Below are 57,671 nucleotides of genomic sequence, written 5' to 3' on the forward strand. Positions count from 1 at the left end.
GGTCAGTGCCACGTGCGCCCACTGCCCTTCCGGAATCGGCTGTGCCGGCGTGCTGCGCTGGCCATTGAGCTGAACGAACGGCACGCGGTTCTCGATACCGACCACCAGCTCGGAGGCGCCATCGCGACGGGCGTAGATCGCCTGCGCCGCATTGTTGCTGCCCGGCTTGATCCAGGCCGAGAGGGTCAACGGCGCCCCCGCTTCCTGTGCCAGCGAGGCGCTGGCCGGCAACGGCAGCGGGCCTGCGCCCAACTGCACGCCACGGCCGATCACCGAACCTTCGGACGGCGGCACCACAGCACCGGCATTGTTGCCGTAGGCGGTGGTGTCGCGTGCAGGCGCATTGGCTTCGGCGAAGTGGTAGACCAGCGTGTAGTCCGGGTCGAACACCTGCTGGCCGTTGCCGCTGGCCGGGGCCTTCTCGTTGCCGTAGTACATCCAGATCGTCTGCGGCGCCGCGGCGCTGACCGCCGGCACGTCCACCCAGACCAGGGCCAGGCCCAGCTTGGGATCGAACTGCTCGATCTGGTGGGCCAGCACGGTGCGGCCATCACCCGAGACGAAGCGCAGGTCATTGCCCGCATCCTGGGTGCCGTCAAAACCGAAGTTGCCGGTATGCAGGCGCAGCAGCAGCGGCGTACGGCCCGGGTCACCGGCCAGGCCCGCACCCTGCGGGCCGGCATCGACGGTAATCGGCTTGCGGTACTTCCATTCGGCCTGCCACCAATTGGCATCGGCCGCAGCAGCAGGCAGCGCAACCAGCGCGGCCAGCAGCAACAACACTCGGGAAAGCAAACGGTCCATGCGAAGGGTCTCCGGAGAACGCATGTTCAAGGGAAGGGTCAGTAACTGGTGCTGATGTTGAAATGCAGGCGCGGGTCGTCCTTGCGCGTGACCGGGCCATCGGCATAAGGCCAGGCGTAGTCCAGGCGCAGCTGCAGGTGCTCACCCAGGCGCAGCTGCGCGCCCAGGCCGACCGAGGCCAGGTTGTACTTGTCACGCTGCTCGGGCAGCGGCTGGCGCAGGCGCAGGTAGGCGGCGTCGGCAAAGCTGTAGACGCGCAGATCCGTGCCGCTCCACAGCGACCACGCCGGGGTACGCCATTCCAGGCTGGCCAGGCCGCCGTAGTCGCCGATCGCCTCGGCCGACAGATAGCCGCGCACGGTGTACATGCCACCGGCGGCGAACTGCTCGGCCGACACCAGCGGTGCGTCGGTCACCTGCAGCGAGCCGCGCGCGTACCACTGCCAATCGCTGCCGAAGGTGTGGGTGTTGGCCACATCGGCCTTGAACGCGATGAAACTGGGGTCCGCCCAGTAGCGCTTCTGCCCGAATCCGATGGCATCGCTGCCATAGCCGAACAGGCGGCGGGTACCGGCCACCAGCTGGGTATTGATGCTCAACTGATCCTGCTCGCCCTGGCGCACACCGACAAACGCCAGGGTGATCGGCGCGTACTTCAGCGGCGTCTTCAGGCTCTCCTTGCCCATCTGCGTGTCTTCCTCGGTGTCCTTGAAGTCCACGCCGAGGCTGAGCTGGCGCCACCACTGGCTGCTGCCGGCCAGTCGATAGTTGAGCTTGAGACCGATCGAATGGCCGTTGCCGATTACATTGGTTCCGGTGCCGGTACCCACCTGCCCACCCGCGTTCAGCACGCGGCTGTCGGACTTGTAGCCGGACGCTTCCAGGCTCCACGGCGTGCCCTCGAACGGCATCATGTACGAGGCCGAGAACACCTTGGCCTGCTTGGTATCTTCCGGCGCCAGGTACACGCCGATGTTGGCGCTGTGCCCGCGCTTCCACAGGTTGTCGTAGGCCAGCGATGCACTCAGGCGCAGCTTCTCGGTGTCGGCGCTGTGGTCGTTGTTGAGTGACGCGCTGGCACGCCACGGCGACTTCTCTTCGACCTGCAGGTCCACATCCATCGTGCCCGGCACCTGGCCCTCGCGCACCAGCGGCATCACCTGCCGACGTCCACCTTCATTCAGCGCGGTCAGTTCCTTCTGCGCCTGGTCGAAGTCCGGCACCTTGCCCTCGGCAAGTGCCGGCACGCGTTCGCGGATGCGTTCGGGCGATTCGTGCTTCGTGCCTACGACCCGCAGCTGCCCGATCGGCGTCTGCTGCACCTTCAGCAGCACGACGCCGCCACTGACCTGCTGCTCGGGCAGCTCGACGTAGACCGACTGGTAGCCTGCCTGCTGGTACAGCGCATTGACGGCATCGCGCGCCTTCTCGACATCGGCCAGGGTCTTGCCCGGGCCGAGGAACGGCTCCACCGCACGTTCGATCTGGCGCGGATCGAGCACGGTGTTGCCGCGCACGATGTATTCATTGATGTTCACGCTGGGCGCAGGCGCCGCGTCCTGCGCGAACAATGGCAGCGGCATCGCGGCCAGAGCCAGCACCAGCGGATGCAGGCGCAGCGGAAGGCGGACGGCTCGGCACGGAACAGGAGTCATCGAAGGCATCGCGTCGTATCGAAGGGAGTGGCCAGGGAGCGGCGCGTGGGTCTACCAACAGGACGTGTACGTCGCGTCAAAGCCGCCAATAGTTTTGTGACAGCACTGTCATCTTTTGACAGCGCCGGAACAGTTGCAGGCGGACACTGTCTTCGCCATACGTCTTCATTGCTGAGCGTCGGTTTTCGCAGGAGATTCAAGATGAGTGAGTCGTTGGAGGCGGGCCTTCGCCCTGCCCTCGCCCTTGCCTTGTTGCTGGCGTTGCCATCGGCCTGGGCCGGAGAGGCGAAGAAGCAGGACGATGCCGCGCCGTGCATCGAAGTACAGGTCAACGGCGAGCGCATCCCCGCCTGGGAGTGCCTGCAACGCAAACTGGCCCCGGCGCCGAAATCGGCGAAGTCACCGGCACTGCCTGAAGCCGAACGCCTGATGCGGCAGCCGGGCAACCAGCTGATGCAGTACAACCTGGAAGGCACACGACAGCGCATGGGCGATGCCTTTGGTCGTTCGGTGGAACCGCAGCGTCCGGCGCGTTGAGCCTGCGCAGCCGTGGAGCCGGGCCCGCGCTCGGCAGGATTTTGTAGAGTCGAGCCATGCTCCACTGGATTTTGTAGAGTCGAGCCTTGCTCGACTGTTCTTCCAGACGCAGCCGAGCGTGGGCTCGGCTCTACAGGGAGCTGGCGGGCACGATGCCATCGGTCGGCACCGCTGGCAGCGCGGGCACCGGCAGGCTGCGCGATTGCCCGGCCTGGTTCAGTTCCACTGCGCTGGCACTGATGCTGGCCAGTACCGTGCAGGGTCCGAGTCTTTGGCCGGGCGCATACGCTTCCGCTGGGCGTCCATCTACCGAGAGCAGGGCCAATGGCGCATGGTCACCCGCCATCACGCCCAGCACGACCACCTCGGTCTGCACCGCACCGGGCGACAGCAGCCGCACCAGTGGCAGGCTGGCCACTGCATCGAACATCGGCCGTACCGGCGCCTCGGCATGCGCTTCGCTCGCGGCCGCCGCTGGCGCCACCGCAGACAGGGTGACGCTCCAATAGGCCACCACGGCCAGCAGCAGCGTCGCCGCCAGCAGGGTCAACATCCGATTCCGATCCCAGCGCCTGCCGTCCATGTTCCACATCATCGCCACGTTCGTGTCCGCCTACGCTAGCAGGTGCGGCTGACGCTTTTGTTTCATCATGCGGGCCTACGCTGGCACGCATCGGCAAGGGACAGGAGGCAATGTCGATGCGACGCATCCCGCGTGGTTTCACCCTGCTGGAACTGATGGTGGTGCTGGTGATCATCGGCATCTGCACGGCAGGCATCGGCCTGGGCCTGGGCAGCCTGCTCGACCCCGCGCGCCAGCTGCGGCAGGAAGGCGAACGACTGGCGCAGCGCCTGCAGGTGGCGCGCGACGAGGCCCGCATCGATGGCCGCCCCCTGCGCTGGCAGGCCGACGCCGCCGGCTATCGTTTCAGCCGCCTCGAAGGCAGCCGCTGGGTCACCGTTGAACGCGATGATCTGCTGCGTCCACAGAAGTGGCAGGCTGCAGGCATCGCGGTGCAGCCCACCAACGCCATCGAGCTGAGCCCGGAGTGGATCGGTACCGCCTGGGAGCTTGGACTGTCGCTGGACGGCCGCGCACTGCGTCTTCGTGATGATGGCAGCGGACAATTGCAGGTCGTGCAGTGAAGCAGACGGCGTGCGGATTCTCCCTGATCGAGGTGCTGATCGCGCTGGCGATCGTATCGATTGCACTGGCTGCGGTGATGCGCTCGGTGGCAGTGGCGACCGACGATCAGTCACGGCTGCGCGACCGTCGCCTGGCGCTGTTGTGCGCGCAGGACCGCTGGCAGGAGCTGCGCCTCGTCGGGCAGCCGCCGCGGGATGCGCGGCAGCGCTGTGTGCAGGGACGCGGCAGCTTCCTGGTCCTGCAGCATCTGGGCACTGGCAGCGACGGGCAGCCGCAACTGGAATTGACCGTGGTGGCCGAAGATGCACCGCGACAGTCGCTGGCCCGGATGCAGCTGCCGTGGACGGCGGCGCAATGAGGCGCGCCGTGCGTGGCTTCACCCTGATCGAGGTGATGATCGCGATCACCATCATGGGCGTGCTGGCGCTGATCTGCTGGCGTGCGCTGGACAGCGTGGCCAGCAGCGACCAGCGCCTGCGCCAGGCCGATGCCGAGACCACGACGGCGCTGCGCGTGCTGCAGCAGTTCCAGCGCGATATTGAAATGCGTGCCGACGATGCGCTGATGAATGGCGCGGTGCGCCCGGCAGATCGTCCGCAGCGATTGCTGCCCCCGTCGCTGGTGAGCGAGCGGCACCCGGATGGCAGCTTCGCGCTGGAGATCACCCGCAGTGTCGGCAGTGATGGGCTGCACTGGCAGCGGGTGCGCTGGTGGCGGCAGGGCAGCACGCTGTGGCGGGCCAGTGGTGCGGCTACGGACCGGTATCCCCTGCCCGCACCAGATCCGTCGAAGGGCATTGCGGTGGCGCGCGATGTGCAGCGGTTCGAGGTGCGGGCGTGGCAGCCTGGAACGGGATGGGCCGTGTTGCCGAGCGAGGGCGAGGTATTGCCGGCCACCGGACTTGAACTGCGGTTGGGCCTGCGCGATGGGCGTGGGCCGTTGAGTTACCGGCGGGTACTGGAGCTTTAAGATTGGTTCGTGGCACCGCATCCACGCATGGCGTGGATCTACTGCCGAGCTGCTTCTACTGCAGAGCCTGCTCTGGTGGGTGCCGACCGTTGGTCGGCACTGACGCTGTCCGGGCATCCACGCATGGCGAGGATCTACCGCCGACCAAGGTCGGCATCTACCGTGACACATGCGCGTCCCTCCTGCCGCCGGGCGCTCTCCTGCACCCGGCGGCGCTGTGTCGGTGGTCCTCACCGCTGATGGCCTCTCCCTGCCCTCCGTGCCGTCCTGGCTGGGGCCGCCACCGTTCCCTGGCGGCTGGCCCGATGCTGCAGCCCGATGCGGTGCACCGGGCAATGCGTGCCGACCAAGGTCGGCACCTACCGTGGCGTGCAATGCCTATCGGCGCTGCGTGCCTTCGTCGCGGCTTGCCTGCGGGAACTGGAAGGCGCTGTTGGCTTCGTAGCCGCTGTTGGCAGTGGTACCGCGTGCCGGCGGCGCAATGCTGCTGGTGCCACTGCCGAAGCCGAGGATCTGCACGCTGATCACCGATGGCTGGTTGCGCCGCGCGTCGTCCTGGCTCTTGCGCATCACGTCCTGTGCGGCCTGGCTGGCACTGTTCGCTGCAGCACTGGCCGACGCCAGCGCATTGACGTTCACCGTGGCCAACACCGGCAGGCCCTTGCTCTCACCCTGCACCTGGATGTTGGCCGCGTTGAGCACCTGCAGCGCGGCAAGGTTGATGTTGCCCGAAACACGGATGCCCGCTTCGCCCGCATCGATGGTGCCCAGCGGCGCGATCAGGTCGACGTCGCCCGGCGGCACTTCGGCGATGGGGTTCAAGGTGGCGATGCCTGCGCCACTGGCGGGAGCCTGCGGCGACAGGATCACATTGCCCCAGCCGTCATAGACGCGACGCGGCGGCGTGTACAACAAGGTGGTCCGCGAACCGCGACCGGCATTGATGTCACCCTGCTCCGACCAGGCCAGGATGTCACCGCCGAACGTCGTCATCACCCGCGACAGGCCCAGCAGCACGCTGTCCTGGCTGAACAGCCGGATGTCACCCTGCCCTTGGGTCACCAGCCCGGCACTGGCCGGTGGCACCACGCCCTGTACACCCACCACGATCTGTCCGCCCGGTGCCATCAGCTCGATGTTGCCACCGGCTTCGGTACGTACGCCGGCGCCGCCATACATCAGGATATCGCCGGTGCGTTGGATCGTCGCACCTGCTGCATCCTTGTCCGGCATCAGCGTGGCGATGGCCTCACGGCCCCGCAGGTAAGAACCAACACGTGGCCCATTCCGATCGTTGTACTCGCGGCCGCCTTCGCGCAGTTCGGCGTAGTAGACCTGGCGCAGGAACATCCGTTGCTGTTCGCTCGGCAACCGGTCGAACGCAGCCAGCGCCTCGGCGCCGTCGACGGCCAGGCCGAAGCGCTGCTGCAGCCACTGCTTCAACTCCTTGTCATAGATCTTCACCGCCTTGCCGGGCTGCGATGCCAGCGACTGCGCCGGGTCGGCCAGGTTGACCGGGTCCAGGTAGCGCGTGCGCAGTGCATCGAAGTCAATGCCCTGATTGCCGGCAGTCACTGCGATGCTGGCACCGGGACGGGCATCGCCCTGGACGACGCCACCCAGGCTCACGATGCTTCCGGCCTCTTCCTGGCGCAGCTGCCGGCCCGCACTCACTTCAACGTTGCCAGGGCCGGCCACCGTCAGGTTGCTGCGGATGATGTCCCGGCCCGCCTCGATCCCGCTGATATCGGTACCGCTGGTGTTGAGCGCGGTGACGTTCGCATTGATCACGTCGCGACCGGCGCGCAGCTGTACGGCCGAGCCCGCTTCGTACCAGTCGAACAGTGTCCGGCTCTCCTCGCCGATGTTCCGCCTCAATTGCCTGCGCCCGCCGCTGCCCAACCCGATGATGTCACCGGCAACGGCATAGAAGCGGCTGGGCGACGTGGGCCGGGACGTCAGCGCACCCGTGGTCGGAGTACTGGGGCCGAACGCGAACAAGGGCAGGTTCGCCGACGGATCCGCTCCCTGCACCCCATCGTCGGAGAGATTGTGGCCGACCCGGGTCAGGCTGGCGCCCCGCTGGGCCACGAATGCAGGATCAAACGGGCCAGGCAGGCGGGCGTCGCTACCGGAACGTGCAATGCCGGTGGCGTTGATCGCGGCATGGATCGAGCCTCCGGCCAGAACATCGAGCTGGCCGCTGGCCGAAGGCGCGAGCAGGATCACATCGCCCGTAGTCGCCCCTGGTCCGAGACCTCGAAGCGGGGCGCTGATGATGTCACCACTCGCTGCCACCGCGCTGAACCTGGACGGATACAGCCAGTAATTGATGCTGGCGGGAACGGATTGCTCGCGCAGCGCGATGCCTTCAGCGAACATGTTGCTACCGGTTGCATGCAGAGTTCCGGCCAGGCTGGGTGCGAGATTTCCGCCTGCCGAGAACAGGTCCAGTGCCGTGCCTCGGGTCCAGAGCGAGAACCACGTCGTGCCAGCTGCATGCTGGCCATCGCCCAGAACCACGTCGTTGTAGTTGGCCGTCGGTACACGCCCTGCATCTGCGGCGCCACCGAGAACAATGTCACCGCGGGCCTGCAGGCGGGCAGTGGAATCACCCAGAATGAGCAGGGGCCCCGCCATCGCCACCGGGGCGTCCGCCACGAACGGATCCATCAGGCCCAGCGTTCCGTAGCTGCTCTGTATCGCGCTGAGGCCACCGATGCGTGCCGCCTGCAGCAGGGTGCTGCCGCGCAGGTTGGTCATCGCGCCATTGAGATCCAGATCCTGCAGGAAACTCTCCGGCTGCTGCGCGCTGGCGCGCAGGCCAGGATTCAACGCACCGCCACTGCGCAGGGTCAGGTCGCCGCCACCGGTCAGATGCAGCTCACCATTGCTGACGCGCCCGGTCGACCCTACCGCAGCGACAATCGCGCTGGAATGAGGCGCGGTCAACAGACCCAGGGCATTGCCCATCGGGTCGAGCACGCCCGCGTGGCGGCCCGCTTCCAGTGACAGATTGCCGCCTCCCAGCGTGCCGAAGCCGGTGAACCCGACCATGCGGGGAGCTGCGTCCGCTTCGGCGCCCACGGTGCTGTACGTGCCGAAGTTGATCCACCAGCTCGTCGGTGTTGCCTGGACGCCTTCGGTGGTGCCCGTACCCTGCCGCCACAACCAGCCGCCCACGGCTGCGCTTGAATGCCCGGCCTGGTCGCGCTGCGCCGTACCGGATTCGGACCGGGCGGTCCAGGCGTCGCCGATGATGTCGCGCCCGGCTTCAACCCTGAGATCGCCGCCATGGTCGGGATACCACGCACGGTAACTGGCCAGTGCCGCATCATAGTTGCCCGAGACCTGGTTCTTTCCCAGCAGCGAGGTGTGCCAGGGCGCAGCCGTTCGCACCGGATTGAACTGGGGGTCGCTGCCATCGCCCAGCAGCGTCGGCGCACCTGCGGTGTACACGCCGAAGCCGGACTTCATGCGCACGTCCTGCGCGGCCAGCAGTGCCAGATCACCCTTGCCGGTACGCAGCACGCTCCAGGCCGGTGCGCCCAGGCGCTTGCCGTAGGTGGTGACTTCGGTAAGCGTGCCGCCGCCGTAGCAGTAGCCCATTGCCGCGCAGATCTCTTCCTCCGACATGCCCATCTCGGCGCCCAGTTCCGTAGCCGGGCGACCGACCCAGGATTCATCGCCCCACCATGCCAGCGAGCCTTCCTTGTCCACCAGGCGCGGGGCGGGGCCGCAGAAGGCGCCTGCGCCACAGATCTCCGCCTCGGTGGTCCCGATGATCTCGGCCACCTCGGCAGGTGACTTTCCGGCCAGACTCTCATCGCCCCACCAGTACAGAGAACCTTCCAAATTGACGATTCGATCACCCTTCCATTCCGTCGTCTTGGTCACCGTCCCGATGGTGCTGTAGTGGCTGTCGGCCAGCACGATGCTGCCGTCACTTCCCCAGCTGCGGGTACGCGGATCGGCAGCGGTCGTATCGGCACCGGCCACTGCAGTCAGATCCCACGAGGTGGTGCCTTCGGGCAGCATCGCCGCCAGCGCCCAGTTTCGCCCCTGGCGCCCGCTGGCGTCGGCCGCCCGCAGCTTCACCGGTGCATCGCCTGGCAGCTCCACCTTGGTCATCGACGGGATGATCGCACCGGCATGCAGGTTCAGCGCGCCTGAAAGCTTCATCGCCATGGGCAGGGTGACGCCGGCCGGCCACACCTGTGCGGCCAACGGCGCCGGCGTGCGCAGGCGGAAACCGGCACCCAGTCGGGCACCGGACTGCAAGGCCAGCGCCTCTGCCAGCACGGTGCCGGCCGCCATCACCTGCCCGCTGTCTGTGGTCACTACCGCGCCCAGCACGGTACCGGCCGGCAGCAGGAGCGGTCCGGACAACACCATCTCTGCCGGCAGCACGGTTCCCGCCGGCAGGGTCACGGCCTCGAAGGGCAGTGCATAGTTCAGCGTCGCGCCAGCACGGAATTCGGTGCCGCGCTGCAGCTGTACACCTTCGCCGGGCACGATCAGGTCGCCACCGAACGCCGTGTTGGGCGTACCGGCACTGCGCCCCTCCAGCAGCACCCAGCCGTCCTCATCGGGATTGGCAGGCGGCGGCGCGAATCCATCGTTGATGCTGCCGTAGACGTTGATATCGCCTTCGGCGCGCAGCACCAGCGCTGCCGATTCACCGAAGCCTCGGCGCGCTGGATCGGTCCGGTTCGACTGCGGTCCGTAGCGGTAGCCGGACAGATCGATATCGCCGGCCACGACCAGATCGCCACGCGGGTTGTCACTGCTGGTCCGCGCCACGATCTGCACGCCGGGACGCAGGCGATAGCTGCCCAGTGCGGCAGTGCGCTGCTGCAATCCCGCATTGGCCAGTGCGGCATTCATCCACTGGCTGTTGTCCGGGTCCACAACCGTGTCCAGCCAATGCTGGTTGATCACCTGCGGACGATGGCCATGCACGTCCGGAGCGCTTGTCAACGGCGCCGAATCATAGCTGCGGAAGGCGTTGACCTGGAGATCGGCGGCACCGGCGATGCGGAGTCCGCTGGCCACGTCAATCGCAGCGTCGTTGCTGCCCACGCGTGGCACGTTGAGCTTGACGCTGCCGCGTGCGCGGCCATCGTTCTGACCCGGGCTGCTACCCGTGGCCACCGAGGTGCCGGCGCGCAGGTCCATCGATGAGGTCGCGCCCAGCTGCAGGCTGCCACTGGCCGAGGTCAGTTCGATCATCGCCCGGTTCGGGCTGTCGATGATCTTGCCGTAACTATCGACGCGCAAGGCGCTGCCATGCGCGTCCAATGTGCCGTCGATACGCAACACATCGCGGGCGGACAGGCGGATGCTGCCGACCTGTTCGCCACTGGCATCAATGCGGCCATTGACGAGCAGGCTGCCGCCATCGACGCTGATATCCACGTTGCGTGCCTTCACTTCATCGCCAATCACCAGGCCGCCTTCGCTCAACTGGAACGTCCGGCCACCGGTAATGCCACCGGCGGTAAGCCGGGTGTTCAGCCCGGAGAAGTCCTGCAACTGGCGTGCACGTACCACCAGTTCGCCGCCGTCGTAGGGCACTTCAGTGCCACCGGCGTCGTAGCGGCCGCTGGCTCCGCCAAGCAACGTACCTGCCAGATCTATACGGCCGCCCTGCGCGCCCAGCGCAGCGACCGTCAAGCGGCCGCCGCGGTTGTTGCGGGCAGAAAGATCGATGCGCGACGCCGCGTCGGCAACGATGTCACCGTCACGGCTCGACAGCGCTACGTCGCCGCCCCAACTGTACTTGTCCACGTCGAACAGGCTGACCTTCCGCCCCGCCATGTCCAGCACTGCATTGCTGCCAAGCGCCACGCCCTGGCGGGCATTGGCTTCGAACCGGCCGGACGCCAGCGCCACCCGGCTGTCGATCACAACGCGTTCGGCCGTGATGGACAACTCCGCACCCAACGCATCGCTGCCCGCGGTTGCCGCAGCACCGCGCACCTGCACCGTACCGCCATTGCGGATTGCCAGCTGAGCGCCCGCACTGCCGGTCAGCAGCGGGGTAACGATATCCAGCGCGCCGCCGCTGAACTGCCAGCCGCTGCCTGCCACGTAATCGCCCTGCCGCTGGAAGACATCCAGACTGCCCTTGCCGGAGAACAACATGCGATCCGATGCTGCCAGGGTAACGCCGGCGAAGCCGAGCACCTGGCGATCCGCGGCCACCGACGAACTGGGCCGGGTAAAGGGCGCACGCCCCAGCTCCAGCACCCGTGCATTGATTTCCAGCTGCCCTTGGCCAAGCCGGCCCACCATCGCCTCGCCGGCCGGCTGGGTCTGCTCACCGCCGGGCAACGTGGTGCCGGCCAGCGTACCGTCCCAGACCAGCGTATCGGCGAAGATGCGCGCGTGGTCGGCCGCAGAGCCGTAGCCATGAATGGCAGGGGCGCCCAGCACCAGGCTGCGCAGGCTGCTGCGTCCGGTTGCGCCCTCACGGGTGTCCAGGTCCACGCTGCCGAAGACATTGATGGCATCGCGCGCGGTCAGGCTGAGGGCCTCCAGCGCCGGCGCGCCGGTGGCGGTGTTTCCCCGCAGCAATCGCTGCAACACCTCCTGGTTCATGGTCATGCCCGCCGGCAGGGCGCCGGCCGCCGCTGCCGCCGCAATGGCCTCGGCGCTGCCGAGATTGAGCGCCGACATGCCCAGGCCGAGCTGGCGCGTGCCGTAGCTCACCGCGTCGCCAATGCTCAGCGCGCCGTCGGTGACCACGTTGATGCTGCCTGCCGACAGCAACCGGGTCTGGCCATTGCAGTCCACCACGCATCCGCCGATGTCGATCGCCACCGGACCGCCGGCACTGCCGCCCTGCGCACTGAGCGCCGTCAAGCGCTGGTTGGACACGGCAAGCAGGCCGCCCGACACCAGGTAGGGCGCCGTGGGCTGTGCCACGCGCGAGGTATTTGCCCCGGTCAAGGTATCGATCGAAGCGCCCTGCTCCACCAGGATTCCCTTGCCTCCGAACGCGGCCGACAGAAGCACTTCCTGCGCCGTCAGGTTGACGCCGTTGCGCACCACGATGTGCTGCGCCCTGCCCTCCAGCGAATGGGTCGTCGCGTCACGCCGCAGCACGCCGCCGATCAGCATCGTCTCCGGGCGGAACGCATTGAGCGCCGAATCGAAGAGGGTGGCGCCGCTGCCGCTGCCGGCACTACCGCCTTCGGTGGCAATCTCCAACGTCGCCTCATTGGAGGCGAGCAGATTGACCGAAAGCGTGCCGCCCCGCCCGTCATTGCTGCCGGCGTTGAAGCGCGACACGCCTTGGAAGATCGCGGCTGGCACGCTCGAACGTCCGGCGCCCTCACCCAGTGCCAGGCTGAGGTTGCCGGCGTCCGTAGGCCGCCAGCGCAGCGCTTCACCACGCCGCTCAGCCACGCCCTGTACGAACGCGCTGTAGGGGGTCTCGTTGTAGCTGGCATGGCGGCGCACCACATCCGCCGGCGTCAGCACCAGATCGGTGAGCAGCGATGAAACTCCACCGCCCAGGCTCTGCGCCTGGTGTCCACTGACGCGCCAGGAACCCGTGCCGGTCGCCACTGCCTGGCGGCTGCCGACTGCGCTTTCGGCGCCAATTTCGACGCGGAATGCGCCCTTCTGCAGTGCGTAGCTGGCCGGCAGCAGCATGTAGGTTCCCGCCGGGAGGCCGGGAACCCCGGCAGGTATGACGATCTGCTGGCCGATGCGCGGATCGGTGCTGCCATCAGCAATCGCCTGCGGCGCCTGCGTGTCCGAGCGTCCCGGCATGATCGCGTAGACCGCATTGTCGCTGCCGCTGAAGCGGTAGCGCGGGTTCGCATCCACCAACGCATGCCGCAGGATGTCCACCGAGCCACCGCGCCCGGCCACGAATGCAGCACCGGACAGCTCGCCCCCGCCGGACACATCCAGCACGCTGCCCGCCACGCCATCGAAGGCGTTGGCGACGATGTCGATACCGATCGGGATGTTGGTCGAGCCGGGGCCCAGCACATCGAAGTCGGCACCGTTGCGGCGCCAGCCCACACCATCCACGGTACCGCCAAACGGCAGCTGCAGGCCGGCACCGCTCACCGACGTCACGCTGCCTGCAAGCAGGTCGACGCGGCTGGCCACATCGGCGCCGAATTCTCTGCCACCCAGCTGCACACGGCCCCACGGCGCCTGCACATTGCCGCCCTGCACCACCGTCGCCGCCACCAGCTCCAGGCTTCCGAACGCAGAGTCCGGTGCCGGTTGCGCGCCGCCTGCAATGCCATGGATGCGCAGTACGGCGTCGGGGTTCTGCCAGGACGGCAGGCCTGAAGGCCCGATGTCGGGTACGCCCGCCACGATGCGTCCCTTGGCCCGGGCCGCCGGATACATGCGTGCGGCGCTGATATCGATCGAACCCGGGCTTGCAAGCGTGGATTCCCGTGAACTACTGGCGACCGCGGCCAGCATGCGAATGTCACCGCGGCTGCGCAGCGCGACCTGATCAAATCCCGCCAGCCAGGTGACGTCGCGCAGGTCGATCAGATCGGCGCTCACGTCCAGGCGATGCTGGCGGCCGCTGTCGAACGCTGCCTCCAGTGGGCGCAACGTGCCTTCCCCGGCCGGCTGCCACCAGCGCCCCTGCGCAAGGCGGACATATGGCGCGCCCAGTTGCAGGCGGCCACCCTCGCTGTTGCTCGGGACGAGGCCGAGGTAACGCTCATTCAAGCCCTGAATGCGCAGGCTCTGGTCTATGCGCAGATTGACATCTCCCTGGGCGCGGATGTCGCCGAACAGGGCCAGATGATCGAAACCACCGGCCTCGATCTGCTCCACCGACAGTGCCGCATGGCCGTACTCAAGGCGTGCAGGCAGGTCGGTCGTCTGCGCGGCGTGCTGGGTCAGCGAGATCACCCTCGGCGCCAGCACTTCCTTGTTCATTGCCGTTCTGCCGTAGGTTCCGCCACCGAAGGCAACGCCGAGGGTGCCACCGCGCGCGCCGTCGCCGCCCGCTGCTGCCTCCAGGTCGCCCTGCAGGTACAGCGCATTGCCGGCGCGCAGCACGATACTGCCGCCGTCGCTGTCCACCCGGGTGCGCCCGCTGCCATCAATGTCCAGCAGCGCCGAAGCACCGGACGCGTCCAGCCGCGCACCGCGCTCCACCACCACGAAGGTATCGGGCGGCAAGTGGCGTACGTTGTCCTGGTCTTCCCAGTCCAACGCCCCCCCGATCTCGATCGTTCCGCCCTTGCGCACCTGTCCGCGCAATGTCCCGCGCGCGTCGGGCAGGGAAACGCTGTCGCCGCTCACGTCCAGCAGGGCGCCCTCGGCAATCGTCCAGCGACGTTCGCGGCGTTGATCGCCACGCACACCGGTCGGATCGAATGCCTCGTCCAGGCGGATACGGCCGCCGGCCGCCTTCAGACTGCCAGCCACGTCCAGGTTGCCGGCGCTGAACAGTTCGATCGTCTGGCCGGCATCGACCTCGATCCTTGCGCCCTTGCCAACGCGCAGATCGGCCGTGGACAGCAGATGCCCCGCGCGCAGTGCCAGGCTCGCGCCGCCGCGCTGCGATACGCGTCCACTTGTCGGATCGGCCTCATACAACGATGGCATCCAAGCCTGCACGCCCTGCTCGCGGGCCAGTGCCTGTTGTGCGCCCTCGGCCAGGCGCAGCGCCGGTCGTTCCACCGTTAGCTGAGTACCGTCTTCAACTGTCAAACCGTTGTGACCGGCGATGTCATAGCGGGCAAAGCCACTCCTGAACAGTGCTGACTGCAATCGCAACGACGCCGCCGATGCATCCGTGCCAGGCGCGCCGATAGACACCGCACCGCCTGTTGCCAGCGTGAAATTGCCGCTTCCATTGCCGAGCGCGCTGAAGCCTGCGCCATCGCCGATACGGATCCGCCCGCTGCCGTCGGTGGCAACCTCGGTGCTGGCCGCGAGCAGGCTGACACTGCCGCCCTTGCCTACGCGCCCTTTGCCACTGCCATCGATCGCGCCGCCGGCATCGACAAGAATCGCTGCCCCTTCACCCACACGGATGTCGTGACTGCTGTTGAAGCGCATCTGTCCACCGTCGATCCACGCCTGCGCGGGGTCGCCATCCGGCGCAGCAAGCGCGTTACTCCAACTGCCGCCAAGATCGATCCGTGCGCCCGCCGCAACATCCACCGCGCCGCGTCCGGACCTCAGCAGGGCCGTGGGCCCGCCGAGCGCCGGAAGCAGGTTGCCGGCCTCCACCTGCCCGCCGGCAATCTGCACCGTTCCACCGAAGCTGACGCGGCTTGCAGTGAGCCCAAGCCGGCCGCCCTCCTGCAACCTGAGCGTGCCATCCAGGTCGATGCGGCCCGCCGAAGCGAGGTCCACCTGCCCCCAACGCTGGGCGCTCAGGACCTCACTGTCCAACCACACGGTATTGCGCTGTGTTTCCCCGATCGGCACCTGCAACGTCCATGACCGGGTGTCGGCCTCGAGCGCTCCGATGCGGATCTGCGAATCGAACACTGCACTTCGGCCAGTGTTGTCGAAACGCCCGAGCCAGAGCTGGGCGTTTCGGGCCGCGGCCGTCTGTGCCTGCACGTACCCGTCCTGCGCCTGGTCCGGGCGGCGGGTCTGCTGCAGGCCCTGGAAGGCCACCGTATCCACCTGGCCCTGCAGGACAGCCGTGGGCGCCGAGATCAGCAGACGGCCAGCATCGCGTCCCACGGTATAGCCATTGTCGAAACGCTGGGTGGGTGCCACCAGCGGATTGCGGAACGATTCGGTCACCCCCCACCGTTCCTGCTTCACTTCATAGCCCTGGTACAGACCGTCGTACAGCATCTCGGCCGGTGCATCATCAAGCCGGTACAACTGCCCGTCGCGGCCACGCAGCCAGCTCTGCTGCACCACGCCGGACTGCACATCCAGGCTGCCACCGGCCAGATTGATGTGCGAACCGGCGTGGCTGACGACTTCCTTGCCTGCCAGCTGGACGGTTCCACCCTGTGCTGCCCATTCGCTGATCGAATGCCCCTGATTGTCCAGGTAGCCCCCCACTTCCAGCAGGCCGCCGCCGGCATACCAGCGCGTACCTTCATAGCCGCCGGTACCGGCGGCGACTTCGGTCAACTGGCGGCGGTCGATCCACACCTCGCTGCTGATCAGCTTGCCGCTGTCACGGTTGTCTGGCGAATCGCGCAACTCATTGCCCTGCACCTTCACCTTGACGTTGTTGCTTTCCATCGCCACCTGCACGCCCACCGCACCGGAGACGTCCACGCGCGCGCCATCATCCAGATAGCTGCGCCGGCTGGCGTCGGCGATCACCTGGCCGCCGGTGGCCACTGCCAGTGCGCCGGCCTGGAAGTTCACATCGCCGCCGGAGACGACTTCGATGCGCGATTGCTCGCGGCGATCCTGCAGGCGCGAAAGATTGTCGAAGGTGCCGCTGCTGCTGGAACCGCGCAGCTTGTCCTGCTCGGTGGATTCCTTGATGAGCGCGTCGCGCTGGCTGTCCAGCGCCGTGCTCTTGCCATCGTCTTCCAGCAGTACTGCAGTGGTCGAGCCGGAGGCCAGGGTCACACTGCCCGCCGCATCGGACGCCGAGTTCAACAGGTGCACCGTACCGCGCTGATTCAGCGTGGTGGACGCGACTGCAACGCCAGCCTGTTCGACCCGGCGTCCAGCCAGGGTGATGTCGCCCTCGCGTGCCTGGATCAGACCGCTGTTGCGAACGCTGCCGGCCGTGCTGTCAGCGACGAAGCGCGGTGCGATCTCGTTGCCACGGGTGGTCGATGCAGTGTTCTGCGCCGTGCCCACGCCACGGCGGATCACGAAACTGTCGCCGGCGGCAAGCTGGGTCTGGCCTTTGCGCGTCTCGATCTGGCCCGCGTTCTCCACGCTGTGCCCAGCCAGCAGCACGTAACCACCGCCCCGCGTTGCCGTGGTCGGCTCGTGCGTGGTGATGCGCGCACCGCGTTCGACCATGACTTTGCCTACGGCGTCGGTCAGCGCCGAGGTGTTCGCGTCGGCACTGTACAGACCCTGCTCACGGAACTGCGCGTCGCTGATGCGCGCTGCCGCCGCCACCAGGTTGCGGACATTGACCTGGCTGTTGTTGCCGAACACCACGCCATTGCGGTTGGCAACGAACACCGTGCCATTGGCCTTCAGCTGGCCAAGAATCTGGCTGGGCCGTGCGGCGGGATCATTGACCCGGTTCAACACGGCCCAGTCGGGGTTCTGCAGGAAATTCAGTGTGGTGTTGCCACCAACGTTGAAGGTTTCCCAGTTCAGGATCGCTTGGTCGGCTGTCTGCTCAATGTTGACCAGCACCCGCCCGTCGGCGGCCTGCGACTGGATCGCCTCGCGGGCGTTGATCCAGCCGCGGGTCAGCGGATTCTCGTCGACCTTCAGGCCATCCTTGCCCAGGCCATCGGCGATCACGAAGCCCGCCTCGCGGCGCGCCTGCCGTGCCTGTTCCTGCAGGCGCTGCTGCAGGGCGATGGCCTGCGCGGCTGTGCCGAGGTTGTCGATGGACTGCTGCAGTTTCTGCCGCGCTGCATCCTGCTGCTGTGCGGGCAGCTGGAACTGGATCGGCACGCCGTTGGGCATGCGCCCGCTCTGTGCCGCCGCGCCCTGCGCCGCACCGCGCTCGGCGAACCAGCCGGGGCTGAATGCCTGCTGGGCCTGGCTGGCCGGGGCCACCATGCTGCCAAGGGCCACGGCGACGGCCCAGGCCATCGGGTGGCTGCGCCACAGGGCGGCAGGGAAACGGGCGGTGGGCGAATGCGGGTGCGACATCGGGGACCTCGTCAACCTGATGGGCCGCGTCGGCGGCGGCGTGTACGGATGGGCCTGCGCCAGGCACGCCCTGCACCTCATAGACGGTGGTAGCGGTGTGAAGGCGACACGCCCATCACTGTCATGCAGCGGACAGACGCAGAAGGCGCCGGCATTGCTGCCGGCGCCCTTGTACGTCTCCTGCAACTACAGAAGCAATCGCAGTTACAGCGGACGACCGATGCCCGAGCAGGTGCTCGGATTGTTCACCGCACCGGCGTTGGTGGCGGTGGCAAAGCGAGCACGGACCGCATCACGCCATGCCTTGGTCAGCGGGATGAACTTGTGCGCGCGGATGGCGTCGTCGTTCGGGCCCTGCTCCACACCGTTGACCACGGTGCTGCCGTAATGGCGGGTCAGGAAGCCGCGCACATTGGCGCCCACGGTGGCGTTCTTGTAGCACTGGCCGAACACGAAGTTGGTGTAGCCAGCGATCGGATAGCCCGCGCTCGGGTTGCCGAACACCGGAACCCAGTTCGCGGGGTTCTCTGCAGCGGTGCCGGTCGGCGGCGCAGCGGTTTCCAGCGTGGCCTGCACGCTCACTTCATCCGGCGAGAAGCTCTTGACCTTGGCGACCTTGGTGGCATCGGTCAGGCTCGGGATGACGTCCGGGCCGACGTAGCCGACGCGGCCGTCAACGGCATAGACAGCGTTGTACAGCGCGGTGCCACCGGTGGCCGGGGCAGCGACGAAGTTCGACGGCACGGTGGTGAACAGGTTGGCGAAGGTCGACTGCACCGAGAACGCCGGCACGCCGTTGGCCAGCTTCAGGTTGGTGCCCGACACGTCAGCCGGCTGGCAGGCGCTGGTCAGGAAGCGGGTCAGCAGTTCGCTGGTGCCGCTGCTCTCGCCACGGTAGACAACCTGGATGGCACCGGTACGGCCCAGGCCCGCCAGCTGGCTCCAGTTGTTGATCTTGCCGGAGAAGATGCCGCAGATCTGGGTCACCGACAGGTCAACGGCCGAACCGGCCTTGTTGAACGGAATCGTGACCGAGGTGGCCACCGACGGGATCTGCACCAGGGCGCCGTAGCGGTTGGCATCGCCGGACACGTTGTAGGTGCTGTTGTAGGTGTTCAGCTCGGTGCTGCTCAGCACCGAATCGCTACCGGCGAAGTGCACGGTACCGGTGGTGGAGAACAGCGCCGAGTTGTTTTCCAGGAAGGCCTTCTTGCCGGTACCCGAGCCGGTCACGGCGTAGCTGAAGTTGGCCGGCAGGATGCTGTCAGCCGAACCCTTGTAGAGGTCGGCCGGCAGCGAGGCGCCGCCACCGGTGACGGCAGTCTGCGCCGAAGCGGCACCGGCGGTGGCGAGCAGCGCGGTGGCAACCAGCGCGGCCAGGGTCTTGTACTTGTTCATGATCTTCTCCTGAAGGGTTTACTGCGAAGGGAAACGCCAAGGGAGGAACGGTCACTACACGCCTGCTGCCGCCGAGGGCCTCCCAGCCCACTCTGCGGCGACGTGGCTATGCTGGTCCGCGCCGATGACAGGCCGCTTAAGAAACCTGTGGAAGATCGAAAAAAGGTGTGGAGGATTGTGTGGAGAATCGAAAGCGTGCCGTGATGCGCGTTGCGCATCACTGGACCAATTGATTCATTTCCATGATCGGCATCAGCACGGCCAGCACGATCGTCAGCACCACGCCGCCCATCACCAGGATCATGGTCGGTTCCAGCAGCGCGGTCAGTGCCATCGCGCGACGTTCGATCTCGCGCGAGATCGTCTGTGCAGCACGATCCAGCAGCGGCGCCAGCGATCCGGTCTTCTCACCACTGGCCACCAAGTGCACCAGGATAGGCGGATACACCTTCTGCACCTTCAACGCAGCACCCAGTGCCGCACCTTCGCGCACGCGCGCGGACACGTCATCGGCACAGCGTGCCAGCAGCGCATTGCCAAGCGTCTGCCGCGCCGCCTCCAAGGCACGCAGCAGTGGCACACCGGCATCCAGCAGGATCGCCAGCGTCGAGGCAAAGCGCGCACTGTTCACGCCCAGCACGAAACGCCCGACCATCGGCACCCGCAGCAGCATCGCGTCCCATCGCAGGCGCAGTTCGGGCCGGCGCAACGCCAACCGCCATGCCACCACCAGCGCAGCGATGCCCAGCCCCACCCACACGCCCCAGCTGCGCACGAACGCGCTGGCGGCCAGCATCACCTGGGTCAGCATCGGCAGCGTCTGCCGCGCCTGCACGAACGCGGTCACCACCTGCGGAACTACGTAGCTGAGCAGGAAGATCACGATCGCCACCGACACCAGGCTGATCGCCGCTGGGTAGATGAAGGCGGTCAGTACTTTGGCCTGCAGCGCGTTGCGTTCTTCGATGTAGTCGGCAAGGCGCTCCATCACCCGCGCCAGGTCACCGGAGTCTTCACCTGCGCCCACCAGCGCCCGATAGATCGGCGGGAAATCGCGCGGCCGCGCGGCCAGCGCCACGGTCAGGCGCTGGCCGGCACGCACGTCGGCGCGTACGGCGGTGAGTGCCTGGGCCACATGCGGGCGCTCGGCCTGTTCGATCACCGCAGTCAATGCGGCTTCCAACGGCAGGCTCGCGGCCAGCAGGCTGGCCAGCTGGCGCGTGGCCCAGGCCAGCTCGCTGGCAGACAGCCGGCGGGCGCCCCAGCCACTGCCCGCACCGCGCGCCGCGCTGACCTGCACGGGTGTCAGCCCGCGACCGCGCAGCAGCTGGCGTGCGCCGCGCGGGCTGTCGGCGTCCAGCTGACCCTTCTCGATGCGGCCCTGCGCGTTGGCAGCCTGGTAGTCGAACAGTGCCATGCAGGCCTCAGTCGTCGCCCGTGACGCGCAGGATCTCTTCCAGCGTGGTCACCCCGCTGTCGACCCAACGCTGGCCGTCCTGGCGCAAGGTCCGCATGCCGGCACGCCGCGCCGCCTCGCGCAGCGCAGGTTCACCCTGCCCTTCATGGATCAGCGCACGCACGCGATCGTCCACCACGAACAGCTCGTGGATGCCGGTACGCCCCCGGTAGCCGCTGTTGGCACAGGCCGCGCAGCCCACCGCGCGCCACACGGTACGGCCGTCGCCATCCACCTCGGCACGCCGGCATTGCGTGCACAGCCGCCGCACCAGCCGCTGCGCCAGTACGCCGCGCAGCGACGAGGCCAGCAGGAATGGCTCCACGCCCATGTCGGCAAGGCGGGTCACTGCCGAGATCGCGTCGTTGGTGTGCAGGGACGCCAGCACGCCATGGCCGGTCAGCGACGACTGCACCGCAATCTGCGCGGTCTCCAGGTCGCGGATCTCACCGATCATGATGGTGTCCGGATCCTGGCGCAGGATCGCGCGCAGCGCCGTGCCGAAGCTCATGCCGATACGCGCGTTGACCTGGATCTGGCCGATGCCGGCGAAGTCATACTCCACCGGGTCTTCCACGGTGAGGATGTTGCTGGTGCTGCTGTCGAGCTGGCCCAGCGCCGCGTACAGCGAGGTGGTCTTGCCGCTGCCGGTCGGCCCGGTGACCAGCACGATGCCATGCGGCTGCCGGATCAGGCCGGTGAATGTGGCCAGGGTGTCATCGGCCATGCCCAGCCGCTGCAGCTGCAGGCGGCCGGCATCCTTTTCCAGCAGGCGCAGCACGGCGCGTTCGCCATGCCCAGTCGGCACCGTGGAGACGCGGATGTCCAGCGGCCGACCGCCCACGCGGATCGCAATGCGCCCGTCCTGCGGCAGGCGCTTCTCGGCGATATCCAGGTGCGCCATGATCTTGATGCGCGATACCAGCGCCGCGTGCAGTGCGCGCCGCGGCTGCACCATGTCGCGCAGGGTGCCGTCCACCCGGTAGCGCACCACCGAATGGGTCTCGAATGGTTCGATGTGCAGATCGCTGGCGCCATCGCGTGCGGCCTGTGCCAGCAGCGCGTTGATCATGCGGATCACCGGCGCATCGTCCTGCGCGTCCAGCAGGTCGGTGACTTCCGGCATGTCCTGCATCAGCCGGTCCAGATCGACTTCGCTTTCAGCGGCACCGACCACGGCAGCGGCATCGCCGCCGTCACGGTACTGCTCACCCAGCCGCTGCTGCCAGGCCGCTGCATCCAGCGCCTGGAACGGCAGCGGGCCATGCCGTCGGCGCAGTTCGGCCACGGCCCACGCGGCGGTTTCGGCGGTACCCAGCAGCACCGACTCGCCGCCAACTTCGGACAGCATCACGCCATGGCTGCGCACCCAGGCGTACGGCAGTGGCGCGGCGGTGCTCACGGCCCGATCACCAGTTCCGGCGTGTAGCCCAGCCCGCGCAGCTGCTGCAGTGCCGGGTCCAGCGTCGCCGGATCGCGTGGCAATCGCACGCGCAGGCGTTGCCCGCTCTCGCCGGGCGTCGCTTCGGCATACGCCTGCAGGCCCAGTGCCCGCACCTGCGCCACGCCCTGGCTGGCACGCGCCGGGTCCAGCCCCTGCGCGAACTGCACCAGCTGCGCATCGCCGTCACCGGACGGGTACAGCGCCTCCAGGCTGCTGTTCTGCAGCGGCTGGCCCTGGCCATCGCGTGCATTGCCCTGGCCGAGTACAGACAGGTCCTGCGGTGGCAGCTGCGGTGCCGACAGCGCCGGCAGCGCCCAGCTCTGCACCGGCTGCGCACCGGCCTGCGCGTTGCGCATGTAGTCGTAGCGGTCTCGGGTCAGGCGCTGGCCGGCGGCCGGATCACGCACCACGTGCGGGCGCAGGAACACCATCAGGTTGGTCTTGGCGCGCTTGCGGGTATCACTGCGGAACAAGGCGCCCAGCACCGGGATCTTTCCCAGCCCCGGCACCGCATCACGGCCGTGGCTCACACTGTCTTCCAGCAGGCCACCCAACACCATGATCTGGCCATCGTCCAGCAGCACGCTGGTATCCAGGGCGCGCTTGTTGGTGATGATGCCGGCCGTGCTGTTCGCGCTCTGCGCGTCGATGCTGCTGACTTCCTGGTAGATGTCCAGCTTCACCGTGCCGCCCTCGGAGATCTGCGGGCGCACCCGCAGCTTCAGGCCCACGTCCTCGCGCACGATGGTCTGGAACGGGTTGTTGCTGCCGCCACCACCGTCGGTCACGTAGCGGCCGCTGACGAACGGCACGGTCTGCCCGACCATGATGCTGGCCGCTTCGTTGTCCAGCGTCATCAGGTTCGGCGTGGACAGGATGTTGGCACCGCCCTTGCTCTGCAGCGCGTTGGCCAACGCCTTCATGTTGAGGATCTGGCCGACGCCGGGCAGGTTGATGGTGCCGTCGATGACGCCGATCTTCAGGCCATCCTTGGGCAGCACGTCCAGGGTGGTGCGTGCGGTGGTGTTCAGCCCGCTGCCACCGGTGGTGCCGCCGAAGTGGGTGCCGCCGAAGGTGCGGCCATTGCCCAGCATCCACTGCACGCCCAGTTCGGCCGCGTCGGTCTGGTTGACCTCCACGATCAGGCTTTCCACCAGCACCTGTGCACGGCGCTGGTCGAGCTGGTCGATCACCCGCCGCAGGTTGCGGTACACCGGTTCCGGTGCCGAGATCAGCAGCGTGTTGGTGGCCACGTCCGCCTGCACCGAAATGCCGTTCTGACTGAAACCGGTGCTGCCGGCATCGATCGGGTCGCGGCGGTTCGGGTCCAGCCGCTGCGATTCCAGCGCATTGCCACCGGTCTTGGCCTGCTGCGGCTGCGACGGCTGCGACGGTGTGGCGCGGTTGGCGTCACCCGGCAGTGGCGTGATGCCTTCGTTGCTGCCCATTGCCGGTGCATCGCTCTGCCCGGCCACCACGCCGCGCAGCACGCCGGCGAGCTGATTGGCCTGGGCGTTGCGCAGGTAGACCACATGCAGGTTGCCGGACTCGTCCTGCGCGCGGTCCAGCTTCTCCACCAACTGCCGCGCCAGGCGCGTTCGGCCCGGGCTGCTGGAACGCAGCAGCACGCTGTTGCTGCGGGGGTCGGCCATCACCACCACCTTCTGGCTGGGCTCGGCGCCCTGCGCATCCAGCAGCGGCGCGACCATCGCTGCCACGTCAACGGCAATGCCCTGCTGCAGCTTCACCACATCGGTGTCCATGCCGGCCGGTGTATCGACGCTGGCGATCACCCGCGCGATGCGCTCCAGGTTGTCGGCATAGTCGGTGATCACCAGGGTGTTGTTGCCCGGGTTGGCGGTGATCGGATTGTCCGGGCTGATCATCGGCCGCAGCACCGCCACCAGCGCGGCTGCGTTCTCGTAGCGCAGCGCGAAGGTGCGCGTGGCCACCTCGCCGCCGGCCCCGCCCGCGCCCACACGGCCACCGAGCAGCTTGGCCTCGGCCTGCGGCACCACCCGGCTGACACCGCCGTTCTCGACCACGGCAAAGCCACGCATGCGCAGTGCGCCCAGCAGCAACTGGTACGCCTGGGTACGGCTGACCGGGCCATCAGAGACCACGGTCATCTTGCCGGTCACCCGCGGGTCGACCAGGAACTGGCGACCGGTGAAGCGCGCCGCCATGCGCAGTACGCCGCCGATATCGGTATCCACCAGGTTCAACTGCACCGGTTCATCGGGGGCGTCCTGCGCCTGTGCCGGTGCAACAACGTGAGCGCCACCCACGATCAGGGCCAGTACAGTGCTGCAGGCAAGGCTGCGCAACGCCCTCATGAATGGCCACCCGCAGTGAGTGCCATCACGATGTTTCCGGATATCCGTGCCGCCGGCATGTTCGCATCCCCTGTGCGTGTCAGTTGCAGTTGCTGCAGTTCGATGGCCGGATCGGCCAGCACGGGCAGCAGCCAGTTCCACAGTGCGTCAGCAGGTACGGCCTGCACCTGCAGGTGCCAACGCCCGTCGCGTGCTTCGACATGCAGTCCATCGGCGAGGCCGGCGGACTTGATTCCATTACGCAGCGCGGCCAGCGTCGGGCGCTGCCCCTGCACCTGCTGCTGGCGTTCTCGTGCACGCAGCAGCGGCGCCAGTGCGCGCGCCTGCGCCTGCAGCCGCGGCAGCTCAGCCTGCCAGTGCGCACGCTGTTTCAGCAGCGGCTCCAGCCTGAAGGACCACAGCCCCGCTGCCAGCAGCGCCAGCACCATCACCCACAGCATCCAGCGGTCGCGCGGCGGCAGGTGCTGCCAGCGTCGCTGCAGACCGGCCACACCCTCGCCCAGGCGCATGGCTCTGGCGGTCACTGTCCGCCCCCGCTCACGCGCAGGCGTCCACCGGCCTCACGCGCCAGCTGCAGGCCCTGCGCCTGCGCCGCCTGCTGCCACTTCTCCAGCCGCTGTGCGTCATCGGCTACCGCCTGCGCATCGGCGTCCAGCTCCAGTTCCAACTGGCCGGGTTGATAGTGCAGGCCGCGCACCTGGCCGCCCAACTCCGGAATCGCCTGCAGCGTCGTTGCGACCTGCCGCTGCACCGGTGGCAACGGCGGCGCCGGCAACGGCACGGCCAGCGCGCGCCGCGCCTGCAGCACCGGGTCCACCACATCGGTGATCTCCGGAAAGTGCGAGCTGAACTGCCGCGCCATGTCCTGCTGCAACGCCTCGCCCTCGCTGCGCCAGCGCGAGACCTGCAGCTGCAGCCCAAGCGCAGCCAGCAACACCGCCGCCAATGCGAGGCCGATCGCCACGCGTGGTGCCTGCCTGCTGCGACCCGGCAGTGGCAACGACCACGCTGGCACGGGTCCGCACGCCTGCCGTTCATGCGCGACCACGGTGGCCGGCAGGTTCTCCGGCCACGCCGACGGCACGCTGTCGATCCACTGCACGGCCTGCACCCCGGATTGCTGAAGACGCGTCGCGAGCGACTGCAGCACCGCCGCTGTGTCGCGCCCACCGCACCACTGCACAAAACCCCGATCGCGCCCGCAGCGCACCAGTAGATGCTCGCCGGCAGCCTGCAGCGTTGCCTGGCCGTTCTGCCATGGCAGCAGCAGCGGGGTCGGGTACAGTGCCTGCAGCTGCAGTGCACATGAGGCCAGCAGCTGTTGCGCTTGCAGGACTGCCTGCTGGCCAAGCCACGCCACAGGAACCGTGCCGTCCGCCGCCTGCGCACCGTGTGCCAACGCGACCTCCTGCAGGTCATCCAGCAGCATCGCCTCTACTTCGCCCTGCAGTGCGGCCTGCAGCCTGCGGCCCGACAGTGGCGGCAGCTGCAGTTCCAGCAGGATCAGGTCCTGCGGATCGAGACAGGCCAGCACCTCGGCCTGCGGATGACGTTGCCCGAGCACGGCCAAGCCCTCGCGGCCATGGGCCAGCACCCCACCCTTGTGCAACTGCGCCCACTCGACCGTACTGTCGGCGCGCAGGTGTTCCAGCGCCGGCAGGCGCACCCTCAGCTGCACGCTCATGCTCCAATCCTCGTCCACACACGCTGCACGCGCACACTGTCATCGCGATACTCGCGCCAGATCAGGGCCCTGAAGTCGACCGCATTGCCATCGGCCTGTACCTGGCCGACGGCAAGGAACCACTCGCTATGAATGCCAAGCGGTACCACGGCCATCTGCGCGTTGCTCAGTTGCAGTCGATTGGCGATATCGCCGCGGTTGAGCAGCCAATGGCCACCGTCGCGCTCACCGAGCAGCGCCTGCAGGCGCCCCGGCTCCACGCCGGGAGTGACCGCCTGCAACACGCTGATGTCACTGGTGTTGGCATTGATCAGGGTCTGGGCCGGCAGCACCACGGTGCGCCGTGCCAGTGCCTGCACCGCCACTGGGTCGGCGCCCGCCAGGGCCTGCTCGATCACCGATTCACGCGGCAACGGCGCCTGCGCCTGCAGGTCGCCATCACGCAGCCGCGCCTGGATGTGATCGGCAGCAGATGCACAGGCACCCTGCCCCAGCCCCTGCCCGGCACACAGCGCGATGAACGCGCGCCGTGCCTCCGGGTCCGGCTTGCCATAGGCCAGCAGGTTGCGCAGGTTGAACATGGACTGTGCATCGACCAGCTGCAACTGCACCGGCAGCGGCGCCTGCAGCGTCAGTGGACGCGCCCAACGGCCGCTGCGCACCGTGGTCAACTGCTCCTTCACATCGTCACGCAGCTGCTGCGCCGCGCGCTCCAGGGTGGCATCGACCGCCATGCGCACCTGCGCACGCAGCTGGTCGCCACGCAGCGCACGCAGCTGTGCCGACTGCCGGGTCAGCAGTGCAGTGGCAATCACCGCCACCAATGCCACCACCAGCAGGGCGACGATCACCGCCATGCCGCGCTGGCGGGTGCACGGGACCGAACGCGTCCGGGCTGTCATCTGCACGCCTCACAGCTGCCAGGAGCCGATGTCCGCGTTCCCGGCGTCGCCACCGGGCTTGCTGTCCGCACCCAGCGAGAACACATCGATGTCGCCATGGGTTCCGGGAATCTGGTACTGGTACGGATGGCCCCATGGGTCATTCGGCAGGCGATCCAGATACGGTGTCACCGGCATCGCACCGCCGCCCTGCGGCGGCTTCACCAGCGCCTGCAGGCCCTGTTCGGCGCTGGGATAGCGACCGTTGTCCAGCTTGAACAACTTCAATGCCTGCATCAGCGCCGCGATGTCCTGGCGCGCCGCCACCACGCGCGCCTGGTCGGGACGGTCCATCAACCGCGGCACGATCAATGCCGCGAGAATGCCGATGATCACCACCACCACCATGATCTCGATCAGGCTGAAGCCCTGCTGCCGAGCCCTGCGACCACCCACCTGCCTTGCCATTGTTCCGCCCTCGTCATCCTGGAAGAGACCGCTGTGCCATGGTCAGCGGTGCATGTGTCAGTACGATAAACATCCGCCTGCTATTCGCTGCGCGTGTGCCTGTGCAGGCGCAGCACGTGCCGCAGGTACACATGCAGACTCGAACAAGTGCTGCGGCACGCTGGCCAGCGCATCGTCGATGCAGCCGCGCAGCAACGGGTGCGCGCAGGCCTGCAGCAGGCGCACGCACTGCATCGGCGACCACGCGGTGCCATGGTCGAGGCCGATGAACATCCGGTAGGCCTGGTGGTAGCGCAGATCGTCGTACACGCGCTGCGCACTGGTGAGATCACGCACGACCACCAGCAACGCCGCACGTTGCAGCTGCCGCACATCGCCCGCGTCAAGCGGCAGCGCGTTCATGGCCGCTTCGGGCCAGGGCCGCAGCTGCAGATCGAGGGCGCGCCGCAACGCCGCCAGCGGATGCGCGCTGCTGTCCAGTGCCGCCCAGCGCGCCGCATCGGCCCAGGAATCACTGGACAGCACCCAGACCCACGAGTGCCCATAGCGCTGCACGTTCACGGGCGTATGCCGTGCCTGTTCCAGCGACTGGCTCAGGTGACGATCCAGCTCCAGCATGCTGATCCTGCGACTGTCTGCCATCGGCGCCGCCCGTGCTCCGCGACGCGTGGTGCGTCGTACTCTGGAGAAGACGTCAGCAAGGCAGGTGAAGCGACAACGCGAATGCGTCTCTGTGCGCTGCGTGGCGCTTCATCAGCAACGTCATCGCAGCGTCATCTGCCTGCAGGCTTCGCGCTCCAGCCGCGGCGCTTCGCCCCCGCAACGGCGCGCCAGTATCGCCACATCGCTGCGTGCGGCGAACGTTGCCAGTGCATTGGACATATCCACGTCATCGCACCATGACGCCATCGCAACACGCAGCGCCGGCAGCTGCCAGCCGTCCATCACGCCATGGGTGCCGGCCACGAACCAGTGCCAAAGACGATGATGCTGTACCTGCTCGTGCAGTTGCACCAGATCGTCGATGCCGTGCATGCCCATCAGCAGCAGCACGCGCGCCATCGCCGCAGGCGGCAACGTGCCGGCCTCAGCGAGGGGCAGCACCTGCTGCTGCAGCCGTAGCAGCATCGCCAACGGGTGCGATTGCGGATCGAAGTCCAGCAGAACGGCCTGTTGCTGCCATTGCGCATCGGATACCACGCACACCCACGGCGATCCATAGCGATGCACCATCAAAGGCCGTCGCTGCGTGGTTTCCAGCAGCGCCGACAGGTTGCGGCGCAGATCCAGCACACCGATGGTCTCGTTGCGCATCCTTGGCGTCTCCTTGCTTGCAACAGCCCTGCGCGGCGCGCACGGCCAGCGTCTTCACCTAACCAAGGACGGCAATGCCACCCGGAAAGCGACGCAGATCCAGCGACATCGTCAGTCGCAGCTGCTCCAGCGCCGCGTCCGGATCATCGATGCGGAAGCGACCGCTGACCGGGGCCCGCGCCAACGCCGATTCGCCCAGCAGCACCTTGCCGCGGCGGTAGCGGTTGATTTCATCCACCACCTCGCGCAAGGGAGCGCGACGGAACACCAGCATGCCCTCGGTCCAGGCGCTCACTTCCGAGGCCAGGGCTTCGGCCACCACGCCACTGAGGCGCTCGTCGTATTGGGTCTGCTGGCCCGCCTGCAGCTGCAGGCGGCCCTGCGGGTGCTCGATGCGGGCGCTGCCCTGCAGGCAGGTCACCCGTACCTGGCCGTGGGTGTTGCGGACGTCCAGGCGCACCGCACCTTCATCGGCAATCACGCAGCCCGGCCCCGCGAACAGGGCGAGGCGCAGGCCTGCCTGGGTTTCGATCGCGGCCTGGCCCTGCACCAGCTCGAAGCCTTCGCCCTGCGTGTCCGAACGACGGCGCAGGCTGCTCTGCGTATCCAGTTCGATCTTCAGCTGCGGCAAGGGCGCGATCTGCAGCCGCTCACCGGTGCCGGTGTGGAAATCGGCCGCCATCGCCGTCACCGAGGGCCACAGCCCCAGCGGCGGGCGGATCGCCGCCACCACCACCAGACTGGCCGGTGCGGCAATCGCGGCGCCCAGGAAGGCGCGCCGGCTCCAGCGCTGGGCCGGCGTCGGCGCGACCGGCTGGCGCGCAGCGGCGGGCAGCTGTTCGCCGGCCAGGCGTACCTGCTCCCATTGCCGGCGCGCACGGCCGAATGCTTCGCGATGACGCGGATCAGCCTCGCACCACTCACGGAACCTGCGCCCATCGGCGGCGGTGGCCTCGCCCGAGGTCAGCCGCACCACCCACGCGTGGGCCTGACGCTCGACGGCATCCAGCGGGCGTTGCGGGCGATCGTCAGGATCCATGGGGGCTCATGCCGGACCCGCACGCTGCGGGGTTCTGCTCGGCGTCAAAGTGTAGACGGATGCCGCCGATCAGAACCGCACCTGACGCCCCTGTCCGCTGCGCTCGGCCAGGTAATCCTGGGCCGCCTTCAACTCACGCTGCACCAGCCGTAGCGACACGCCCAACTGGTCGGCGACGTCGCGCTGCTGCAGGCCATCGACGCGGATCGCCAGCAGGATGCGGCGTCGGCGCTCGGGCATGCGCTGCAGCAGGCCGACCATGTCTTCCAGCGCGAAATCCAGTTCGGCCGCCTGCGCCGGGCCCGGTGCCGGGTCGGCCATCTCCATCAGCGTATCCACCTCTTCCAGGCTCAGCAGGCGGTGGTCGGCACGCTGGCGGTCGATCACCGTGTTCATCGCCATGCGCAACAGGTAGGCCGCGGGGTTCTGCACGGCATCCAGGCGGTCACGGCGCGCACTCAGGCGCATCCAGGTGTCCTGCAGCGCATCGCCGGCCAGCTCCTCCGAGCCCAGCTTGCGCACCAGGCGGCGCTTCAGCTCGTCGTAGGCCCCCAGAAGGTGGTCCATCAGGTCAACTGCCCCAGCCGTACCGTTGCTCATGTTCGAATCCTTGAAGTCATGGAAGGGGCGCGCGCCGGCCACAGTCGTGGTCGGTGCCGGAAGGTCGGATCTGCAGGGTCACCGGCTGCGGCAGCGCGGCGGCATCGGGCGCAAGCACCAGGCCCTGCAGCGCCTGCAGCAGGCGTGCATCGCGGCGGGCGCTGCCACTGCCTGAGAGCAGCTCGGGCGCATGCACCTGGCCTTCGCCGTCGACGTGGAAGCGCAGCGTCGCGGCATAGCGGCCGGGCGCGATCTCGGGGTCGTCACAGAACACCGCACGCAGGCGCTGCTGCAGCCCGCCATAGCGACGCCGACGCTCGGCCTCGGGAAGTTCGGCACCAGTACCGGGTTCGGCGACCGAGGGCGTGCCCCGGCGCAGCACCACGCGCTGCTCACCGATCATCTCGGCCTCGATGCCGGTGTCCTGCAGCAGCATCTGCAAGGCAGGCAGCGGCGCAAGGCTGGCGCGCAGCGCATGGCTGCTACGGCCGGCGGCAAGATCGCCCGGGTACATCACCGACCACCCGCTGATGACGCTGAAGCGCTCGACCGCCTGCTCCAGCGGCTGCGCAGGGATGTCGTAGGCATGAACACCGTCCCGCGCCACAGCGGCAAAGGACAGCAGCAGCCATGCGGCGATGGCCACCTTCCAAGTTCTGACCGCATGGTGTCCATTCAGCCCCCTGACGTAGAACACATGACCCTCGGCAGCGACAGCAGCTGCAGTGGACGCGCGCGACGACCGGAGCCCCGGCCCGCGCGCGACCAGCAAGCGGGCTCAAACCGTACCGGGGCCAGATGTCATTGCGATGACCGCTGCCTACGCCCGGCGTTGAGCCAGGCTCCGTGAACCCAGTCACGCATCAGGAATCAATGAATCGAACAGACATGTCCATCTGCTCCCGGGGTCAGAGCCCGTTGCACAGCAACGGGATCCGACCCCAACAGGTCGCGGGGAACTGTCAGGCGCGGGGCGGTGTGGGCAGGCAGGACCGTTGGCGCCATGGATGGCGCCATCGAGCCCCCATGGATGGGTCTACGGCGTGTCCTGCCTGGCCACACCGCCCCGCCGCCCTGGGAACATCGCCGTTGCGGCTGCTGTTGCTCCTGAGGTTGCCGGCCAGCGGCCGGCACTACCGCGGGTGCCGGGTGCAACCCGGCCGGAACCACCCATCCTCAAAGCGGCAGCTGGGTGGTCTGCTTGATCCGCTGCATCGGAATCTCGGTCTTGGTGTTCTGCACCCCGGCGATCCGGTTCAGGTGCTGCATCTGGAACTGCCGGTAAGCATCCAGGTCCGCCACCGCCACCCGCAGCAGGAAATCGCAGTCACCGGCCATCAGATGGCATTCAAGCACTTCCGGGAACGACTTGATGCTGTTGATGAAGTGGTTGGTGGTGTCCTCGTCCTGCCCGCGCAGCCACACTCGCACGAACACCGTGAAGCCACGACCCACCTTCGCCTCATTCAGCAGGGCCACGTAGCGGTCGATGTAGCCGCCCTCCTCCAGCAGCCGCACCCGCCGCAGGCAGGCCGAGGGCGAAAGGCCCACCAGCCGGGCCAGCTCCAGGTTTTGCAGCCGTCCGTCACGCTGCAGGGCATCGAGGATGCGGCGATCAAGGTTGTCGAGCTGATACTGCACGGGATTTCACCTTTGGCGACCTTAGCCGCATGGAATCTCAATATTCCCGAATTGAATGGCATCAACGCAACCCGATTTCGCGATCGGACCGCTAGCATGGGCCACCCCCACCTCGTTGTGCCGTTCCATGGACGCCCGTACCACCCTCCCCCTGCCCGACACCTGCGATACCGCCCCGCGCGCCGAATTCCTGCGCGGCCTGCGCGCCGCCGTACCGGTGATGATCGGCTTCATTCCCTTCGCCCTGGTGCTCGGCGCCCAAGCCGCCCAGAAAGGCCTCAGCGCCCTGGAAGTGCCGCTGATGACCGGCCTCAACTTCGCCGGCGGCTCGGAGTTCGCCGCCGTCGAACTGTGGACCTCGCCGCCGCATATCGCGCTGATCGTGGCGATCACCGCGCTGGTCAACAGCCGCCACCTGCTGATGGGCGCCAGCCTGGCCCCGCTGCTGCAGCACCTGCCGCGCCGCCGCGTGCTGCCGGCGCTTTTCTTCATGTGCGACGAGAGCTGGGCGATGGGCGTGGCCGACGCGCGCCGCCGTGCGCTCGGCTTCAGCCTGGCCTATTACCTGGGCGTGTCGGCAGGCCTGTACACGGTCTGGGTCGCCTGCACCGCGCTGGGCGCGATCGTTGGGCCGATGCTGGGCGACATCCACGCCTACGGCTTCGACATGGCCTTCCCGGCCGTGTTCCTGGTGCTGCTGCGCGGCATGTGGCAGGGCATGAAAGCAGCGCGTCCGTGGCTGGTCAGCCTGGTGGTGGCCGCGGCCACCTACCTGCTGGTTCCCGGCGCCTGGTACGTGGCCAGCGGCGCGCTGGCCGGCCTGGCCGCAGCCTGGCTGCTGGCGGAGGACGCGGCATGATCTTCAACGGACTCATCCACTGGACCTCGGTGCTGACCATCGTGCTGATGGCCGCTGCCACCTACCTGACCCGCATCATCGGCCTCCTCGCGCTGCGCAACCGCACGCTGAGCAAGCGCGCAGTGACGGTGATGGAAGCCGCGCCGGGCTGCGTGCTGATCTCGGTGATCGCGCCCGACTTCGTCGCCGACAAGCCCGCCGACCTCGCCGCGCTGGCGATCACCCTGCTGGCCGCCACGCGGTTGTCGATGCTGCCGACGGTACTGATCGGCGTGGTCTCGGCCGGGGTGCTGCGCTATCTGATGGGCTGACGCACGCGCGAGGTCCCCACGTGGTGTGACTGGAGGCGCGACGGTCGCTATCAGCTCGACCTGCACATTTGCGTGCCGCCTCAAACGTGGCCCGGAGCCACCTACTGGAGGTGTTTGAAAAAACTCCGATTGCCTGATCGAGCCTGAGCCGGTACGGATCGACTGCCGAATCAGCGGGTTGAGCTGATCGGTCAATCGACGTCCAACGTGGAGAGTACCAATGAGCAATCTGCGAGTTGTCGTGGCAGCAATCGGTATCACCCTCACATCTACTCGCGGGCTGCCCCTCTGATGCAGCGCCGTCAGTCCAGGCGTACCCAACCGGGCCCCGCGCTTGGGCTCTATGCTGGGCTGGCGGCAATCCTTCTGGCCACAAGTGCGTGCCAATCCATCCAGCTGCCTCCCCGGAACCTGGTCAGTCCCGATGGAGGGTATGCCACCCTGCTGCGAGGCCCTTCCTCACATCTGAAGATCAGCACAGTGTCGGTGCTACCCGGTCCAGAAAGCTCGGAGTATCCCAATCGATCCATCGAGTGCGGGTGGCCATCCGTCGCAACTCGGGTTCTCTGGGCAGATCGAGCGCTTTCGGCCATGCAGGCGTCACGGCTCTGCGAGGCCGCCGCACGATCCGCTGGACTGCCGCTCCAGGCCAATGGGCAGGAACGGACGCCTATGCGCTATCAGTTGACGATCGTAAGTGACGGAGGCGGCATCTGGCGACAGCTGCCGGGACCAGAGCCGCCGGGTCAGATGGTCAGCTTCTGGTTTCCCTCCGGCCCCGACACCGACTCGCTGCGCAGGCGCGTGATCGCCACCACCGCCCATGAGTTCCAGCATATCGCCACCGCATTGGCAGGACAGCCTCGGCGCGGCGGGCAGCGCGAACCAGACGCCTATCTGGCAGGCGCATGTGCCCAGCTGATGATCGAAGGCGCCGTTGCACGTGCGGATCTGCCTGGCGGACACGATCCGCGAGCTGATCCGTTTCTGCCATCGGCAGCCAGGCGCTCCGCGCATGCAGGCAGTACGACCGGGGGAGCGCTGCTGCGGTTCTTCGGTGACGCGGACACCTTGCACATCAATGAGGGAGGCCGCCACCTGATGCGGCATTGCCACGAGACGATCGGCTTTCCCCTGCAGCAGTGAACGCTCCCTGCGACACCCGGTCGCAGCCGATCCCGGCATCCACTTGATCAATGTCAAACCGCCCGCCGCCGTGCGGGCGTATTTCTATGCAGGACCCGAACACGCCGGCGTTACCGGCATACACAAGGACCCTGCGATGAGCTACACCCCCGACAACGCCCAGCTGCTGAATGCCATGCAGAACGTCATGGTGATCTCCACCACCGACCTGCAGGGCAACATCACCTACGCCAATGACCTGTTCTGCACGCTCACCGGCTTCGCCCGCGAGGAGCTGATCGGCCAGCCGCACAGCATCGTGCGCCATCCGGATGTGCCCAAGGCGGTCTACAAGGACATGTGGGACACCATCAAGGCCGGCAAGACCTGGACCGGCATCGTGCCCAACCTCGGCAAGGGCGGCGTGCTCTACGTGGTGGACACCACCGTGCAGCCGCTGTTCGATGCCGAGGGCAACATCACCTCGTACATCAGCATCCGCCGCGTGGTGAACGACCTGATGCAGAACTACGACCTGGTCGAGTTCAGCAAGGAAAAGTTCGACGACTTCTACGAGGCCGCGTGAACGCCCTCCCGACCAGTACGCCCTTCAGCCGCCTGCTGGTGGGTTTCGCGTCCGAGTCGGGCAATGCCCGCGCCCTGGCCCAGCGCCTGGGCGCGGACCTGCAGCCGCACGCGCCGCAGGTGCTCCCGTTCAACGACATCGACGTGGCCAGCCTCGGCCACGGCGATGTGCTGCTGGCGATCTCCAGTTCCTTCGGTGACGGCGAACCGCCAGCCAACGGCGAGCAGTTCTTCGAAACGCTGCGCCAGACCCCGACACTGAGTGGCCTGCGCTATGCGGTGTTCGGCCTCGGTGACACCGGCTACCCCAGCTTCTGTGGCTTCACCAAGGCGCTGGATGCCGCGCTGAGCGAGCGCCAGGCGCAGCCGCTGCTGCACCGCGTGGATGCCGACCTGGGCTACGAGCAGTTCTTCCAGCAATGGCAGCCAGTGCTGGGCCAGGTGCTGGACGGCGACGTGAACGCGGGCCAGGACCTGCACCTGCAGGTCACCGCCTATGGCGAAGACAACGCCTTTGCCGCCCCCATTCTGGAACACCGCCGCTTGAACAGCAGCGACCCGGCCGCCTGGCACCTGCAGCTGGACATTGCCGGCAGTGGCATGGCGTACCGCGCGGGCGACACCCTGCACGTAGTACCCGAGAACGACCCTGCGCTGCTGCAGGCATTGGCCACCTGGTACGGCGACTCCGCCGCTGTGGCCGCACTGCACGACCGCGAGCTGCGCCTGCTGAGCAAGGGCGTGCTGCGCGAACTGGCCAAATTGGGCGGCAGCGAGGTGCTGAAGGGCCTGTTGAAGGTCAGCCAGAAGCGCGAGCTGGACGCCTACCTGCACGGGCTGGACCTGCTGGACGTGCTGCAGGACCACGCCACGCCGGCCAGCGTGCCGCTGGCCCGCCTGCGCGAGCTGCTGTCACCGCGCCTGCCGCGCGCCTATTCGATCGCCTCGCACCCCTGCGACGACCAGCTGAGCCTGTGCGTGCGCGAAGTGCGCTACACCCTGCGCGGTCGCGAGCGCTTCGGCACTGCCACCGGCAGTCTGCTGCACGGCGGCGACCACGCGCGCGTGTACTGCCGTTCCAATCCCGGCTTCCATCTGCCCGATACCGGCGAAGCGCCATTGCTGCTGGTTGGCACCGGCACTGGCATCGCGCCGTTGATGGGCCTGATGCAGGAGCTGCAAGCCAACGCCTGCGAACGCGAGGTGCACCTGGTGTTCGGCGAGAAGCACAGCCAGCACGATTACCTGTACCGCGAGCAGCTGCAGGACTGGCGCGCGCGCGGTGTGCTGGCCGGCCTGCATACCGCGTTCTCGCGCGATGGGGCCGAGAAGGTCTATGTGCAGCATGTGCTGCAGCAGCGCGCCGACGAAGTGCGCGATGTGCTGGCCCGTGGCGGGCATCTGTACCTGTGCGGTAACAAGAGCCACCTGGAAGGCGCGGTGCGCGAGGCCATCGATGCCATCAGTGGCGAAGGGCACTGGGACGCGCTGCGGGGTGAAGGCCGCACGCACTGCGAGCTGTATTGATCCATTCCACTGGATTGCGCGAACGCTGAACCGGTAGAGCCGGCCGCTGGCCGGCTGCTCCGGATTCCATGGTTGCCAGCCAGCGGCCGGCACTACCATCAGATGCAACCATTCATCGCCTGAGCGTCGCGGAACTCCTGAACCGGTAGAGCCGGCCGCTGGCCGGCTGCCCCAGATTCCGTGGTTGCCGGCCAGCGGCCGGCACTACCATCAGATGCAACCATTCATCGCCTGAGCGTCGCGGAACTCCTGAACCGGTAGAGCCGGCCGCTGGCCGGCTGCCCCAGATTCCATGGTTGCCGGCCAGCGGCCGGCACTACCATCAGATGCAACCATTCATCGCCTGAGCGTCGCGGAACTCCTGAACCGGTAGAGCCGGCCGCTGGCCGGCTGCTCCGGATTCCATGGTTGCCGGCCAGCGGCCGGCACTACCATCAGATGTAGCCATCCATCGCCCTTGCGTCCATCGCGGGTCAACCGCCGACGATACGACCATCCACCACGCGTGCTACCTGCTGGCCGAACATGGCCACATCCTGCGGGTCGTGGCTGATCAACAGCAACGGAATGCCAGTATTGTCCAGCACCGTCTCAAGCTCCTGGCGCAGGTGCTGGCGCAGGTCATGATCCAGCGCGGAGAACGGCTCATCCAGCAGCAGCGCCTGCGGCTGCGTCACCAATGCACGTGCCAAGGCGGTGCGCTGACGCTGGCCGCCGGATACCTGCGACGGCAGCAGATCACCGACCGTGTCGATGCGGAATGCGTGCAGCCACTGCTCCACCGCATCGAAGCGCTGGCCAGCCCGCGGATTCAACCAGCCCTTCTGCAGACCGAACGCCACGTTCTGGCGCACGCTCAGGTGCGGGAACAGCGCGTAATCCTGGAACACGTAGCCCAGCCGGCGGCGTTGCGGCGGCAGATCCACGCCGGTGGCCGCATCGAACAGGGTCTGCCCCTGCAGCCGTACATGCCCCTGGCCCGGCCGTAGCAGCCCGGCCACCGCCTTCAGGGTCAGGCTCTTGCCGGCGCCCGAAGGCCCGAACAGCACCACCTGCCGCTGCGTGCACTGCAGCGACACATCCAACACGAAATCCTGGCCGGCCGCCTGCAGGCGGCGCTGCACCTGCAGGTCAAGCCACATCGCGCAGCTCCCGGCGACGTCCGCCCACCAGCCGTGCGGCCAGCAGCAGGATCACGATGCACACCACCGAGGTCAGGATCACCAGCGCATTGGCCTTGCCGTCCTGGCCGGCCTGCACCGCCTCGTAGATGGCGATCGACAGCGTCTGCGTGCGGCCCGGAATGCTGCCAGCCACCATCAGAGTGGCGCCGAACTCGCCCATCGCACGTGCAAACGCCAGCAGCAGGCCGGCGAGGATGCCACGCCAGGCCAGCGGCAGCGTGATGCGGAAGAACACCGCCGCTTCGGACACACCGAGCGTGCGTGCGGCCTGCTCCAGCTGTCCGTCCACTTCCTCGAACGCCGCGCGTGCCGGCTTGAACACCAGCGGCAGCGAGGCCACTGCGGCGGCGATCACTGCAGCCTGCCAGGTAAACACCAGGTTGATGCCGAACCACGACTGCAACCACGCACCGATCGGTCCGTTACGGCCGATCAGCACCAGCAGGTAATAGCCCAGCACCGTCGGCGGCAACACCATTGGCAGGGTCAGCAGCGAATCCAGCAGCTCACGGCCGGGAAAGCGCCGCCGCGCCAGTAGTGCGCCCAGCGCCACGCCCACTACAAGATTGATCGCGGTGGCCCAGCCGGCCACCTTCAGCGACAACCCCAGTGCGCTCCAGTCGAGATCCATGCCTCAGGGCTTGCCGAACCCGTGCCTGGCCAGGATCGCCTGGCCCTGTGCCGAACGCACGAAGGCGGTGAAGCGCTTGGCCTCGGCCGGCTGCGCGCTGGCCTTGGTCACCGCCAGCGGATAGGCGATGCGCCCGGCCACCGGCACCGCGAAGGCACGACGCACGCGGTCGGGCATGGCCTGCGCATCGGTGGCATAGACGAAACCGGCATCCACTTCACCACGCGCCACGTAGTCCAGCGACTGGCGCACGTTCTGGGTGGTGATGACCCTGCCCTGCACCGACGGCCACAGGCCCGCCGCTTCCAGCGCGCCCTTGGCGTAGCGACCGACCGGCACGCTGTCCGGGTTACCCAGTGCGATGCGCTGCACGCCGGCACCGGTCAGGTCCTTCAAGCTACGCGGCGCGACCTTGGCCTGCGGCGGCACCACCACCCACAGCGCGTTCACCGCGAACACCTCGCGGGTACCGGCCGCCAGCAGGTCCTGCTGCTGGGCCTGGTCCATCGTGGTTTCATCGGCCGAGGCGAACACGTCCACCGGCGCGCCACGACTGATCTGCTGCAGCAGCACGCCTGAGGCGGCGAAGTTGAAATCGACCTTGGTTCCCGGGTGCGCCTTCTCATAGGCGGCGCCGAGTTCGCGGAAGCTCTCGGTCAGGCTCGATGCCGCCGACACCGTCAGGTCGGCCGCCCAGGCCGGCACCGTGGCCAGCAGGCCCAGCAACAACAGTCCAGCTCGCTTCATCATCGGCTCCCGGCCAGGTTCAGTTAGGGTCGGATTCGTCGGCCACCGCCAGCGCCGCCAGGCGCTCGGGCTGCAGCAGCAGGATCTCACGCTGCTTCACCGCGATGATCCCATCATCGCTCAGGCGGCGCAGCACGCGGCTGGCGGTTTCCGGCGCCATCCGCAGGTAATTGGCGATCTCGGTACGCGCCATCGTCAGGTTGAAGCGCGTAGCGGAAAAACCACGCCGCGCGTAACGCTCGGACATGTCGAGCAGGAACGCCGCCATGCGCTCTTCGGTACGGTGATTCGCGGCCAGCGTGGCGACCTTGCCGATCTCCGCACTGAGCAGGCTGAACAGCTTGGCCTGCAGCCCCGGCATGCGTGTGGCCAGCAGGCTCAGCTTGGGGAACGAGATGCGGCACAGGTGCACGGTGTCCAGCGCCACCGCATTGCAGGGGAAGCGCGAACCGTGGATCGCATTGAGGCCGATCACTTCGCCCGGCAGGCTGAAGCCCAGCACCTGCTCGTTGCCCTGGCTGTCATCGACGAAGGTCTTGACCATACCGGCGCGCACCGCAGCAATCGAATCGAACGATTCGCCAGCGCGGAAGATGTAGTCACCCGCATGGAACGGGCCAACGTGGTCGACCAGGACGTGCAGATCGCCCAACGCAGTCTTGTCATAACCCTGCGACATGCAGGCATCGGAAAATGCACAGGTACTGCAGAAGTGCAGCGCGTCGCCATCATCGGCGGCGGCGGGGTTCGGCGTGGCCCGGCCGAGGCGACCCTGGGAAGGCGGAGTTGAAGACATCGGGGCAGGACTCAAGCGATGGCGGCCGCCGGCCGGAAGCATGCGGCCATCATACGCCACAGCAACCGCCCTTCTTCGGCCAGCCGCAGCACACGTGCATCCCACTGCGCCCAGCCGCGCGCCAGCAACGGCGACAGCGCCGGCAGCTGTTCGGCGAAGCATTCCTCGAAGGGTTCATCATTACGCCACTCGAATGCAGCCGCATCGAGCGCATGGTCGCAGGCGATGCTCTGTGCCACCTCGGCCGCAAGCCGCTCGTCCTCGGACAGGATCAGGCCCGCGGCCACGCCCATGTGACCGGACTGCAATCGCGCCCGCCATTCGCCCAGCTCGTCCTCCAGGCGGTAGAACACCTCGCCGATCTGGCTGCAGGCGGACAGGCCAAGCCCGATGAAATCGCTGCGGTCGCGGCGTGGCACGCCGGCCAGGTCACAATGACGCTGGCCATCGCCCGGGCCATGCGGGTTCGGCAGGTCGCCGCGCTGGTAGTGGTCACCACCGATCGGTTCGTAGCCTGCTGCGCGCAGCAGGCGCCAGGCCTGCAGCCAGTGGGCCGCTGAGGGATCCCGTGGCAATGCGCACGGCGCTGGCAACAGGATGCGCTCGGGTGCTTCGGCCAGCACCTCATGCAGACGCTCGATGAAACCGGTGTCCTCACTGGCGGGCACGCGCAGCTGGTAGTAGCGCGCAGTGAAGCCGACCTGCCGCGCCTGTGCCAGCAGGGTCGGCCCCGGCGCATCGGCACGGTCGATCACGTTCAGGCGGGTGCAACCCACCGCGCGCAGCTGCGCCGGTGACAGCGCGCTGCCGGCGTCCAGCCGCACTTCCACCTGCGGCCGCGCCACCGTGCGCAGGTGCTGCGGCACGGCGTCCAGCAGCTGGCCCAGCTGCGGCGGCGGCAATGTCTCCGCCAATCCCAGCTGCAACACCATCGCCACCACTTCGCGGTCCTCGGCCAGGGCATCGGCCTGCAGCTGCAGGGCCAGCAGCAAGGTGTCCAGATACGCCTGCGGCGGCACATCGCGACCACCCCGACCGGCCTGAAAGCCGAGCGTCAACCCACGCGGAATCAGGTGCTCGTTGCTGGCGCGCACGGCGGCGCGCCTGCCGCTTTCGCCAAAGCCGGTGCTGAACTGGTCAGCCGGCGGAAACAGCACGTGCCGGGGCTGCCGCAGCAATGCCGCCTGCAGCGCAGTGTCCTCGCTCTCGTCAACGTGGAAGCTCATGGCACACATCTTCGGGCGTTCCTCTTCGCGTGGCCCTGATTGAAATCAAGCGTGGCGCATCGGTGGGTTCATGCCGGCCAGCGACCGGCACTACCCTTTCACCCGCTACCCGGTAGTGCCGGCCGCTGGCCGGCAACCCCCTCCACCCACCGCGCACCGTTCCGGTAGTGCCGGCCGCTGGCCGGCAACCCCGTTCACCTACCGCGCACCCGCTCGGCGGCGGCCGCATCGATGGCTTCGGGCAGGTCGGTCTCGCGGTCGATCTGCGGGAAGTGACGGCGCTCCATGCGGCGAATAGCAAAGTGCATCCACGCCAGTGCAGCCGCCACCAGCACGAACAGCAGCATGAAACAACTGCTCCAGATGCCCACGGCATCGTTCAATGCCCCGAACACGATCGGCAGGATGAAGCCACCCAGGCCGCCGATCATGCCGACCACACCGCCCACTGCACCCACGTGCTTGGGGTAGTACACCGGAATGTGCTTGTAGACCGCTGCCTTGCCCAGCGACATGAAGAAGCCCAGCACGAACACCAGCACGGTGAACATCACCACGCCGATGGCCAGATGGAAGTGGATCGGGCCGTGGATGCCCTTCACCACATATTCGGTATCCGGATAGGCCAGCAGGAAGGTGCAGATGGCCGACACGCCGAAGGTCCAGTACATCACCCGCCGCGCGCCCATCCGGTCCGACATCCAGCCACCGACCACGCGGAACAGGCTGGCCGGGATCGAGTAGCACGCCGCCAGCATGCCGGCGTGCCCCACGTCCATGCCGTAGGCGCCCACCAGATAGTGCGGCAGCCACAGCGCCAGCGCCACGAAGCCACCGAACACGAAGAAGTAGTACAGCGAGAACCGCCACACCTGCAGGTTTTTCAGCGGCGCCACCTGCTCGGCGAACGGCACCGGCTTCACGCCCTCGCGGCGGCGCTGCTCCAGTGACGGGTCTTCCTTGCTGAAGAGGAAGAACAGCACAGCCGTGACCGCCAGCGCGACCGCCCAGACCTTGGCGACCATGGTCCAGCCGGCGGCCACCATCACCAGCGGCGCCAGCAGCTTGGTCACCGCCGAGCCGATGTTGCCGGCACCAAAGATGCCCAACGCGGTGCCCTGCTTGCTGGCCGGGAACCACTTCGATACGTAGGCCACGCCCACCGAGAAGTTGCCGCCGGCGATGCCCACGCACAGCGCGGCGATCAGGAACTGGGTGTAGGTCTGCGCATAGGTCAGCATCCAGGTGGCCACTGCGCCACACAGCATCACCAGCACCATCACCTTGCGGCCACCGAACTGGTCGGACCAGATGCCGAGGAAGACGCGGCTGACCGAACCGGTCAGTACCGGCGTGGCGATCAACAGGCCGAACTGGGTGTCACTCAAACCGAGCTGTTGACTGATCTGGATACCGATGATCGAAAAGATCATCCACACCGCGAAGCACACGGTGAAGGCGAACGTGCTCAACCACAGCGCACGCTGCTGCTGCCCGGCACTGGCGGGGGCAAGGGCCTGGTTCATAGGGTCTCCTCGTTCAATGGGGGTCAGCCGATGTCTGCTTCGGCTTCGATTTCGTCCAGCCCGCGCACCGGGTAGCGCTCCTGCAGCTGCAGCAGGTAGGCCTGCACCTCGCGCTGGCGCACCTGCAGTTCCAGGTAATCACGCAGCTGCGGCAGCACCGCCTCGAACGGCTGTGGCTGGCCTTCCTCGCGGGCATCGACGCAGACCACGTGGTAGCCCCAGCGCGATTCCACCGGGAATCCAGCCAGGCCCTCGCGCAGGCGGAACACCTGGCGGTCGAACTCCGGTGTGGTCTGCCCGCGCTGCAACCAGCCCAGGTCGCCGCCCTCGCTGCTGGAGGGGCAGCGCGAATGGCGCAGAGCAAAATCGGCGAACAGGTGCGGCGACTCCTTCAGCAGTCCGACCAGCCGCTCGCCTTCGGTGCGTGCGGCGAAGCGCCCGGCCACGTCGTCGGCCGCCGCCGCCAGCAGGATATGGCGCAGGCGCACGCGGTCAGGCGAGCGGAAGCGCTCCGGGTTCTGCTCAAAGTAGCGGCGGCAGTCCTCGTCGGTCGGCACGCGGTCTTCGATCGCGTCTTCCAGCAGTTGCTGGATCAGCACTTCCTCGTCGCTGACCCGGTTGCCCTCCGGCGCCTGCAGGCCCAGCCGCTGCGCTTCCAGACGCAGCAGCTCGCGCACCACCAGGGCACGCGCCGCTTCGGCGCGTGACTGTTCCGGGCGCATCGCCCGATGGTGCTGCATCTCGCGGGCGATGTCGGCCTCGCTGATCGCGGTCTCGTCCACGAACAGCCGGCACGGTGCCGGCTGCCCGAGCGAGCGCGGCCCCTGCTCTGCCGCGTCGTGGTGATGCGAATGCGCCTCGGCAGGCACCGGTGCGGTGGAGTCGATCACGGTGATCGGCAGGAATTTCGGCAGGCTGCCCATGGTTTACTCCCGCGGACCGTAGCGCAGCGTGGCCTGGCGGCGGCGCACCACCTGGTACGGCCGCCACAGGTAGCTGATCGGAATGCTCCACACGTGCACCAGGCGGGTGAACGGCGCGATCAGGAACAGGGTCAGGCCCAGGAAGATGTGCATCTTGTAGACCCAGCTGACGCCCTCGATGTAGTCGGCGGCACCGGCGCGGAAGGTCACGATGTGCTGCGCCCATTCGGCCAGCTGCACCATCACCCCACCGTCCAGGTGTCCGGACGAGACGCGGATGCTGTACAGGCCCAGGCACAGCTGGGCGAACAGCAGCACCAGCACCAGGGTGTCACCGAAACTGCCGGTGGCCCGTACCCGCGCATTGAACAAGCGGCGTACCAACAGGATGCTGATGCCGATGAAGCACAGCGCGCCGAACACGCCGCCCACCACCATCGCCAGCATCTGCTTCTGCGACGACGTGATGAAGTGCTCGTACACCGCATGCGGGGTCAGCAGGCCGACCAGATGGCCACCGAGGATGGCCAGGATGCCGATGTGGAAGCAGTTGCTGCCGATCCGCATGCCCTTGTCCGACAGCATCTGGCTGGAGCCGGTGCGCCAGGTATACATGGCCTTGTCGTAGCGGGCCCAGCTGCCGATCAGCAGCACCGCCACGGCGATGTACGGGTAGTACTGGAAGGCGAATTGATGCAGGGAGTAACTCATGGCTGGACCTCTCGATGCGAAGGACGGGCCGGCGAACGCACGGGCGGCTTGCAGTCCTCGGCAGGGGCTTCGGCGCCGAAGCGCACCGCCTCCTCCTCCCACAAGCGGTCCATGGCCTCGGCGGTATCGTCGCGGACTTCCTCGCTGGCACGCTGGCGCAGCGCCTGCAGATCGGCCTTGCCGTCGCCGGCTTCGACCAGGATCTCGAACAGCACCCGGTGCGGCAGCTCACGCTCGGCGGCACGCGCCGCCAGCATCCCGGCGATATGGCCGATGTGGTGCAGCCACTCGCGGGCCTCGCTGCCAGGGCGATGGGCCAGGAACTCCAGCAGCAGCGGCAGGTAGTCCGGCAGCTCGCGCGCATCCAGTTCGAAGCCGTTGCGGCGGTAGGTCTCGACCAGATCGACCATGGCCTGGCCGCGGTCGCGCGACTCGCCATGGATGTGTTCGAACAGCAGCAGGCTCATCGAGCGGCCGCGGTCGAAACTGGCCAGCCACGCCGCCTGCGCATCCAGCGCATCGGTAGCCAGCAGCTGCTGCACGAAGCTGCGCAGCTGCTGGCGGCGGGCGGCGCCCAGCGCCGGGTCGTCGCACGCGGCGAGGAGTTCCTCGCCGTGCTGCCATAGTTCTTCACGGGGGTAATCCAGCAACACCCCGACCAGCTTGAGCACGCTCATCACACCACCTCCTTGCGGCGGTGGTTCGGGCCCTTGTCCACCACGAAGGTGGTCGTCTTGCGCTGCCCGAACAGGTCGGCCGGGCTGTCACCATTGCAGCCGTTGCCGAAGGTGAAGCCGCAGCCGCCGCGCTCGCCGAATGCATCGTTGGCATACTCGCGGTGGCCGGTCGGAATCACGAAACGGTCCTCATAGTTGGCGATGGCCAGGTAGCGGTACATCTCTTCCACCTGGGCGATACTCAGCCCGGTCTGTTCCAGCACGGCGGTGTCTTCCACGCCGTCCACGTTCTTGGCCCGGCGCCAGGCACGCATCGCCATCAGACGCTCCAGTGCGCGTACCACCGGCGCTTCGTCACCCGCCGTCAGCAGGTTGGCCAGGTAGCGCATCGGGATGCGCAGCGAGGCCACGTCCGGCAGCTCACCGCTCATGCCCACGCGGCCACGTTCGGCGGCGGACTGGATCGGCGACAGCGGCGGTACGTACCAGACCATCGGCAGCGTGCGGTATTCCGGGTGCAGTGGCAGCGCCAGCTTCCAGTCGATCGCCAGCTTGTACACCGGCGACTGCTTGGCCGCATCCAGCCAGCTGTCCGGGATGCCCTCGGCGCGCGCGGCGGCGATCACCGCCGGGTCATTCGGGTCCAGGAAGATGTCCAGGTGGGCCTGGTACAGGTCCTTCTCGGCGGCCACCGAGGCGGCCTCAGCGATGCGGTCGGCGTCGTACAGCATCACGCCCAGGTAGCGGATGCGGCCCACGCAGGTTTCCGAACACACGGTCGGCTCACCCATCTCGATGCGCGGGTAGCAGAAGATGCACTTCTCCGACTTGCCGCTCTTCCAGTTGTAGTAGATCTTCTTGTACGGACAGGCCGACACGCACATGCGCCAGCCGCGGCACTTGTCCTGGTCGATCAGCACGATGCCGTCTTCCTCGCGCTTGTAGATCGCACCCGACGGGCAGGCCGATACGCACGCAGGGTTCAGGCAGTGCTCGCACAGGCGCGGCAGGTACATCATGAAGGTCTTCTCGAAGGCGCCGTAGATCTCCTTCTGCACCTGGTCGAAGTTGTAGTCGCGCGAGCGCTTGCTGAACTCAGAACCGAGGATCTCCTCCCAGTTCGGGCCCCACTCGATCTTCTGCATGCGCTCGCCACTGATCAGCGAACGCGGCCGCGCGGTGGGCTGGTGCTGGCTGTCCTTGGCGGTGTGCAGGTTCTGGTAGTCGAAATCGAACGGCTCGTAGTAGTCGTCGATCTGCGGCAGATCCGGATTGGCGAAGATCTTGGCCAGCATGCGCCAGCGGCCACCGGCGCGTGGCACCAGCTTGCCGGCGCGGGTACGCACCCAGCCGCCGTTCCACTTGTCCTGGTTTTCCCATTCCTTCGGGTAGCCGATGCCCGGCTTGGTTTCCACGTTGTTGAACCAGGCATACTCGACGCCCTCGCGCGAGGTCCAGACGTTCTTGCAGGTGATCGAGCAGGTATGGCAGCCGATGCACTTGTCCAGGTTCAGCACCATCGCGATCTGTGCACGGACCTTCATCACACCACCTCCTTGCTGGCCGATGCCGAAGCACCAGCGGGCTGCTCATCGTCCAACCAATCGATCTTGTCCATCTTGCGCACGATCACGAACTCGTCGCGGTTGGTGCCGCAGGTGCCGTAGTAGTTGAAACCGTAGGCCAGCTGCGCGTAGCCGCCGATCATGTGGGTGGGCTTGAGCACAATGCGGGTCACCGAGTTGTGGATGCCGCCGCGGGTCCCGGAAATCTCCGAGCCCGGCACGTTGATGATGCGTTCCTGGGCGTGATACATCATCGCCATGCCCGGCATCACGCGCTGGCTGACCACCGCACGTGCGGCAATCGCACCGTTGACGTTGAACAGCTCGATCCAGTCGTTGTCGACGATGCCGGCGCTGCGCGCGTCGTCCTCGCTGATCCACACGATCGGGCCACCGCGCGACAGCGTCTGCATGATCAGGTTGTCGCTGTAGGTGCTGTGGATGCCCCACTTCTGGTGTGGCGTGATCCAGTTCAGCACGATCTCCTTGTTGCCGTTCGGGCGCTGGTTCAGCAGCGGCTCCACCGTGCGCGTGTTGACCGGCGGCCGGTAGCCCATGAAGGCCTCGCCGAAGTCGATCATCCACTCGTGGTCCTGGTAGAACTGCTGGCGACCGGTCACCGTGCGCCACGGAATCAGCTCGTGCACGTTGGTATAGCCGGCGTTGTAGCTGACGTTGTCGTCTTCCAGGCCCGACCAGATCGGCGAGGAAATGATCTTGCGCGGCTGTGCCTGGATGTCACGGAAGCGGATCGCCTCGTGCTCCTTGCCCACCGCCAGGTGGGTGTGCTCGCGGCCGGTGAACGTGCCCAGCGATTCCCACGCCTTCACTGCGACGTGGCCGTTGGTCTCCGGCGCCAGGTGCAGGATCACCTCGGCCGCGTCGATCGCGGTCGAAATGGCCGGACGGCCCTGGCTCACGCCCGCGTCGTGCACGGTGTGGTTGAGCTTGCCGAGGAATTCGACTTCGTGCTTCGTGTCCCAGCTCATGCCCTTGCCGCCATTGCCCAGCTTGTCCAGCAGCGGGCCCAGCGAGGTGAACTTGCGGTACAGATTGGGGTAGTCGCGCTCCACGACCGTCATCGACGGCATGGTCTGGCCCGGAATGGCCTCGCACTCGCCCTTCTTCCAATCAGCCACGCCGAACGGCATGCCCAGCTCGTTGGGGGTGTCATGCAGGGTCGGCACCAGCACCAGGTCCTTCTCCACCCCCAGCACACCGGGCGCCATCTCGCTCACGGTGCGGGCAACCTCCTTGAAGATCTCCCAATCACTGCGCGATTCCCAGGCCGGATCCACCGCCTTCGACAGCGGGTGGATGAACGGGTGCATGTCCGACGTGTTGAGATCGTCCTTCTCGTACCAGGTGGCCGTGGGCAGCACGATGTCCGAGTACAGCGCGGTGGTGCACATGCGGAAGTCCAGCGTCACCAGCAGGTCGAGCTTTCCTTCCGGCGCTTCGTCGCGCCACTTCACTTCCTCCGGCTTGACCGCGCCCATCTCGCCCAGGTCCTTGCCCTGCAGGCCGTGGCGCGTACCCAGCAGGTGCCGCAGCATGTATTCGTGGCCCTTGCCCGAGGAACCGAGCAGGTTCGAGCGCCAGATGAACATCATGCGCGGGTGGTTCTGCTGCGCGTCCGGATCAGCAAAGGCGAAGTCCAGCGAACCATCCTTGAACTTGCCCAGCGCATAGTCGGCCGGGGCCACGCCGGCCGCTTCGGCCTCGCGCACCAGCTGCAGCGGGTTGCGGTCCAGCTGCGGTGCGCTCGGCAGCCAGCCCATGCGCACCGCACGCAGGTTCAGGTCGGCCAGGCTGCCGCTGTACTTGCTCGCATCCGCCAGCGGCGACAGCAGCTCATCCACCGGCAGCTTCTCGTAGCGCCATTGCCCGGTGTTGAAGTAGAAGAACGAGGTGCCGTTCATGTGACGCGGTGGCCGACTCCAGTCCAGGCCGAAGGCCAGCGGCTGCCAGCCGGTCTGCGGGCGCAGCTTTTCCTGACCCACGTAGTGCGCCCAGCCGCCACCGGTCTGGCCCACGCAACCGCACATGATCAACATGTTGATCAGGCCACGGTAGTTCATGTCGTTGTGGAACCAGTGGTTCATGCCGGCGCCGACGATGATCATCGAACGGCCATGGGTCTTGTCGGCGGTACGGGCGAACTCGCGGGCGATCTCGATCACTTCCGCACGCGACACGCCGGTGATGCGTTCCTGCCAGGCCGGGGTGCCCGGCACCATGTCGTCGAAGCTCGATGCCACGTTGCTGCCGCCAAAGCCACGGTCCACGCCGTACTGGGCCAGCAGCAGGTCGTAGACCGTGGCCACCAGGGTCTCGCCGCCTTCGGCCAGGGCCAGGCGGCGCACCGGGATGTTGCGCTCAAGCACGTCGTCGGCCGGCGCAGCGGTCCAGCCCTCCGACTCGATGCCACCGAAGTACGGGAAGCTGACCGCCTCGATGCCCTCATGGGTGTCGGCCAAGCTCAGGCGCAGGCGCGTATCGGCGCCATTGCTTTCCTTCTCCTCGATGTTCCACTTGCCCTTCTCGCCCCAGCGGAAGCCGATCGAACCGTTGGGCACCACGATCTGGCCGCTGCTCTCGTCCAAAGCCAGCGTCTTCCAGTCCGGATTATTGGCTTCACCCAGGCCACCCAGCTCGCTCGCACGCAGGAACCGGCCCGCTACCAGACGGCCATCGTCGCGGCGTTCCAGTCGCACCAGCATCGGCATGTCCGAGTACTGCCGGCAGTAGTCCTGGAAGTACTGCGAGGGCGAATCGACGTGGAACTCGCGCAGGATCACATGGCCGAAGGCGAAGGCCAGCGCCGCATCGGTGCCCTGCTTGGGGTGCAGCCAGTGATCGGTCAGCTTGGCCAGCTCGGAATAGTCCGGGCAGATCGCCACCGTCTTGGTGCCGTTGTAGCGCGCCTCGGTGAAGAAGTGCGCATCGGGCGTACGCGTCTGCGGCACGTTGGAGCCCCAGGCGATGATGTAACGGCTGTTGTACCAGTCGGCCGATTCGGGCACGTCGGTCTGCTCGCCCCAGATCTGCGGCGAGGCCGGCGGCAGATCGCAGTACCAGTCGTAGAAGGACAGGCAGGCGCCGCCCAGCAGCGACAGGTAGCGCGCGCCGGCGGCATAGGACACCATCGACATCGCCGGAATCGGCGAGAATCCGACCACGCGGTCCGGGCCGTACTGCTTCACCGTGTACAGGTTGGAGGCGGCGATGATCTCGTTGGCCTCTTCCCACTGCAGGCGCACGAAGCCGCCCATGCCGCGGCGGGTCTTGTACGAACGCGCCTTCTCCTTGTCCTCCACGATGCTGGCCCACGCATCGACCGGGGCCTTGCTCTTGCGCGCTTCGCGCCACAGGCGCAGCAGCGTGCCGCGGATCAGCGGGTACTTCAGCCGGTTGGCGCTGTACAGGTACCAGGAATAGCTGGCGCCACGCGGGCAGCCACGTGGTTCGTGGTTGGGCAGGTCCGGGCGCGTACGCGGGTAGTCGGTCTGCTGGGTTTCCCAGGTGACCAGGCCGTTCTTGACGTAGATCTTCCAGCTGCACGAACCGGTGCAGTTCACGCCGTGGGTGGAACGCACGATCTTGTCGTACTGCCAGCGGGCGCGGTAGCTGTTTTCCCAGTCACGGCCTTCGCTCTTGGCGAATCCGTGGCCATCGGCAAAGGTCTGGGGGTCACGCTTGAAGAACTGCAAGCGATCGAGGAAATAACTCATCGGGGATCTCCCTTTGCGGACATCGGCATCGTGGCTGTGTGTGTCATCTGGCTGCGGTGCGTTTTCATGTCGTCAGCAGGGTGTCTCGGCACCGCGCCGGTAGTACCACCACCAGGTCACGGCCAGGCAGGTGACGTAGAAAACAACGAATCCGTACAGCGCCATGTCGGGGCTGCCGGTCAAGGTGATGGACGAGCCGTAGCTCTTGGGAATGAAGAAACCGCCATAGGCACCGATCGCACCGGAGAAACCGACCACCGCGGCCGACTCGATGCTGGCCTGGTGCGCGGCCGAGGCCTTGCCTTCGGCGTTGTCGTTGGCCGACCAGCGCTCATGCAGGGTGCGGAAGATCACCGGAATCATGCGGAAGGTGGTGCCGTTGCCGATGCCACTGAGCACGAACAGCGCCATGAAGCTGAGCAGGAAGCCATGGAAGTTGCCGCCCTGGCCGTGACTGGGCAGGAAGTGCAGCACGCCGAACACCGCCGCGATCATCAGCGCGAACACCCAGAAGGTCAGGCGTGCGCCGCCCCAGCGGTCGGCCATGCTGCCACCCACCGAGCGCATCAATGCGCCCAGCAGCGGGCCGATGAAGGCGTAGGCCAGCGGGTTCACGTCCGGGAACTGGCTCTTCACCAGCATCGGGAAGCCGGCCGAGAAACCGATGTAGGAACCGAAGGTGCCGATGTACAACCAGCACATCAGCCAGTTGTGCTTGCGGCGGAAGATCACCGCCTGCTCGGAGAACGACGAGCGGGCGCTGGTCAGGTCGTTCATGCCGAACCAGGCCGCGATGGCGCACAGCGCGATGGCCGGCACCCAGATGAAGCCGGCGTTCTGCAGGAACAACGGCGCCCCGCCCTCCGCCGTGGGCTGCGGTGCACCACCCAGCGCACCGAACACGCCCACGGTGATGACCAGCGGAATCACCGCCTGCGCCACCGACACGCCCACGTTGCCGAGGCCGGCGTTCAGGCCCAGCGCAAGGCCCTGCTTCTGCTTGGGGTAGAAGAAGGAGATGTTGGACATCGACGAGGAGAAGTTCGCGCCACCGAACCCACACAGGATCGCAATGGCCACGAACACCCCGTACGGCGTGGCCGGGTTCTGTACCGCAAAGCCGAGCCAGAGCGTCGGCGCCAGCAGCGAGGCCGTGGACAGCGCGGTCCAGCGGCGGCCGCCGAAGATCGGGATCACGAACGAATAGAAGATGCGCAGCGTGGCGCCGGACAGGCTGGGCAGCGCCACCAGCCAGAACAGCTGGTCGGTGCTGAAGTTGAAACCGATCTTCGGCAGGCTGATCGACACCGCCGAGAACAGCACCCAGACCGAGAAGGCCAGCAGCAGCGAGGGGATCGAGATGACCAGGTTGCGGGTGGCGACCCGCTTGCCGGTGCGCTCCCAGTAGCCGGGATCTTCCGGCGTCCAGTCGCTGATGACGCGACCCGGACGGGCAGTGCTGCGGACAACAGGATCGCTACCGACGGTCATACATGGCTCCAAGGCTGTGGAATGACGTGGGTACTGCGTTTCAAGTTGTGACCCGTCGTCATGCAGCCATTAGGCCGCGCAGCAACAACGACGGGGTTGATCTGGATCAATCAGGGGCCGGTTTCAGCCGTGCCCCTGACAAATGTCAAACCGGTGAAGCGGTGTTGCGGCGGGTCACCCCGCGCTGGCGCACGCTGTCGCGCACGTCCACATCGAACTGCAGCTGAAGCTGGCCGCCATCTTCCAGGGCAATGTCGAACGGCAGCCCATCCCGGCACGGCAGCCGCGCCGCCAAGGCCTCGACGGCCGGGCGCGGCAGTACCAGGCGGCAGAAGGTGCCGCCATCGAGCAGCACCGGTTGATCGCCGCCATGCAGCGACACCGCCATGCCCCAGCCCTCGATGCCGCCAAAGCGGGTCATGTTCTCGACCGATTCACCGGCCAGCAGGCGCGCCAGTTCGGCCTCGTCCAGGCGAAGCCGTACTGATTGATCCTGCAACTGCACTTTCATGACGCAACATCCTCCCATTGTTCGGGGGTATTGCAGTTGACCAGGCAGGCTTCGTCAACGCTTTCCAGCGCCAGCACGTGCATCTGCAGGCGACGCTGGAAGGCCTGTACCGAGCGCGGCCCCTGCGCATCATCCAGCATCGCGGCCAGCACGCTACGAGTGGCATTGTCCACATTCAACAGCATGGGAAAGGGATGCCCGTCAAAGATCGTACATGCGCCCCGCCCCTCGGCGGCCAACCGTTGCAGCAGCCGCGGTGCCAGCAACGGCGTGTCCACCGCTACCACCCAGGCTAGGCTATCGGGCATCTGCTGCATCACGCTGTGCAGTCCACCCAGGGGACCGCAGCGCGCCACCTGATCGGGGATGCCGCCGAAGGCCGGATAGTCGCCGCTCACCCACACCCGTTCGGCGCCGGCCTGCAGCAGCAGGCCACGCATGTGTTCCAGCAGCGTGCGCCCCTGCCACGGCAGCAGCGCCTTGTCGCGCCCCATCCGGCTGGACAGGCCGCCGGCCAGCACGATGCCGTTGATGGTTCCATTCATGGTAGAGCCACACCATGCGTGGCTGCGCCGGTTGGATACGCGGGAACGGCCCCATCCACGCATGGCGTGCATCTACTGAACCCCACGGCCATCCAGACATTCGGTGGTAGAGCCACGCCATGCGTGGCTGCAGCGGACTCAATGGTGGTGGTCGTGCGCATGGTCATGGGCGTGTGCGGGTTCGCTGTCCGCGTGGCACAGGCTGCAGCCCTCGCTCCACTCGCTGTCGCCGTCCTCGTAATGTTCCTGCTTCCAGATCGGGCACTGGTGTTTCACCGCCTCGATCAACTGCCGGCACGCGCGGAACGCTTCATCACGGTGCGGGCTGCCCGCCGCCACCACCACCGCCACATCGCCAATGCCCAACCGGCCCTTGGCATGGGCCACATACAGCTTCAGCTTCGGACCGAACGTCGCCTCGACCTCGGCGGCCAGGCGCTTGAACTCGTTCAGCACCAGCGGCTCGAACAGGTCATAGGTAATCCCGTTCACCGACCGGCCGATGTTGACGTCGCGCACCTTGCCGATGAACACATCGATGCCACCGAAACCCGGATCGGACACCGCAGCGATGCCCTCGGCCGGATCGATCGACGCCTGCGCGCGATCCACCACTTTGGCGATGATCTTCTCGCTCATCGCTCAGCCCCCGCTTACCGGCGGCAGGATCGCCACCCGGCCATCGTCGGGCAGCGCCTCGTGGTCACGCAGCACGCGTTGCTGGTCGGCGAACGCCGAGTAGTCCAGCAGGCCCGCGCGGAATCCTGGCCAACGCACCGGCAGCAACTCGCGCAACGCCTGGCGCAGGTCGGCCACGGTGTCCCCGACCACCTCCACCGCGATCTCGCGGCTGGCATCCAGATCGGAAAACGCACCGAACAGCTGCAGATTCACCTGTTTCATCATGACTCCTGATTCGCCAGCTGCACCGGGTCATGGTGACCCCAGCCCTGCACGCCCACGTAGGTACCAGCGCTGGCCAGGTCTCCCTCGGCCTCCAGCACCACCCAGGCGTTGGCCTGCAGCATGGACATCAAACGGAACGACTCTTGCCCGGACAGCACGCGCGCACTCAGGCGGCCCTGTGCGTCCACTTCCACCCGTGCTCGCGCGTGGAAGCGCAGGCCCGGCGGCTTGCGCACGTCGGCCTGCAGCGGCAGCTGCAACACGGCTTCCGGTGCCAGCCCCAGCAGGCGGCGCAGCACCGGCTCCACGAAGAAGCGCTGGCCCACAGCGGCCGAGACCGGGTTGCCGGGCAGACCGAAATACAGCGCACCATTGGGCAGCACCGCGAACAGCAACGGCTTGCCCGGGCGGATCGCCACCTTGTGGAACACGATGCGCGCACCACGGCCACGCAGTGCATCGGGAACGAAATCGTAGCGGCCGGCCGACACCGCGCCGGTGCTGATCAGCAGCTGCGCGCCGGCAGCCAGCGCTTCATCCAGCACCGCATTGAACGCAGCCACGTCATCGCCCACGGTGCCCTGCCAGACCACCTCGGCGCCGGCCGCCTGCAGGCGACCCACCAGATACGGCCGGTTGCTGTCACGGATCTGGCCGGATTCCAGCGTCTGCGCCGCCTCGGTCACCAGCTCCTTGCCGGTGGCGATCACCGCCGCCTTCGGCCGTGCCACCACCGCCACCTGGCCCACGCCGATGGCATGCAGCAGGGTGCGCGCATTGATGTCCAGCACCTGCCCGGCCTGCAGCACGCGCTCGCCGTCGCTCACGTCCTGGCCGCGCAGGCGTACGTTCTGGCCCGGCTTCACCGTACCCTTCAAGGCGATGCGGGTCGGGCGGCCATCCTCGCTGGCGAGGACGTCCACGTTCTCGACCGGCACCACCGTATCCAACCCAACCGGCATGCGCGCGCCGGTCATGATTTCCCAGGCACCCTCGCCGCCTTCGGCGCCGGCATCGCCGGCCGCCTGCCAGCCCTGCACCGCGAATTCGGTACCGGCTTCGAACGTCGCGCCGTTGACGCGCAGCGCGAAACCGTCCATCGCAGAATTGTCGAACGGCGGCAGCGACTGCCCACTGATGATGTCACTGGCCAGAGTGCGGCCGCCGGCCTCATGCAGCGGCAGGTGCTCGGCCGGCAGCGGCGTGGCCGCGTCCAGCAGATGCTGCAAGGCTTCGCTGTAGGCAATCATCAGTGGCCACCACCATCGACCATCGCCAGGGCGTGGCCAAGTACCGGCGCCAGAATATCGAGGCACTGCGCCGCCGCCTTCGGGCTGCCTGGCAATGCGAACACCAGCATGTTGCCCAGCTGCACCACCTCGGCGCGGCTCAGCCAGGCCATCGGCGTGTGCTGTGCGCTCAGTGCCCGCACCATCTGCGCCAGGCCATGCACCGGCCGCGCGTTCAAGGAACGCAGCGCCTCCGGGGTCAGGTCACGCGGGCCCAGCCCCGTACCGCCGGTACACAGGCACAGGCGCACACCCTCGGCCACCAACGCCTGCAGGCGGCCCGCCAACGGCTCGATGCCATCGGGCAACACCTCGGCGGCCACAACTTCACCGCCCAGCTTTTTCACGCCGGCAACCAGCGTCGGGCCAGAGACATCCTCATAGGCACCCTCGCTGGCGCGATCACTCAGCGTGATCACCGCGCAGGCCGCGCCCTCCAGGCCCTTCGGCGCACGCGGCTTGAAGCGCGCGCGCTCGGCATCGTCCATGCCGTCCGGGTGCAGCCACACGCCGCGCTTGCCACCTTCCTTGAACAGCAGGCGGATGCCTTCAATGCGCAGTGCCGGTTCCACCGGCTTGCTCAGGTCGTACAGGGTCAGCAGTGCCGCGTTGACGCCGGCCAGTGCCTCCATCTCCACGCCGGTGCGCGCCTCGCTGGCGCACTCGCACCACACGCGGATCGCCTGCCGTTCCGGTACCGGCGCGCAGAACACCTGCACCAGTTCCAGCGGCAGCGGGTGGCACAGCGGCATCAGCATCGAGGCCATCTTGGCGCCCTGCAGGCCGGCAATCTCGGCCATCACCAGCGCATCGCCCTTGGGCAGGCGGCGCTCGACAATCAGCGGATAGGCTACCGGGCCGGCATGCAGCTCGCCCACCGCCACCGCGCGGCGGCGGGTGATGCGCTTGTCGCGGACATCGGCCATATGGAAGGCCGCATTCAATTCCCCACTCATCGTGTTGCTCATCCTCCGATGGAGGCCAGGTGCGGGGTCAGCCCGGTCTGGCCCTGGTGCAGTCCATGCCCGGCCGCTTTCAGGCCAAGCTGTGTGGTGATGCGTGCCAGCAGCGCGTCGTGGTCATCGTCGCTCTGCAGCAGCGGGCGCAGCGGAACGCCGAATTCGCCGAACAGGCACAGCCGCAGGTCACCCTTGGCGGTCACCCGCAGGCGGTTGCAGCCCTTGCAGAAGTCACGCGAATACGGGGCGATGATGCCGATGCTGCCGCGATGGTCGGGGTGGCCGAACTCACGCGCCGGGCCGGCATCGGCCGCACGCGGGCGCTCGTGCCAGCCAGCGGCCAGCAGCTGCTCGATCACCACGTCGGCGCGCAGGTGGTGGCGCTGGAAATAGGCTTCGTTGTCGCCGGTGCGCATCAGCTCGATGAAGCGCACGCTGAAAGGACGGTCACGCAGGTAGTCCATCCACTGCGGCAGCTCGTCGTCGTTCAGGCCACGCAGCAGTACCGCGTTGAGCTTGATGGCCGGCAGGCCCAGCGCCTGTGCCAGCGCCAGGCCCTGTTCGATCTCCGGCAGGCGGTCGTGCCCGGTGATGGTCCTGAAGCGTTCGCGCTGCAGGCTGTCCATGCTTACGTTCAGCGCAGTCAGGCCGGCGCGGTGCCAGCCCGGCAGGCGCCGCGGCAGCAGCGTGCCATTGGTGGTGATGGCCACCTTGCGGATGCCCGGCACTGCCGCCACGGTGGCGATGATCTCGTCCAGGTCCTTGCGCAGGCTGGGCTCGCCACCGGTCAGGCGGATCTTGCTCATGCCCAGCGCGGCGAACGCGCGCACCAGGCGCGCGATTTCATCCACCTGCAGGAAGCGCGGGCGGCCATCGGCCTGGTAACCGTCGGGCAGGCAATAGCTGCAACGGAAGTTGCAGGCTTCGGTCAGCGACAGGCGCAGGTACGGAAAGCTGCGTCCGAAACCGTCGGTGAGTTGGCTCATGGCTGGTCCACCTTGTTGCTCCACCGTCTTGCCTGTACCCGGAACGGCCCGGAAACCCTCGTCTGCTGGAACGATTGCCAGAGTACGCGGCAGTCAGTTCCATGGGCATGACTTAAATCAATCGCCTTCGGCCCCGCGCGGCAGGCGTTGTGGCAGCATGCGGCTTTCCGTGCAGCGGGCGTGTGACAACCCTCATGATGATGAACGATTTCCAGCAGCTGCTGCACGCCGCAGGCCAGCAGGCTGAACCGCAACGCTTGCTGTTCGTATTCGTGCGCGCCGAGCTGCCCGAATCGCCCACCAGCGACCAGCGCGACCGGCATGACCGTCGCGAGGGCGGCACCCTGTCGCCGGTGCTGTGCGTGGACAAGCTGCCGGCCGAGGTGCCCAGTTTCCAGGCGCTGGCGGCCGAGTCGACCACCACCGGCATCGACTGGGACCTGGTGTTCGTGGCGGCGCTGGACGGCCGTGGCGGTTTCGCGCCCAACAGCGACGAAGCCGCGCGCCCGCTGCAGCTGATGGTCAACGCCATCCATGACGGTCAGATCGGCCGCTTCGCCGCCTTCGACCGTGGCGGCGAGCCCGTTCAGTTCTATTGAGCCACCAGCTGCAGGGTCAGGAAGAAGATCACCAGCACGGTGTTCAGCCCCCAGGCGACGGTCAACCCGCGCGCCGCCACACCCAGGTTGGGGTTGTGCGCGGTGGGC

The 57,671-nt window shown here is 67.3% G+C and carries 48 protein-coding genes (2 of these 48 running past the window's edge); 10 read left to right on the top strand and 38 right to left on the bottom strand.

Annotation, left to right across the window (positions count from 1 at the left end):
• Positions 1-804: the start of a DUF2341 domain-containing protein gene (locus ACZK3W_RS12560; protein WP_125893648.1), read on the bottom strand. 981 nt of this gene lie to the left of the window's left edge; only the first 804 of its 1,785 coding nucleotides appear in the window; the start codon lies at positions 802-804; its stop codon lies off the left edge, out of view.
• A 38-nt stretch (positions 805-842) separates the two neighbouring features.
• A complete protein-coding gene (locus ACZK3W_RS12565; protein WP_125893650.1) occupies positions 843-2,459 on the bottom strand; it encodes a ShlB/FhaC/HecB family hemolysin secretion/activation protein in 1,617 nt (538 codons plus the stop codon).
• A gap of 201 nt (positions 2,460-2,660) precedes the next feature.
• Here ACZK3W_RS12565 and ACZK3W_RS12570 point away from each other — a divergent pair, with 201 nt between their 5' ends.
• The gene (locus tag ACZK3W_RS12570) at positions 2,661-2,996 is read left to right on the top strand and encodes a hypothetical protein (RefSeq protein WP_121503439.1); all 336 of its coding nucleotides are present in this window, start codon (positions 2,661-2,663) and stop codon (positions 2,994-2,996) included.
• Between the two features lie 130 nt (positions 2,997-3,126).
• Here the strand turns inward: ACZK3W_RS12570 and ACZK3W_RS12575 are convergent, their stop codons facing one another.
• Entirely contained in the window at positions 3,127-3,591 is a 465-nt protein-coding gene (locus ACZK3W_RS12575; protein ID WP_180838024.1) for a general secretion pathway protein, read from the bottom strand.
• 104 nt (positions 3,592-3,695) lie between these two features.
• On the opposite strand from ACZK3W_RS12575, the gene gspH reads away from it, so the two are divergent.
• Genes gspH through ACZK3W_RS12590 form a run of 3 tightly spaced genes read left to right on the top strand, consistent with a single transcriptional unit; the run spans position 3,696 to position 5,112 of the window.
• On the top strand, positions 3,696-4,142 hold the full coding sequence (gspH, locus tag ACZK3W_RS12580; RefSeq protein WP_049462512.1) for a type II secretion system minor pseudopilin GspH: 447 nt from the start codon (positions 3,696-3,698) through the stop codon (positions 4,140-4,142).
• Positions 4,139-4,501, top strand: coding sequence for a type II secretion system minor pseudopilin GspI (gspI, locus tag ACZK3W_RS12585; protein ID WP_180838025.1), 363 nt, complete (start codon positions 4,139-4,141; stop codon positions 4,499-4,501). Before gspH ends, gspI begins: the two co-directional genes overlap by 4 nt.
• The gene (locus tag ACZK3W_RS12590) at positions 4,498-5,112 is read left to right on the top strand and encodes a prepilin-type N-terminal cleavage/methylation domain-containing protein (protein ID WP_125893654.1); all 615 of its coding nucleotides are present in this window, start codon (positions 4,498-4,500) and stop codon (positions 5,110-5,112) included. Before gspI ends, ACZK3W_RS12590 begins: the two co-directional genes overlap by 4 nt.
• 378 nt (positions 5,113-5,490) lie before the next feature.
• On the opposite strand, the gene ACZK3W_RS12595 is transcribed toward ACZK3W_RS12590, so the two are convergent.
• The 15 genes from ACZK3W_RS12595 to ACZK3W_RS12665 form a co-directional block, all read right to left on the bottom strand.
• Positions 5,491-17,889: a filamentous haemagglutinin family protein gene (locus ACZK3W_RS12595; protein ID WP_478449962.1), complete on the bottom strand. Its 12,399-nt coding sequence runs from the start codon at positions 17,887-17,889 to the stop codon at positions 5,491-5,493.
• A 204-nt stretch (positions 17,890-18,093) separates the two neighbouring features.
• The gene (locus tag ACZK3W_RS12600; RefSeq protein ID WP_329893619.1) at positions 18,094-19,287 is read right to left on the bottom strand and encodes a substrate-binding domain-containing protein; all 1,194 of its coding nucleotides are present in this window, start codon (positions 19,285-19,287) and stop codon (positions 18,094-18,096) included.
• Between the two features lie 217 nt (positions 19,288-19,504).
• A complete protein-coding gene (gene gspF / locus ACZK3W_RS12605; protein ID WP_180838029.1) occupies positions 19,505-20,704 on the bottom strand; it encodes a type II secretion system inner membrane protein GspF in 1,200 nt (399 codons plus the stop codon).
• A gap of 7 nt (positions 20,705-20,711) precedes the next feature.
• Positions 20,712-22,145, bottom strand: a complete 1,434-nt coding sequence (gene gspE, locus ACZK3W_RS12610) for a type II secretion system ATPase GspE (RefSeq protein ID WP_329893618.1) — start codon at positions 22,143-22,145, stop codon at positions 20,712-20,714.
• Positions 22,142-24,523, bottom strand: a complete 2,382-nt coding sequence (gspD, locus tag ACZK3W_RS12615) for a type II secretion system secretin GspD (RefSeq protein ID WP_478449963.1) — start codon at positions 24,521-24,523, stop codon at positions 22,142-22,144. Before gspD ends, gspE begins: the two co-directional genes overlap by 4 nt.
• Positions 24,520-25,047, bottom strand: coding sequence for a type II secretion system protein GspM (gene gspM, locus ACZK3W_RS12620; protein WP_329893616.1), 528 nt, complete (start codon positions 25,045-25,047; stop codon positions 24,520-24,522). Before gspM ends, gspD begins: the two co-directional genes overlap by 4 nt.
• Complete coding sequence (gene gspL, locus ACZK3W_RS12625) at positions 25,044-26,207, bottom strand: type II secretion system protein GspL (RefSeq protein ID WP_329893615.1); 1,164 nt, start codon at positions 26,205-26,207, stop codon at positions 25,044-25,046. The genes gspM and gspL overlap by 4 nt, the downstream gene beginning before the upstream one ends.
• Positions 26,204-27,109, bottom strand: a complete 906-nt coding sequence (gene gspK / locus ACZK3W_RS12630; RefSeq protein ID WP_329893614.1) for a type II secretion system minor pseudopilin GspK — start codon at positions 27,107-27,109, stop codon at positions 26,204-26,206. The genes gspL and gspK overlap by 4 nt, the downstream gene beginning before the upstream one ends.
• A gap of 9 nt (positions 27,110-27,118) precedes the next feature.
• On the bottom strand, positions 27,119-27,556 hold the full coding sequence (gene gspG, locus ACZK3W_RS12635; RefSeq protein ID WP_110712520.1) for a type II secretion system major pseudopilin GspG: 438 nt from the start codon (positions 27,554-27,556) through the stop codon (positions 27,119-27,121).
• Between the two features lie 57 nt (positions 27,557-27,613).
• Positions 27,614-28,198 (bottom strand): hypothetical protein, encoded by a 585-nt coding sequence (locus ACZK3W_RS12640; protein WP_478449965.1) that lies wholly within the window; start codon positions 28,196-28,198, stop codon positions 27,614-27,616.
• A gap of 120 nt (positions 28,199-28,318) precedes the next feature.
• Positions 28,319-28,870: a hypothetical protein gene (locus ACZK3W_RS12645; RefSeq protein ID WP_329893612.1), complete on the bottom strand. Its 552-nt coding sequence runs from the start codon at positions 28,868-28,870 to the stop codon at positions 28,319-28,321.
• A gap of 58 nt (positions 28,871-28,928) precedes the next feature.
• Positions 28,929-29,909: a FecR family protein gene (locus ACZK3W_RS12650; RefSeq protein ID WP_107433708.1), complete on the bottom strand. Its 981-nt coding sequence runs from the start codon at positions 29,907-29,909 to the stop codon at positions 28,929-28,931.
• A 69-nt stretch (positions 29,910-29,978) separates the two neighbouring features.
• A complete protein-coding gene (locus tag ACZK3W_RS12655) occupies positions 29,979-30,509 on the bottom strand; it encodes an RNA polymerase sigma factor (RefSeq protein WP_032128154.1) in 531 nt (176 codons plus the stop codon).
• A 16-nt stretch (positions 30,510-30,525) separates the two neighbouring features.
• Positions 30,526-31,206, bottom strand: coding sequence for an STN domain-containing protein (locus ACZK3W_RS12660; protein ID WP_125893671.1), 681 nt, complete (start codon positions 31,204-31,206; stop codon positions 30,526-30,528).
• A 479-nt stretch (positions 31,207-31,685) separates the two neighbouring features.
• Positions 31,686-32,150 (bottom strand): Lrp/AsnC family transcriptional regulator, encoded by a 465-nt coding sequence (locus ACZK3W_RS12665; RefSeq protein WP_005413654.1) that lies wholly within the window; start codon positions 32,148-32,150, stop codon positions 31,686-31,688.
• A 127-nt stretch (positions 32,151-32,277) separates the two neighbouring features.
• On the opposite strand from ACZK3W_RS12665, the gene ACZK3W_RS12670 reads away from it, so the two are divergent.
• The 5 genes from ACZK3W_RS12670 (at position 32,278) to ACZK3W_RS12690 (ending at position 36,557) form a co-directional block, all read left to right on the top strand.
• Positions 32,278-33,009, top strand: a complete 732-nt coding sequence (locus ACZK3W_RS12670; protein ID WP_014037422.1) for an AzlC family ABC transporter permease — start codon at positions 32,278-32,280, stop codon at positions 33,007-33,009.
• Entirely contained in the window at positions 33,006-33,320 is a 315-nt protein-coding gene (locus ACZK3W_RS12675; RefSeq protein WP_197615661.1) for an AzlD domain-containing protein, read from the top strand. The genes ACZK3W_RS12670 and ACZK3W_RS12675 overlap by 4 nt, the downstream gene beginning before the upstream one ends.
• A 672-nt stretch (positions 33,321-33,992) precedes the next feature.
• Positions 33,993-34,466, top strand: coding sequence for a hypothetical protein (locus ACZK3W_RS12680; RefSeq protein WP_197615662.1), 474 nt, complete (start codon positions 33,993-33,995; stop codon positions 34,464-34,466).
• A gap of 136 nt (positions 34,467-34,602) precedes the next feature.
• Complete coding sequence (locus ACZK3W_RS12685; RefSeq protein ID WP_032128130.1) at positions 34,603-35,031, top strand: PAS domain-containing protein; 429 nt, start codon at positions 34,603-34,605, stop codon at positions 35,029-35,031.
• The gene (locus ACZK3W_RS12690) at positions 35,028-36,557 is read left to right on the top strand and encodes a flavodoxin domain-containing protein (RefSeq protein ID WP_180838037.1); all 1,530 of its coding nucleotides are present in this window, start codon (positions 35,028-35,030) and stop codon (positions 36,555-36,557) included. Before ACZK3W_RS12685 ends, ACZK3W_RS12690 begins: the two co-directional genes overlap by 4 nt.
• A 473-nt stretch (positions 36,558-37,030) precedes the next feature.
• On the opposite strand, the gene ACZK3W_RS12695 is transcribed toward ACZK3W_RS12690, so the two are convergent.
• From ACZK3W_RS12695 to moaA, 19 genes are all read right to left on the bottom strand, one after another.
• On the bottom strand, positions 37,031-37,699 hold the full coding sequence (locus ACZK3W_RS12695) for an ATP-binding cassette domain-containing protein (protein WP_125895820.1): 669 nt from the start codon (positions 37,697-37,699) through the stop codon (positions 37,031-37,033).
• Positions 37,689-38,372, bottom strand: coding sequence for a molybdate ABC transporter permease subunit (modB, locus tag ACZK3W_RS12700; RefSeq protein ID WP_049459011.1), 684 nt, complete (start codon positions 38,370-38,372; stop codon positions 37,689-37,691). Before modB ends, ACZK3W_RS12695 begins: the two co-directional genes overlap by 11 nt.
• Before the next feature lie 3 nt (positions 38,373-38,375).
• Complete coding sequence (modA, locus tag ACZK3W_RS12705) at positions 38,376-39,119, bottom strand: molybdate ABC transporter substrate-binding protein (RefSeq protein ID WP_180838038.1); 744 nt, start codon at positions 39,117-39,119, stop codon at positions 38,376-38,378.
• A gap of 19 nt (positions 39,120-39,138) precedes the next feature.
• A complete protein-coding gene (locus ACZK3W_RS12710) occupies positions 39,139-39,915 on the bottom strand; it encodes a helix-turn-helix domain-containing protein (RefSeq protein ID WP_012511268.1) in 777 nt (258 codons plus the stop codon).
• Between the two features lie 11 nt (positions 39,916-39,926).
• On the bottom strand, positions 39,927-41,141 hold the full coding sequence (locus ACZK3W_RS12715; protein ID WP_180838039.1) for an oxygen-independent coproporphyrinogen III oxidase: 1,215 nt from the start codon (positions 41,139-41,141) through the stop codon (positions 39,927-39,929).
• A gap of 194 nt (positions 41,142-41,335) precedes the next feature.
• Entirely contained in the window at positions 41,336-42,667 is a 1,332-nt protein-coding gene (locus ACZK3W_RS12720) for an MFS transporter (protein WP_197617316.1), read from the bottom strand.
• A gap of 23 nt (positions 42,668-42,690) precedes the next feature.
• Positions 42,691-43,590: a peptidylprolyl isomerase gene (locus ACZK3W_RS12725; protein WP_197617314.1), complete on the bottom strand. Its 900-nt coding sequence runs from the start codon at positions 43,588-43,590 to the stop codon at positions 42,691-42,693.
• 3 nt (positions 43,591-43,593) lie between these two features.
• Entirely contained in the window at positions 43,594-44,301 is a 708-nt protein-coding gene (gene narI / locus ACZK3W_RS12730; RefSeq protein ID WP_099553434.1) for a respiratory nitrate reductase subunit gamma, read from the bottom strand.
• On the bottom strand, positions 44,298-44,978 hold the full coding sequence (narJ, locus tag ACZK3W_RS12735; protein WP_065723459.1) for a nitrate reductase molybdenum cofactor assembly chaperone: 681 nt from the start codon (positions 44,976-44,978) through the stop codon (positions 44,298-44,300). The genes narI and narJ overlap by 4 nt, the downstream gene beginning before the upstream one ends.
• Positions 44,978-46,522 carry a nitrate reductase subunit beta gene (gene narH, locus ACZK3W_RS12740; protein ID WP_197617312.1) on the bottom strand — a complete coding sequence of 515 codons (1,545 nt, stop codon included), beginning with the start codon at positions 46,520-46,522 and terminating at the stop codon, positions 44,978-44,980. Before narH ends, narJ begins: the two co-directional genes overlap by 1 nt.
• Positions 46,522-50,277 carry a nitrate reductase subunit alpha gene (locus ACZK3W_RS12745; protein ID WP_478449970.1) on the bottom strand — a complete coding sequence of 1,252 codons (3,756 nt, stop codon included), beginning with the start codon at positions 50,275-50,277 and terminating at the stop codon, positions 46,522-46,524. The genes narH and ACZK3W_RS12745 overlap by 1 nt, the downstream gene beginning before the upstream one ends.
• 72 nt (positions 50,278-50,349) lie before the next feature.
• Entirely contained in the window at positions 50,350-51,768 is a 1,419-nt protein-coding gene (locus tag ACZK3W_RS12750) for a NarK family nitrate/nitrite MFS transporter (RefSeq protein WP_197617308.1), read from the bottom strand.
• A gap of 145 nt (positions 51,769-51,913) precedes the next feature.
• Positions 51,914-52,279 carry a hypothetical protein gene (locus ACZK3W_RS12755; protein WP_012511276.1) on the bottom strand — a complete coding sequence of 122 codons (366 nt, stop codon included), beginning with the start codon at positions 52,277-52,279 and terminating at the stop codon, positions 51,914-51,916.
• A complete protein-coding gene (gene mobA, locus ACZK3W_RS12760; RefSeq protein ID WP_197617306.1) occupies positions 52,276-52,824 on the bottom strand; it encodes a molybdenum cofactor guanylyltransferase in 549 nt (182 codons plus the stop codon). The genes ACZK3W_RS12755 and mobA overlap by 4 nt, the downstream gene beginning before the upstream one ends.
• A 138-nt stretch (positions 52,825-52,962) precedes the next feature.
• Positions 52,963-53,463 (bottom strand): molybdenum cofactor biosynthesis protein MoaE, encoded by a 501-nt coding sequence (locus ACZK3W_RS12765; protein ID WP_197617304.1) that lies wholly within the window; start codon positions 53,461-53,463, stop codon positions 52,963-52,965.
• 3 nt (positions 53,464-53,466) lie between these two features.
• Positions 53,467-53,727 carry a MoaD/ThiS family protein gene (locus tag ACZK3W_RS12770; RefSeq protein ID WP_197617302.1) on the bottom strand — a complete coding sequence of 87 codons (261 nt, stop codon included), beginning with the start codon at positions 53,725-53,727 and terminating at the stop codon, positions 53,467-53,469.
• A complete protein-coding gene (locus ACZK3W_RS12775) occupies positions 53,727-54,980 on the bottom strand; it encodes a molybdopterin-binding protein (RefSeq protein WP_197617300.1) in 1,254 nt (417 codons plus the stop codon). Before ACZK3W_RS12775 ends, ACZK3W_RS12770 begins: the two co-directional genes overlap by 1 nt.
• Positions 54,980-55,975 carry a bifunctional molybdenum cofactor biosynthesis protein MoaC/MoaB gene (gene moaCB / locus ACZK3W_RS12780; RefSeq protein WP_478449973.1) on the bottom strand — a complete coding sequence of 332 codons (996 nt, stop codon included), beginning with the start codon at positions 55,973-55,975 and terminating at the stop codon, positions 54,980-54,982. Before moaCB ends, ACZK3W_RS12775 begins: the two co-directional genes overlap by 1 nt.
• An 8-nt stretch (positions 55,976-55,983) precedes the next feature.
• Positions 55,984-56,964, bottom strand: coding sequence for a GTP 3',8-cyclase MoaA (gene moaA, locus ACZK3W_RS12785; RefSeq protein ID WP_008265266.1), 981 nt, complete (start codon positions 56,962-56,964; stop codon positions 55,984-55,986).
• A gap of 194 nt (positions 56,965-57,158) precedes the next feature.
• On the opposite strand from moaA, the gene ACZK3W_RS12790 reads away from it, so the two are divergent.
• A complete protein-coding gene (locus ACZK3W_RS12790; protein ID WP_197615469.1) occupies positions 57,159-57,563 on the top strand; it encodes a ribonucleotide reductase subunit alpha in 405 nt (134 codons plus the stop codon).
• Here ACZK3W_RS12790 and ACZK3W_RS12795 read toward each other — a convergent pair.
• A protein-coding gene (locus tag ACZK3W_RS12795) for a hypothetical protein (protein ID WP_197615462.1) crosses the window boundary here: on the bottom strand, positions 57,557-57,671 show its end. Its footprint extends 215 nt past the window's final position; the window shows 115 of its 330 coding nt (coding positions 216-330); its start codon lies off the right edge, out of view; the stop codon is at positions 57,557-57,559. The genes ACZK3W_RS12790 and ACZK3W_RS12795 overlap by 7 nt on opposite strands.

The organism is Stenotrophomonas sp. 80084_Sma (genome assembly GCF_056481995.1).

Coding starts and splice junctions, on each gene's coding strand:
- ACZK3W_RS12565 (WP_125893650.1), bottom strand. CDS start 2,459: ATGACTCCTGTTCCGTGCCGAGCCGTCCGCCTTCCGCTGCGCCTGCAT.
- ACZK3W_RS12570 (WP_121503439.1), top strand. CDS start 2,661: ATGAGTGAGTCGTTGGAGGCGGGCCTTCGCCCTGCCCTCGCCCTTGCC.
- ACZK3W_RS12575 (WP_180838024.1), bottom strand. CDS start 3,591: ATGATGTGGAACATGGACGGCAGGCGCTGGGATCGGAATCGGATGTTG.
- gspH (WP_049462512.1), top strand. CDS start 3,696: ATGCGACGCATCCCGCGTGGTTTCACCCTGCTGGAACTGATGGTGGTG.
- ACZK3W_RS12590 (WP_125893654.1), top strand. CDS start 4,498: ATGAGGCGCGCCGTGCGTGGCTTCACCCTGATCGAGGTGATGATCGCG.
- ACZK3W_RS12595 (WP_478449962.1), bottom strand. CDS start 17,889: ATGTCGCACCCGCATTCGCCCACCGCCCGTTTCCCTGCCGCCCTGTGG.
- ACZK3W_RS12600 (WP_329893619.1), bottom strand. CDS start 19,287: ATGAACAAGTACAAGACCCTGGCCGCGCTGGTTGCCACCGCGCTGCTC.
- gspF (WP_180838029.1), bottom strand. CDS start 20,704: ATGGCACTGTTCGACTACCAGGCTGCCAACGCGCAGGGCCGCATCGAG.
- gspD (WP_478449963.1), bottom strand. CDS start 24,523: ATGAGGGCGTTGCGCAGCCTTGCCTGCAGCACTGTACTGGCCCTGATC.
- gspL (WP_329893615.1), bottom strand. CDS start 26,207: ATGAGCGTGCAGCTGAGGGTGCGCCTGCCGGCGCTGGAACACCTGCGC.
- gspK (WP_329893614.1), bottom strand. CDS start 27,109: ATGACAGCCCGGACGCGTTCGGTCCCGTGCACCCGCCAGCGCGGCATG.
- gspG (WP_110712520.1), bottom strand. CDS start 27,556: ATGGCAAGGCAGGTGGGTGGTCGCAGGGCTCGGCAGCAGGGCTTCAGC.
- ACZK3W_RS12640 (WP_478449965.1), bottom strand. CDS start 28,198: ATGGCAGACAGTCGCAGGATCAGCATGCTGGAGCTGGATCGTCACCTG.
- ACZK3W_RS12645 (WP_329893612.1), bottom strand. CDS start 28,870: ATGCGCAACGAGACCATCGGTGTGCTGGATCTGCGCCGCAACCTGTCG.
- ACZK3W_RS12650 (WP_107433708.1), bottom strand. CDS start 29,909: ATGGATCCTGACGATCGCCCGCAACGCCCGCTGGATGCCGTCGAGCGT.
- ACZK3W_RS12655 (WP_032128154.1), bottom strand. CDS start 30,509: ATGAGCAACGGTACGGCTGGGGCAGTTGACCTGATGGACCACCTTCTG.
- ACZK3W_RS12670 (WP_014037422.1), top strand. CDS start 32,278: ATGGACGCCCGTACCACCCTCCCCCTGCCCGACACCTGCGATACCGCC.
- ACZK3W_RS12675 (WP_197615661.1), top strand. CDS start 33,006: ATGATCTTCAACGGACTCATCCACTGGACCTCGGTGCTGACCATCGTG.
- ACZK3W_RS12680 (WP_197615662.1), top strand. CDS start 33,993: ATGCGCTATCAGTTGACGATCGTAAGTGACGGAGGCGGCATCTGGCGA.
- ACZK3W_RS12685 (WP_032128130.1), top strand. CDS start 34,603: ATGAGCTACACCCCCGACAACGCCCAGCTGCTGAATGCCATGCAGAAC.
- ACZK3W_RS12695 (WP_125895820.1), bottom strand. CDS start 37,699: ATGTGGCTTGACCTGCAGGTGCAGCGCCGCCTGCAGGCGGCCGGCCAG.
- modB (WP_049459011.1), bottom strand. CDS start 38,372: ATGGATCTCGACTGGAGCGCACTGGGGTTGTCGCTGAAGGTGGCCGGC.
- modA (WP_180838038.1), bottom strand. CDS start 39,119: ATGAAGCGAGCTGGACTGTTGTTGCTGGGCCTGCTGGCCACGGTGCCG.
- ACZK3W_RS12710 (WP_012511268.1), bottom strand. CDS start 39,915: ATGTCTTCAACTCCGCCTTCCCAGGGTCGCCTCGGCCGGGCCACGCCG.
- ACZK3W_RS12715 (WP_180838039.1), bottom strand. CDS start 41,141: ATGAGCTTCCACGTTGACGAGAGCGAGGACACTGCGCTGCAGGCGGCA.
- ACZK3W_RS12720 (WP_197617316.1), bottom strand. CDS start 42,667: ATGAACCAGGCCCTTGCCCCCGCCAGTGCCGGGCAGCAGCAGCGTGCG.
- ACZK3W_RS12725 (WP_197617314.1), bottom strand. CDS start 43,590: ATGGGCAGCCTGCCGAAATTCCTGCCGATCACCGTGATCGACTCCACC.
- narI (WP_099553434.1), bottom strand. CDS start 44,301: ATGAGTTACTCCCTGCATCAATTCGCCTTCCAGTACTACCCGTACATC.
- narJ (WP_065723459.1), bottom strand. CDS start 44,978: ATGAGCGTGCTCAAGCTGGTCGGGGTGTTGCTGGATTACCCCCGTGAA.
- narH (WP_197617312.1), bottom strand. CDS start 46,522: ATGAAGGTCCGTGCACAGATCGCGATGGTGCTGAACCTGGACAAGTGC.
- ACZK3W_RS12745 (WP_478449970.1), bottom strand. CDS start 50,277: ATGAGTTATTTCCTCGATCGCTTGCAGTTCTTCAAGCGTGACCCCCAG.
- ACZK3W_RS12750 (WP_197617308.1), bottom strand. CDS start 51,768: ATGACCGTCGGTAGCGATCCTGTTGTCCGCAGCACTGCCCGTCCGGGT.
- ACZK3W_RS12755 (WP_012511276.1), bottom strand. CDS start 52,279: ATGAAAGTGCAGTTGCAGGATCAATCAGTACGGCTTCGCCTGGACGAG.
- mobA (WP_197617306.1), bottom strand. CDS start 52,824: ATGAATGGAACCATCAACGGCATCGTGCTGGCCGGCGGCCTGTCCAGC.
- ACZK3W_RS12765 (WP_197617304.1), bottom strand. CDS start 53,463: ATGAGCGAGAAGATCATCGCCAAAGTGGTGGATCGCGCGCAGGCGTCG.
- ACZK3W_RS12770 (WP_197617302.1), bottom strand. CDS start 53,727: ATGAAACAGGTGAATCTGCAGCTGTTCGGTGCGTTTTCCGATCTGGAT.
- ACZK3W_RS12775 (WP_197617300.1), bottom strand. CDS start 54,980: ATGATTGCCTACAGCGAAGCCTTGCAGCATCTGCTGGACGCGGCCACG.
- moaCB (WP_478449973.1), bottom strand. CDS start 55,975: ATGAGTGGGGAATTGAATGCGGCCTTCCATATGGCCGATGTCCGCGAC.
- moaA (WP_008265266.1), bottom strand. CDS start 56,964: ATGAGCCAACTCACCGACGGTTTCGGACGCAGCTTTCCGTACCTGCGC.
- ACZK3W_RS12790 (WP_197615469.1), top strand. CDS start 57,159: ATGATGATGAACGATTTCCAGCAGCTGCTGCACGCCGCAGGCCAGCAG.